This window comes from Massilia litorea (assembly GCF_015101885.1).
Taxonomy (GTDB): Bacteria; Pseudomonadota; Gammaproteobacteria; order Burkholderiales; family Burkholderiaceae_D; genus Telluria; species Telluria litorea.
Window position 1 is genome coordinate 2564390 of record NZ_CP062941.1, and the last position, 56246, is coordinate 2620635.

Consider the following 56246-nt stretch of genomic DNA (forward strand, 5'->3'; position numbering starts at 1 on the left):
CGGGCGTGATGACGCCGTCGGAAGTGATGGCGGCGCGCGAAGCCGGCTTCAGGCAGCTGAAACTGTTCCCGGCGGTGCCGGCGGGCGGCGTCGGCATGCTCAACGCGATCGCCGGTCCGCTGCCGGACGTGACCTTCTGCCCGACCGGCGGCATCTCGATCGATACTGCGCCCGCCTTCCTCGCGTGCAAAAACGTGGCCTGCGTCGGCGGTTCGTGGCTGACCCCGAAGGATGCGATCATGGCCGGTGACTGGAACCGCATCACCGAGCTGGCGAAAGCCGCAGCGGCCCTGCGCAAGTAAGCCCGCATGAAGCGCATCATGGCACCCGGGCCGGTCGCCATGCTGCGCCTCCTCCCATTGCTGCTGCTGGTCTCCTGCGGGCAGCAGCTGGCGCCGCCGGCGCCGGGCCCGGGAACCGAATCGAGCCCCTACCGCGCCGGGGCGGCTTCCGGTGGCGCCGCCGTCTACGCGGTCGATCCGCGTGCCTCGCTGGTGGCCGTCACGGTACGCCGCGCAGGCCTGATGGCGCGGCTCGGACACGACCACGTGGTGGCCAGCCGCACGCTGGCGGGCCAGGTCGCACCTGGCGCGGGCAGCGCCGACCTTTCTTTCCGTCTCGACGAGATGAGCGTCGACGAGCCGCAACTGCTGCGCGACGCGGGCATCGACAAGCAACCCTCGGCACCGGCGGTCGAGGGCACGCGCACCAACATGCTCGGCCCGGTGCTCGAGGCGCAGCGCTATCCGCTGGTGACGCTGCATGCGCAGCAGCAGGCCGACGGCCGGCTGCGCGTCGCCGTCACGCTGCACGGCGTCACGCGCTGGATGGCGCTGCCGGCCTCAGTCCAGGTCGACCCGGCCCGGGTGGTCGCGAGCGGAACGGCGCGCCTGAAGCAGACGGATTTCGGCATCACGCCGTTTTCGGTAGGGGGCGGACTGCTGTCGGTACAGGACGAGCTCGAGGTGCGCTACCAGGTCGTCGCACGGCGCTGAAGGCCGTTCGCCGACGCGGCGCGCTGCAATCGTGTGACGCAAGCCCATCCACATGTTACGCTCGGCGCATGCTACATCGCATTGCAAACATGCTCCTGCTCGGGTGCGCCCTGTGGGCCTGGAGCGCCGCCCCGGTGGCAGCGCAGCCTGGCGCGCCCAGGTTCGAACTGAACGTGGAGCGCGTCGACGCCGCCGAAGGGAACAAGGTCTACCAGATCGCTTCGAGCGGCACGGTGGCGGCCGCGCCGGCCGCTGTCTGGCGTGTCCTCACCGATTACAACCATTTTGCCGATTACCTGCCCAACCTGAAAAGCGCGCGCGTCGTGTCCCGCGATGGCGACAGCCTCATCGTCGAACAGCTGGGCACCGCCCGCTTTCTGTTTTTCAGCCGGACCATCCGCCTGGTGGTGCAGGTGCATGAACGGGCGCCGGATCGCATCGACATCAGCCTGGTCGACGGCGACATGAAAGTCTACCGCGCCAGCTGGGAGCTCAGTCCTTTGGCCGGCGCCACCGGCACCAGGGTGGCATACAACGCGACCATCGTGCCGAAGTTCGATGTGCCGGGGATAATCGGAACGAACGTGGTAAGGAAGGATATTGCCAGGATGATGGCGGCAGTGTTGTTGCGACTGGATCGGCCGGAGTAGCATATCGTTGTAACCGGTGCAGCCGTTCGAGGTGTGGGTTTCGGTAGTGGCCATTCTTTAGTTCGCTGGACACTGGAACCGGGCAACTACACGGGCTACACTGTCCCGCAGTCAGGGAGCGACCGGGTCGAGTGTTATCATTTGTCCCGAAGATTCAGACGTAACCCAACCAACTTGTGCGAATCGCGCCTGCGCCGCCAACATATCGAGCCTGCCAATGATCGACCCCCACGACCAGCCGCACTTCCGCGGCGGCGGCACTATGGGCGCACTGATCCGTAGCCACGACTGGTCGGCAACGCCGCTTGGCAAACTGGAATCATGGCCTCTTTCCTTGAAGACAGCCGTGAGCCTGATGCTGCGCGCGCAGCAGCCCATGTTCATCGCCTGGGGTCCAGGCCACATCTCGCTCTACAACGACGGCTACATCCCGATCCTCGGCGACAAACATCCCGCTGCGCTCGGCCATTCGATGGCCGAGGTCTGGAGCGAGATCTGGGACGAACTACGGTTGCTGAACGAGGCCGTCATGCGCGGCGAGTCGCTGTCATTCGAGAACAGGCCGTTCAGGCTGGCCAGCCGCGAGACGCCCGGACCGCACTATTTCAGCTTCACCTACACCCCCTTGCTGGATGACGACGGGCAGGTCGCGGGCATCTTCTGCGCGGCGATCGAAACCACCTCGACGGTCATGCTCGCGGACAATGCACGCACCGCGAGCGCAGCGCAGCAGGCCCTTGCCGAGAGCGAAGAACGGCTGCGCCTGGCCACGGACGCTTCCGAGATCGCGTTCTGGGATGTGAACGTGCGCGAGGGCAGCCTGATATGGCAACCGGGGCTGCGTAGCATGTTCGGCATCACGACCGATGAAGCGCTGTCGCTGGACGACTTCTACGCGGGCCTGCATCCGGACGACCGGGCGACGGTGACCCGCGCATTCGCGGCGGCCTGCGATCCGCAGATACGCGCCCTTTACAACGTCGAGTACCGCACGGTGGGACGCAGCGACGGCCGGGTGCGCTGGATTGCGGCCAAGGGACGCGGACTATTCGACGCCGCCGGCCGCTGTGTGCGCGCCAACGGCACGGCGATGGACATCACGAGCCGCAAGACCACCGAACTGGCGATGGAGATGGCCCTGGAAGCCAGCCGCACCGGCACCTTCCACTGGGACATCCAGGACAACCGGCTCACCTGGGATGGCGCGCTCGACCGCCTGTTCGGCCTGCGCCCCGGCGAGGCAGTGCGTAGCCTCGACCAATTCATCGCGCTGGTTCACCCGGACGACCGCGCCGAGGTGATCCGCCGGTGCGAGCGCTGCCGCGATCACGGTGACGATTTCGAGATGGAGCTCCGGGTGGTGTACCCGGATGGTTCGGTGCACTGGCTGTACGATCGTGGCCGGACCTTCCTTGACCCGACTGGCCGCGCGAGGACAATGACCGGCGCTTGTGTCGACATTACCCACTACGTACGCACGCGCGAGGCGCTCAAGCTTGCCGATCGCCAGAAGGACGAATTCCTGGCCACGCTCGCACATGAGTTGCGCAACCCGCTCGCACCTCTGCGCACCGGGCTGCACTTACTGCAGCATATCAAAGGCGGCCTGCCGAGCCAGGCGGACCAGGTGCTGGGCATCATGCAACGCCAGTTCGATCACATGGTGCACCTGGTCGACGACCTGCTCGACATCGCGCGCATCCGGCAGGGCAAGATCCTGTTGCGGCAGGATCCGCTTTCACTGCAATCCGTGCTCGAACAAGCGCTGGAGGGCGTGCAGGCGCTGCTCGACGCGCAGGGCCATCGGGTCATCTGGCAAGGTGTGGATCCTGCGCTATGGGTCACGGGGGACTCGACCCGGCTGGTCCAGGTGGTGGGCAACCTGCTGAACAACGCGGCAAAGTACACGCCGCGCGGAGGCTGCGTGGCGCTGCGCGGTGGCGAGGCTGCTCAGCCGGGCATGCTGGTCATCGAGGTGGCCGACACCGGCATCGGCATCCCGCCCGATATGATCGAGCACGTGTTCGACCGGTTCGCGCAGGTGCAGCAGCACCTGGGCCATGCACAGGGTGGGCTGGGCATCGGCCTGAGCGTCGTCAAGGGCCTGGTCGAGATGCACGGCGGCCGCGTCGTCGCCGAGAGCGCCGGCCCGGGCGCCGGCAGCCTGTTCCGCATCTGGCTGCCGCGTGCGGACGCGCCGGAGCCGGTCGAGGCCGCGCCGCCGGCGAGTTCCGGCGCCATCGAGCGCTACAGGGTGCTGGTCGTCGACGATAACCGCGACGCGGCCGAGACCATGGCCATGGTGCTGGAAACGAGCGGCCACGCGGTACTCCTCGCGTACGACGGGCAGACAGCGGTAGAGATGGTGAAGCGGCATGACCCTGCGGTGGTGTTCCTCGACATCGGCATGCCGGGCATGAATGGCTACGAGACTGCATCGCTGTTACGGGCCTTGCCGGGCGCCCAGGCACGCGTGCTGGTGGCGCTTACCGGCTGGGGCAGCGAGGCCGATCAGGCGCGCAGCCTCGAGGCGGGTTTCGACCTCCACCTTACCAAGCCGGTCGACATCGACAAAGTCCTGCGCGTGCTGTCGGCGCGCTTCAGCCACGACCTTCGCGCACCGGCCCTGTGAGCGCATTGCTTCAGGCAGACGCCAATGGCAGACGACTGTGAGGCATTGGTGTCCAGGAAGCTGTGTTAAAACGGCATTCGAGCGATCTGCTTTAAGATTGCCATGCTTCTCAATCTCACAAAAGCAAGCAATGGATGCCCTACCGTTTCGTCGCCCGCGTTCAGAGCGGTGGCGTCCCCTCACCGCAGGCGAAATCGCCATGGCCTCGCTGCTGTTCCGCGATGCCGTCGACTACGAGCGCGTGCGCATCCACGGCCGGCGCTACATGCCCTTCCAGCCGAAGAACTGCGCGATGACGCCGAACGGCAGCATGTACTTCCACCATTCCTGCTTCCTCGACGACTACGCGCAGGCCAGCCTCACCGGCCAGCATTGGTTCATGCACGAGATGGTCCACGTCTGGCAGCACCAGCTGGGCTACCCCGTACGCCTGCGCGGGGCGGTGCGCATTGCGCTGCCTTACCACTACGATCTGCATGAAGACGCCACGCTGGCCGACTACAACATGGAAGCGCAGGGCGACCTGCTGGCCGATTACTTCGTGCTGAAATTCCTGCAGCGTCCGGAGGCGATGCGCCAGCGGCGCTATGCCGGACAGCTGGCGCTGTACGAACAGGTCCTCTCGCATTTCCTGGCCGACCCCGCCAGCCGCACCAACCTGCATCGCGGTCTCGCCCGGCGCCTGGCTTACCTGCCGCTGCGTCGCCGCGTTTCGTAGGGTGGGCGGCTCTACCTGACCGCGCGCGATCACGCTGCCTGAACGCCGCCCACGCGTTCAAACAGCTGTCGATCCGTTGCACAGCCTGATCGAGCCGGCCGCATTCGCCCGCCCGGCCTCCCAGGTTTGATCCTTATCAATACTGCGCTACGGCAACAAATTAGGCTTATTCCTGCCCACCCCTCCTGCATTCCGAACCCGTGATGAAGCGAACTCTGACCCTGTGCCTTGCCGGCCTGCTCCTGCTCCCCGCGCAGGCAGGGCGCCGTGTCGGCGAAGCACAGGTGCGGATGGATGCCAATGGGCTACCGTGCTTCACGATCTCGGAACGCGAGGAAGAACGCGGCGGCACACCCGACTTCCATGCCATCCGGGTGAGCGCAGGGGAGCGCATCCTGTGGCAAATGGCAATGCCGCGCGAGCGGACTTTTCCCGTCAGTTTCAGCATGTGTATCCCGTATGGCGGACGGGTGCCGGCACTGCCGCAGACGCCCGCGGCCACGCTGGAAGGCGCGGTTGCTTATACCGTACACATCGAAACCCGTCCCGGCAAAAGCGCGGCGACACCGACCTGCTATCGCGCGCGCTTCTGCCTGGCAAAGAGTCGCCTGCTACCGGGGTGTGGCGCCAGGCCCAATTAGCTAAACATGCGTTGCATATGAAAGCAAAGCTTACTCACAGTGTTTAGGGCCGCCTGGGTAACTGCCTTCGTTGTATTGCGCCAGTGTGGCGGCCCAGTCCTTTTGCACGCCGCAGCTTCCTTTGGTACTGCAAGCGGCGGGACTGGTAACGGTCAGCCAGGCCGCCGCGGACGAGATGGTGGATGTGACGCCTTGTGGCGCAGATGCGTTATTCGCGACATTCAATACCGCGGCAATATATTGTTGCGCCAGCTGATAATATCCCGGCGCGCTTTTTACCGGGCTGTCCATGACTCCCTGCCAGGTTTTTCCGCTCAAATAGAACATCGCGCTGCGATCGTACGGAGAAGGCCAGACAACGTTCGGCTTGCTTCCCCAGTATCCCTGGGTATAGCTGCAGCCGCCCGTGTCCACGGAGTCGCAAGGCTTCACCTCGCCCAGGAAGGTGGCTTTCGGTTCCGGTCCCTTGGGTATGCCGAGCGCACCGGAATGGTTCATGATGGTGATCGATGCAACGTTGCATCTGTTATTGGAATCAATTAAGTGCCCTCTTGTTTCACAGGCACCCTTCCACATAGCGCACTTGTTCTCTGGCGCCGGCGTAAAAATGCGCAATCTTGCCGCCCTCGGTTTCGAAGCGGAGCGAATAGCGGCTGTCGGCCGAGTCGACCGTCAGGTACTGCTCAGCGCTATTGTAGAAATGATCTTCGCGCCTGGCACGCGGGTAGATGGCGTGGACGCGGGCGACAGGATCGCCGACCGCGATCTCGTTCGCCGTCCTCGTTCCTGCCGCAAATACGTCGACGCGCTTGAGCACCCCGTCGATGAACATCAGGCTGACGCCGGGATGCATGGGAAGGGGGATCTCGTCGCATCCTGGCGAAGCCTGCAGCGACGGGTCGCTTGCCGCGAGCCGGCTGCCCACGGCGGCATTCGCTTCATCGAAACGCATGCCGATTCGCAGCGGCCCGATGCCATCCAGCCTGAGCGTCCAGTCGGCCGCCGTCGCCGGTCCGCCGAGCCAGACCAGGGTTGCCAGCGCCGCCGTTTTCATCGCGCACCTCATGCATCCGTCCTTTCCCGGCCTCTTACTCGTGCCGCAGGCAATCCACCGGCAGCAAGCGCGACGCCCTTCGTGCCGGATAAAACCCGAAGAACACCCCCACGGCCGTCGCGAACGCACAGGCCACGATCACGGCGCTCAATCCCACCTTCACGTCGAACTCGGCCAGCTTCGTGATCACCGCCGCCCCGGTCGCCGCGATCGCAATCCCGACTGCGGCGCCGGCCAGGCAGATCACCACCGCCTCGACCAGGAACTGCAGCAGGATGTCGCGCGGCTTGGCGCCAATCGCCATGCGGATGCCGATCTCGCGCGTGCGTTCCGTCACCGAGACCAGCATGATGTTCATGATGCCGATGCCGCCGACCACCAGGGAGATGCCGCCGATCACGCCCAGCAGGGCGGCGATGCCGGTGGTGATCTTGGCGCCGGTGGCGGCAAAACTGGCCATGTTCTGCAGGCGGAAGTCGTCCGGGTCGTCGAGCTTGATGCGGTGGCGGTCGCGCAGGGTTTCCTTCATGTCCTCGACCGCATCGGCCAGCACGCCTTCGCTCTTGCCCTGGGCCGCGATGTAGTGCACGTTGTCGGGGAAGGGGCCGCGCACCATGTAGGCGCGTGCCGCCGTGATCGGCACCAGCACCATTTCCGACAGGTCGCCGCCGTCGATCTGGCGTCCTTCTCCCTGCAGCACGCCGATCACCTGGAACGCGACGTTCTCGATGCGCAGGTAGCGCCCGAGCGGGTCCTGGCGGTAGAAGAACTGGTCCGCGACCTTCTGGCCGATGACGACCATGCGCGCGGCGGCGCGCACATCGTCGTCGGTAAACATGCTGCCCTGTTCGACCTTCCAGTTGCGGATCTTGAACATGGCCGGCGTCACGCCGTGCACCAGGCTGCCCGAGGTTTCGTTCCCGGCCGCCAGCTTGAAGCTGCCCTGCAGCGCCGGCGCCGCGCCCGCCAGGCTGGGCAGGCGGTCCAGCGCCTGCGCGTCGAGCAGGGTGAGCGAGGGCGCCGCGCCGCTGCGCATGCGCTGCGCCTCGGTGCGGTCGCCGCCCGGGAATACATAGACCATGTTGGTGCCGAGCGCCTCCATTTCCTTCTTCACGAAGCGCTGCATGGTGTCGCCCAGCGCCAGCATCAGCACCACCGAGGCGATGCCGATCACGATGCCGAGCATCGTCAGCGCGGTGCGCAGGCGGTTCGCCGCCATCGAGCGGAAGGCCTCGACCATCACCTGGAGCAGCTTCATGCCGGGCTCCCGGAAAGCAGCTGCTCGTGGCTGGCTGCGAGCTGGCGCAGGCCCTCGGCGGCGGGGCCGTCGTACAGCACGCGCCCATCCTTCAGGCGCACCAGGCGCCGGCTCCAGGCCGCGATGTCCGGTTCGTGCGTGACCAGCACGATGGTGATGCCGCGCTGCGTGTTCAGCGTTTGCAGGCCGCGCATGATGTCGTCGCTGGTTTGGGTGTCGAGGTTGCCGGTCGGTTCGTCGGCCAGGATCAGGGGCGGGTCGCCGACCAGCGCGCGCGCGATCGCCACGCGCTGCTGCTGTCCTCCCGAGAGCTGGTTCGGCGTGCGCTTGCCGAGTTCTCCCAGTCCCACGCGCTCGAGTTCCTGCTTCGCCTTCGCCAGCGCCCGCCCGCGCGCCACGCCCGCATAGATCAGCGGCAGCGCCACGTTCTCGAGCACGCTCATGCGCTTGATGAGATTAAAGCTCTGGAACACGAAGCCGATGGTGCGGTTGCGGATCTCGGCCAGCTGCGGGCGCGAGAGGGCGCGCGTATCGAGGCCGTCGAGCAGGTAATCGCCGCCGCTGGCCTGGTCGAGGCAGCCGAGGATGTTCATCAGGGTCGATTTGCCGGAACCCGACTGGCCCATCACCGCGATGAAATCGCCGCGCTCCACGCGCAGGTCGACGCCGAACAGCACCGGCGTCTCGACGCTCCCGGAAACATAGGCTTTGGTAACCGAGCGGATGTCGATCAGGGTGTCGGAGGATGCGGCCGTCATCACATGTCCTGGGCCGGCGTGACCGAACGGGTGACCACGCGCTCGCCCGCCTTCAGGTCGCCGCTGACGACTTCCGTATAGCGGAAGTTGGACAGGCCGATGCGGATGTCCACGGGATGCGGCTGGTTCTTCGCATCGAGTTTATACACCTTGAACATGCGCGCCGTTTCGCCCGTGTTCTGCAGGGCCAGGTCGTCGTCGAGCGGCGCGGCGTTCGCGGGTTCCTTCGCGGCGCCGTTCGCCTTCTCCGCGGCCAGCGCCTTGCGCTCCTTTTCCTGGTCCTCTTCCGACAGCCGGAAGCGCAGGGCCGCGGTCGGGATGCGCAGGGCCTTTGGCCGGTTGTCGACAACCAGGCGCACCTGCGCCGTCATGCCGGGTTTCAGCAGCTCGTCCTTGTTGTCGACGTCGAGCACGACGTTATAGGTGACGACGTTCTGCACCACGTTCGGCGCCAGGCGGAACTGGCGCATGGTGGCGTTGAACTCGCGGCTCGGGTAGGCGTCGACCACGAAGCGCGCCGGCAGGCCGTCCTTCAGGGCGCCGACGTCGGCTTCCGACACGCTGGTATCGATCTGCATCTTGGTCAGGTCCTTCGCGATCTGGAACAGGTTCGGCGTGTTGAACGAGGCCGCCACGGTCTGCCCGAGGTCGATCGTGCGCTTGATGATGACGCCGTCGATCGGGCTGCGGATCACGCTGTTGTTCAGGTCCGCGAGCGCCCGCGCCAGCTGGGCCTCGGCCAGCTGCTGGTTCGCGCGCGCCACGTCCAGCTCGCGGCGCGACTGGTCGAGCGCCAGGCTGGACACGAAATTCTGCGCCACCAGCTGCTTGTTGCGCTCGAAGCTGGCCAGGGCCAGGCGCAGGTTGGCCTGCGCGGAGGCGACGCTGGCACGTGCCTGGCCGACCTGGGCATTGAAGATGGTCGGATCGAGTTTCAGCAGCACCTGCCCCTTCCTCACGCGGTCGTTGAAGTCGGCATTGAGCTCGACAACGGTGCCTGAAACCTGCGAGCCGACATTTACCAGCGCCACCGGATTGATGGTGCCGGTGGCCGTGACCGTATGCGTGATGCTGCCGGTATCGACCGCGCTGGCGCGGTATTTCAGCGGCGGCGTCTTCGGCTCGCTGCCGTGCCTGGCATACGCAAAGGCCGCCGCACCCGCCACGAGCAGGGCGCCAGCCACCAGCGCGCGCTTTTTGGTGAAGATCTTCATCGTTCCGCCTGTCTGAATAGATGTCAAATAGCAATCAATCCAGTCTCCGGGATTTTTGTCTTCTCGGCAATGCAAAACGGATATGCATGCGGTAAATCGGATATGCATATGGCGCCGGTCACGCAGGTCGTCGAGATGGCGGTGGCGATCCGTTAAAATGTCGCCATTCCATCTTTCCATTGCAGACATCATGACTCAAGACGAACTCAAGCAAGCCGTGGCACGCGCCGCCATCGATTACGTGGTCGACGGCGAAATCATCGGCGTGGGCACCGGCTCGACGGCGAATTTCTTCATCGACGAACTGGCGAAGATCAAGGACCGTATCAAGGGTACCGTCGCCTCCTCGGAAGCGACCGCGGCGCGCCTGCGCGGCCACGGCATTCCCGTGTTCGACCTGAACGAGGTCGAGTCGATTGCCGTCTACATCGACGGCGCGGACGAGATCACCGAGCAGGGCGCGATGATCAAGGGCGGCGGCGCGGCGCTCACGCGCGAGAAAATCGTGGCCTCGGTATCGAAGCGTTTTGTCTGCATCGCCGACGGTTCGAAGCTGGTCGGCACGCTGGGCAAGTTCCCGCTGCCGGTGGAGGTGATCCCGATGGCGCGCGCGGTCGTGATGCGCAAGCTGGCGGCACTCGGCGGCCAGCCGCGCCTGCGCACGAAAGCGGGCAGCGATGAAGCCTTCATCACCGACAACGGCGGCGAGATCATCGACGTGGCCGGCCTGCAGATCGCCGATCCGGTCGCGCTGGAGACCGAGATCAACGGCATCGTCGGCGTGATCGCGGTCGGCCTGTTCGCGAAGCAGGGCGCCAACGTCTGCCTGCTGGGCATGGCGGACGGCGTCAAGACCCTCAGCTTCTGATCCTTTCGGAGACACGATGAAAGCACTGCCGGCGCTGGCGATTGCAACCGCCTTGGGCGGCTGTTCGATGTTCGGGGCGAAGGCGCCGCCTGCGCCGGGTAGCGCGGTCGCGGTCAAGGCGGCGCCGCAGCTGGTCGACGCCAACGGCGTGCCGATCGAGCGCGTACCCTATCGCGTCGGCGTCTCGTCCGTCACGGTCGAGCAGCTGGCGCGCCAGCATGCCTGCGTCGGGCAGGGTGCGGGCCTGGTGACCGAGCCGGGGCCGGTCGAGGTGTACCGCCTGCAGTGCGGCGACGGCAAGGTGTTCATGGCGCGCTGCGAATTGAGACAGTGTCGGAAAATGTAGGCAACTCTTTTCCAACTAAACGGTGCCCTCGAAGCGTCGCGTCCGTATGCCGACTCGCATGAAACACTGGCTGCTTGCCGCCTCTCTGTTGCTCCCCATCGCTGGTCAGGTGCTCTCGGCAGACACCGCGAACATTCTCGACCGCGAGATCAGCTATCGCTCGAAGAACAGCCGCGACCAGGAATATACCCTCACGATCCCTTATCTCGTGGGCGGCAGCGAGCTTGCTACCCGGCGCATCAATACCTTCCTGCATGACCAGCTGCTGGAAACGCTGCCAGATGCGTCTCCCGGAACCACGCCGCGCCTGCTCCTGCTCGATGTGCCACTCGAGGAACTCAGGTCGGAAGGCATCAAGCAGCTCAACAAGGGGCGGGCGATTGCGGTCAGCGCGTATGCCTACGGCTGCGGCGCCTACTGTACCGAGAGCCCGATGACCTGGCATTTCGACAGCCGCAATGGCCGCCTGATCGTGGCGCAGGAGGTCCTGACGCCCGCCGGACGAGCCGAGCTGGGACGCCAGTTCGCGGCACTGGGCGCCGCTCGCCTGAAGCAGGAGATCGCCCGACTCGAAAAACAGATTGCTGCGCATAAGCTGGCGCGAACACGGCCGGTCGATGAGATGCATAGCCAGTAGCCATGTACCAGGCCTGCCTGGACGAGCGCTTCGCCAAAGGCGGCCTGATGTATCGACACTACCTGAACGACCCGGGCGCCATGGAAGTCGGCAATGGCCGCCTGTCGTTCAGCAACCCTGGATGTGCATCCCATGCGGACCTCGGGCTTGACGACTTGGGCGAGTTGCGCCGTAGCCTGCGTGGCGAGGAACTACGGCCCTATCTGAACGCGTACGGCAAATACCTGGTGTTCGGCGAGGGCGAAGGCGTCGTCCCGGCAATCAATCCGTACTCGCAGTATTTCAAAGGCACGATCAACGGGACCATTCCTGTCACGCTTTTCATGGGAAGCAGCGGAGTGCGCAACGATGACGATCAATTCGCGAGCGCGCACTACTATTACGACAAATACCGCAAGAAGATCGCGTTATCGGTGCGCCGCACGGGCAGCAGGTTCGAGTTGGTAGAGACCGATAGCAAGGATGCCGTCAAGCCGGTGCTGCGCTTTCAACTGAAAGGTGAGACACTCACGGGCCAATGGATCGGGAATGGTAAAACCTATCCTTTCGAGGCCCATCCCCTGTAGGCCTTGCTCGGCCTGATCTGCAGGCGGCTTCCATCAGTCGCCGACGCCTCTATTCAGTGACCCTGCCGCGCAGCGCCTTGACCTGGCCGCTGCGCGTTTTCTCGTCCAGCCGGCGCCGCTGCGAGCCGCGCGTCGGTTTCGTCGGGCGGCGCACGGTCTGCACCACGGCCGCCGCATCGACCAGCGCCTGCAGGCGTTGCAGTGCATCTTCCTTGTTCTGTTCCAGGCTGCGCGACTGCTGGGCTTTCAGCACCAGCACGCCTTCGCGCGTGATGCGGGTGTCGCGCATCTCCAGCAGGCGTTCCTTGACCCAGACCGGCAGCGAGGACGCTTTGACGTCGAAGCGCGCATGCACCGCGCACGAGACCTTGTTCACGTTCTGGCCGCCGGGACCCTGGGCGCGGATGGCGATGAATTCGACTTCGGAGGGGAGGATGGTGGCTGCCACGGCGTTTCCGTTCATGTGATGCGCGCATCATGCCACGCCCGCAGCGCATCCGTGTATGGCACAACACGGATGATGTATTTGTAACAACTGTAACGTGCGGCCTGTATGTATGGAAACGTGTAATCTAATGACAACAAATTTACAAGGAGCAAAACCATGAACAAGACCGCCATTACCGCCCTGATGTTTGCCGTTGCTGTCGCCGCCACCGGTTGCAAGAAAGCCGATCACGATCCATCGACCGGTCCTGCCCAGGAAGCCGGCAAGGCCATCGACAACACGGCTGCCGCCGCCGCCGCGAATACCCGCGAAGCCGCCAGCGCTGTCGGTAACGCAACCGAACGCGCTGCGGAAAACACCGCTGCCGCTGCCGACCGTGCCGGCGACAAGATGGAAAACGCCGCCGACCGCGCCAACCAGAACATGAAGGAAGCCGGTGCCGAAGTGCGCCAGGAATCGCGCGAAGCCGCGGCCGACGCCAAAGCCGGCGCAGCCCACGTCACCAACAAGGCCGGCCAGGGCCTGGAGCGTGCCGGCGAGAAGATGCAGGACGCCTCGAGGAAGTAAGCCGTATCGCCGCAAGGTCGGCAGAACATCGGCCCGCGCATCTGCTTCGCAGTGCGCGGGCTTTGTTTTTTGCCGCCTACTGCAGCACGAAACGGATGATGCGGGTTACGACGAACAGCACGATCACGACGATCGCCGCCCATTTCGCGATCCGGACTGCCTTGCTGCTGACGGTTTTCATGCTCACGCCTCCGCGATGTGAATCTTGCTCTTGATGTGCTTGAGGCTGGCCACGATGGTGAACGTCATGATCACCAGCAGCGACCACGAACTCCATTTGCTGATGTGGACGATCGACCACGCGCCAAGCTGGTTCGGGTAGCGCCACATGCCCCAGAAGGTGCCGATGTTTTCGGCCAGCCAGATGAAAAAGCCGATCAGGACGAAGCCGAGCATCAGCGGCATCTGGCGGTCGCGGTCGAGCGGACGGTAGATGACGACGGTGCGCGAATACAGGCCCAGCGCACAGGCGGCCAGGTACCAGCGGTAGTCGCCGATGTAATGATGGGTGAAGAAGTTCGCGTAGATGAGCAGGGCGATGGTCGCCGCCATCCAGTAGGGCGGGTGATGGCGAATGCGCAGGTCGAACATGCGCCAGGCCTGCACGATATAGCTCCCGACCGAGGCGTACATGAAGCCGGCGAACAGCGGCACGCCGAAGAGCTTGGTGTACGCGAAATCCGGATAGCTCCAGGACTGGATGCTGCCGGATACCTTGAACGCCTCCAGCGCAAAGCCGACCATGTGGAACAGGCAGACGGCCTTCAGTTCGTCCCAGGTTTCGAGTTTGGCGTACACCATCCAGAACTGGATGCCGAGGGCGACGAGCAGCAGCAGATCGTAGCGTGGAATGCCGAACAGCCCGGCGCGCGGCATCAGCAGGACGATGGCCATGAAGCTGAACACGAACAGGCAGGAACGCGCGTTCTTGAAGCCGAAGTAGAGGAATTCGATCAGGCCGCGCCGCAGCCCGGCCAGCATGCGCGGGCGGTCATCCATCAGCAGATTGTCGAAGGCGGCGAGCATGTTCATGTTCTTGTGGGACCGTTAGGGACGACGCCCCATTCTACGACGAGCTCCGCGGCGCCGGCCAAGTCTCATCCGCGCGAGAATACGATTTCGTCATCGGGAGTCGTATCGTGAACACGGAAATCGTCTGCACCATCGGCCACTCGAACCGGCCGATCGAGGAATTCATCGACCTGCTGCGGCAAAACGAGGTCGCCCTCCTGCTCGACATCCGCACGGTGCCGAAGTCGCGTCACAACCCGCAGTTCGGCCAGGACCAGCTGCCGCTGTCCTTGAAGGAAGCCGGTATCGAATATCGGCAGATGCCGGGCCTGGGCGGGCTGCGTCGGCCCCAGAAGGATTCGCCCAACAGCGGCTGGCGCAATACCTCGTTCCGGGGCTATGCCGACTACATGCAGACCACGGAATTCGCGAAGAACGTGGATGCGGTGATCGACCTGGCCAGCAGCAAGCGCTGCGTGCTGATGTGCGCCGAATCGGTACCCTGGCGCTGCCACCGTTCGCTGGTGGCCGACGCGCTGCTGGTGCGCGGGATCCCGGTCGAGCACATCATCAATCCGGGCAAGCGCAAGCCGGCCGCACTGACGCCATTTGCAAAGGTGGATGGAACGCGCATCACCTATCCGCCCGAAGGGGGCGAGCAGATCGCGCTGGATCTCGGGTGATGGGTAAAAGGGGAGGAGCGGGCGGATAGGGCGGGAAAACCCCCGCCCTATCCGGAAGGGATGCCGCTTACGGTGCCGGCGGCACGTAACCCATCGCCTGGTCGGCGCCTTCGCCGAAGAAATGCTTTTCCATTTGCGTCGCCAGGTACTTGCGCGCGCGGTCGTCCGCCAGGTTCAGGCGGTTTTCGTTGATCAGCATGGTCTGGTGCTTGAGCCAGCCCTGCCAGGCTTCCTTCGAGACCGACAGGTACAGCTTCTTGCCCATTTCGCCCGGGACAGGCGGGAAATCGAGGCCTTCGGCTTCCTTGTTCAATTTAACGCAGTGGACGGTGCGGGCCATGTGAGTGCTCCTGATTCGGTATGAGATAAAACCGCGATTATAAAGACTTGATGAAAACCTGTGACTTGCGCTGCCAGTTATACATGTGCTGGCGGTCCTTCGGCAGGTCGTCCACGGTCGCCGGCTGGAAGCCGCGCTTCTTGAACCAGTGCGCGGTGCGCGTGGTCAGCACGAACAGTTTCGTCAGCCCGGCGGCGCGCGCGCGGTTTTCCATGTGCTTCAGGATGCGCTCGCCGTCGCCCTGGGCCTGCACGTCCGGATTGACGGTGAGACAAGCCATCTCGCCCATCTTCGCATCCGGGAACGGATACAGGGCGGCGCAGCCGAAGATCACGCCGTCGTGCTCGATGACCGAGAACTGCTCGATCTCGCGCTCGATCAGCTCGCGTCCACGGTAGACGAGGGTGCCGTCGGCTTCCAGAGGCTCAATGAGCTTGATAATTCCGCCGACGTCCTCAATTGTGGCCTGGCGCAGGCTTTCCAGGTTCTCGTGGCTGATCATGGTGCCCACGCCGTCGTGGGTGAACAGTTCGAGCAGGGCCGAACCGTCCATCTCGAACGGCACGATGTGCGCGCGGTCGACGCCGCTGTTGCAGGCTTTGATCGCATGCCGCAGGTAGAAGGCGGCGTCGGGCGGCAGGAAGTTCGCCTGCAGCACGGCTTCGGCCTGGTGCGAGGACAGCTCGCGGATTTCCTCGCCGGCGGCGTCGGACATCATCGGCGTCTCGGTAATGTAGATCAGCTTGTCGGCGTGCAGGGCGATCGCGGCGGTGGCGGCCACGTCTTCCATTGTCAGGTTGAATACTTCGCCAGTGGGCGAGAAGCCCAATGGAGACAATAACACCAGGTTGTCTTCGGTCTGCAGGATCGGGGCGATCTTGTCGGCCGCGATCTTGCGCGTCATGCCGGTCAGCTCGAAGTCGATGCCGTCGATGACGCCGAGCGGACGGGCGACGACGAAGTTACCGGAGACGATGCTGATCTGGGCATTCGACATCGGCGTGTTCGGCAAGCCCTGGCTGAAGGCCGCTTCGATATCGAGGCGCAGTTCGCCGGCGGCTTCCTTGGCGCATTCCATCGCCGCCGTGTCGGTGATGCGCACGCCGTTGTGGAAGCGCCCCTCGACGTTACGCAGCCCGAGCTGCTCGGCCACCTGCGGCCGCGAGCCGTGCACCAGCACGATGCGGATGCCGAGGGCGACGAGTAAAGACAGGTCTTGCGCCAGTACCGGCAAGGCGCCGGCGGCGACCAGTTCGCCGGGGAAGGCGACGACGAAGGTCTTGCCGCCAAAGGCATGAATATACGGCGCGACAGAGCGCAGCCACTGGACGAATTGGGTAGGGTTTTCCATTTGCCGCATTATAATTCGCTGCGCGACTTGCGCACCAAATACCTCGTAAAAATCAATGTCTGAACAGAGTAACAAGCCTAAGCCGGATACGGCGCGCGCAGCAGTCCCAAGCAATGAAGCCAGGCAGCCGCGCGAGCGTGCTGCCGGCGTGTTGCGCGCACCGATGACGCAGACGCCGGACGGCGCTTTGCAGACCAAGGGCGAGCGCCGGCATGCGGGCGAGGGCGGGCAGGGTGCGCAACGCGGCCAGCGGCCGCCAAAAGACAAGGCGCCGCAAGGCGAGCGCGCCGCGGGCGAGCGTGCCGCGGGCGAGCGTGCCCCGGGCGAACGCCCGCCGCGCGAGCCGAAAGCGCAGCGCGCAGCGCGCGTACAGACGCCGCTGCCGCCGATTACCTATCCCGAAGATTTGCCTGTCTCCGGCCGCCGCGAGGAAATCGCCAAGGCGCTGGTCGAGAACCAGGTCGTCATCGTCTCCGGCGAAACCGGTTCCGGCAAGACCACGCAGTTGCCCAAGATCTGCCTGCAATTGGGCCGCGGCGAAAAGGGCCTGATCGGCCACACGCAGCCGCGCCGTATCGCCGCGTCCTCCACCGCGAAACGCATCGCGCAGGAGATCGGCACGCCGCTGGGCGAACACGTCGGCTACAAGGTGCGCTTCAACGATACGCTGCAGCCGGGCGCGTCGATCAAGCTGATGACCGACGGTATCCTGCTGGCCGAAACCCAGACCGACCCGCTGTTGAAAGCCTACGACACGATCATCATCGACGAGGCCCATGAACGCAGCCTGAACATCGACTTCCTGCTCGGCTACCTGAAGCAGCTGCTGCCGCGCCGTCCCGACCTGAAGGTGATCATCACCTCGGCGACCATCGACGCCGAACGCTTCGCGCGCCACTTCGCTTCAAGCGACGGCAAGCCGGCGCCGGTGATCGAGGTCTCGGGCCGCCTGTACAAGGTCGAAATCCGCTATCGCCCGGTCGACCGCGACCCTGTCATGGCGGGCGGCGGCGTCGACAACAAGCCTGCACCGAAGGCGCAGCAGGCACGTGAAAAGCGCGACCTGATGGACGCCGTGGTCGATGGCGTCGATGAACTGTGCCGCCTGGGACAGGGCGACGTGCTGGTCTTCCTGCCGGGCGAGCGCGAGATCCGCGACTGCGCCGAAGCGCTGCGCAAGCACCATCCGCCGCACGTCGAGATCCTGCCGCTGTTCGCGCGCCTGTCGGTCGAGGAGCAGGACCGCGTCTTCCGCACGACGAACGCGCGCCGCATCGTGCTGGCGACGAACGTGGCCGAGACGTCGCTGACGGTGCCCGGCATCCGCTACGTGGTCGACGCGGGTCTCGCGCGCGTCAAGCGCTACAGCTTCCGCAACAAGGTCGAACAGCTGCAGGTCGAGCCGATCGCGCAGTCGGCGGCGAACCAGCGCGCCGGCCGTTGCGGCCGTGTGGCCGACGGCGTCTGCATCCGCCTGTACGAGGAAGACGATTTCCTCCAGCGTCCGAAGTTCACGGACCCGGAGATCCTGCGCTCCTCGCTGGCCGCCGTCATCCTGCGCATGAAGTCCCTGCACCTGACGGACGTCGAGACCTTCCCCTTCATCGAGCCGCCGCAGGGCCGCGCGATCGCCGACGGCTACCAGCTGCTGCAGGAAGTCGGTGCGGTCGACGAGACCAACGAACTGACGCCGCTCGGCCGCAAGCTGGCGCGATTGCCGCTCGACCCGCGCGTGGGCCGCATGATCCTGGCCGCGCTGGACAACAACTGCCTGACCGAGATGCTGATCATCGCCTCGGCCCTGTCGGTGCAGGACCCGCGCGACCGGCCGATGGAATACCAGCAGCAGGCCGACGAGAAGCATAAAAAATTCGCCGACGAGAAGTCCGAGTTCCTCAGCTTTATCAAGATCTGGAACTGGTTCGAGGACGCGATCGAGCACAAGAAAACCAACCGCCTGCTGCAGGAGAACTGCCGCGCCAACTTCCTGTCGCAGGTGCGCCTGCGCGAGTGGCGCGACGTGCATTCGCAACTGCTCACCATCGTGCGCGAGCAGGGCTGGCGTCTGAACGAGTCGGCCGCCACCTACGAACAGCTGCACCTGGCGCTGCTCACCGGCCTGCTGGGGAACATCGGCTTCAAGGCCGAGGACGAGCCGGGCGGCGCCTATCTCGGCGCGCGCGGCATCAAGTTCCATATCTGGCCGGGTTCCTCGCTGACCAAGAAGCCGGGGCGCTGGATCATGGCGGCCGAACTGGTCGAGACCACGCGCCTGTACGCGCGCTGCATCGCCCAGATCCAGCCCGAATGGATCGAGAAGATCGGCGGGCACCTGCTGAAGAAATCCTGGGGCGAACCGCGCTGGGAAAAGAAGCCGGCGCAGGTCTCGTCGCTGGAACGCGCGACCCTGTACGGCATCGTCGTCTACAGCGGCCGGCGCATCAACCACGCGCTGCATAATCCGTACGAGGCGCGCGAAATCTTCATTCGCGATGCGCTGGTCGCGGGCGACTACGAAACGCGCCAGCCCTTCTATGCGCACAACCACAAGCTGGTGAAGGAGATCGAGAACCTCGAGCACAAGTCGCGGCGCCAGGACGTGCTGGTCGACGAGCAGCTGATCGCGGCGTTTTATGACGCCGAGATCCCGAAGGATGTGGTGAACGGCGCCGGCTTCGAGAAGTGGTACAAGGACGCCGCGCGCGACGACCCGAAGCTGTTGTACCTGAACCGCGAAGAGCTGATGCGCCACGAGGCGGCCGGCGTGACGACGGAGCTGTTCCCGAAGACGATGAACGTCACCGGCATCGAGATGGGGCTCTCGTACCACTTCGAGCCGGGCAGCCCGCGCGACGGCGTGACCCTGTCGGTACCGCTGTTCGCGCTGAACCAGATCCCGCAAGAGCGCGCGGCCTGGCTGGTGCCGGGCATGCTGAAGGAAAAAGTGCACTTGATGTTGAAATCGCTGCCGCAAAAGCTGCGCCGCCATTGCGTGCCGCTGCCGGACTACGCGGCGCGCTTCGTCGAGCGCATCCACGCGGCCAAGGCCTTCGGGCGCGGCGACCTGGTCGACGTGCTGATCGCGGACGTGCGCGCCGAGACCGGCGTGAACGTGCTGACCGGCGACTTCAAGCTGGAGACGCTGCCGACCCACCTGTTCATGAATTTCAAGATCATCGACGAGCATGGGCGCCAGCTCGAGATGGGGCGCAACCTGGCCAGCCTGCAGGCGGAACTGGGCAGCCAGGCGCGCGAGAGCTTCCAGAAGATGGCGGAGGCCACGCCGGCGGCACTGGGCGCGGCACGAACGAACGTGGCGACGCCTGCGGCCTGGGGCGCGGGCAGGAATGCCGCACCCATCGCGGTGGCGGCACCGGCGGCCAAAGGCAAGGGCGCTGCGCCGGCAGCGGCCCCGCAAGCGGCCGCGCCGGCCGTCAGCCAGCACACGAACCTGACCAGCTGGACCTTCGGCGAACTGCCCGAGCTGCTCGAGATCACGCAGGGCAAGCTGACGCTGATCGGCTTCCCGGCTCTGGTCGACAAGGGCACGCACTGCGACCTGGAAGTGTTCGACGACCCGAATGTCGCCGCGCGCACCCACCGCATCGGCCTGCGCCGCCTGTTCGCGCTGCAGCTGAAGGATCAGCTCAAATTCGCCGAGAAGAACATCCCGGGCCTGCAGGGGATGGGCATGCAGTTCATGACAGTCGGCTCGCAGGAAGAGCTGCGCGACCAGATCGTGCAGAAGGCGATCGACATCGCCTGCCTGCAGGACCCGCTGCCGACGGATGCGGCCTCGTTCAACAAGCGCAAGGACGAGGGCAAGGGCCGCATCGGCCTGTTGATCAACGAGATCGCGCGCCTGGTGGGTGCGATCTTGAGCGAGTTCCACGGCATGCCGAAGCGCCTGAAAGGCCTGCCGCCGGCGGTTGCGACCGACATGCAGGAGCAACTGGCAGGCCTCGTGCACAAACGCTTCATCGCCGACAACGAGTACAGCCAGCTGGCCCACTTCCCGCGTTATTTGAAAGCGATGAACGTGCGCCTGGAAAAACTGCGCGGCAATCCGTCGCGCGACAGCCAACTGATGCTTGAATGGCAGAACGCCGCCAGCCAGTGGCAGCGCATCTCCAAGCAGCCGGGCAAGCAGAACGACCCGCGCATGACGGAGTTCCGCTGGATGCTGGAAGAGCTGCGGGTTTCGCTGTTCGCCCAGGAGCTGCGCACGCCGATGCCGGTGTCGGCCAAGCGGCTGCAGAAGGTGTGGGAGTCGATGATCCGCTGATTCGTCGAGCGCAGGCGGGTGCCGGCAGAATGTCGCCCCTTCCTGTACGCTATCTCATCGTTCAATAAAACCAACAGGGGAGTCAAGGATGGAGCTCGACGAAGTCATCGCTACGTGGGAGAGGGAAGAGCAGTCCGTGCGTGCGCGCCTGCTCGCGCCCGGTGTCGCGGCGCAGGAACAGGTGCGGAAGCTGTCGGGCATGGAGATGTTCCAGGCCATCTTTGCCGGCGAGCTGCCGCCGCCGCCCATCGGCGAGACGCTCGACTTCGTGCCGATCCACATGGGGCCAGGCGTCGCCGTCTTCCAGGGCCGTCCGCAGCTCAGGCATTACAACCCGCTCGGCACGGTGCATGGCGGCTGGTTCGCCACGCTGCTCGATTCTGCCGTGGGCTGCGCCGTGCACACGACGCTCCCGGCCGGCAAGGGCTACACGACGCTGGAACTGAAGGTGAACATGGTGCGTGCCTTGAACAAGGACGTGCCCTTCGTGCGCGCCGAAGGCAAGGTGATCCATGCAGGGCGCCAGGTGGCCACTGCCGAGGGACGGATTGTCGGGCCGGACGGCAAGCTGTATGCGCATGCGACGACGACCTGCCTGATCTTTGGCCAGGAAGCCTGGTAAGGCTCTGCTTGTTTTCCATCCCCTCTCACGACCACGCACCTTGGAATGTATGTTGCAAGGCAACGCACATTGCAAGGTTCATCCATGCTCTCCTTTCCTCCACCGTCCAGGTCTCTCCCCACATCTGAGCTTGTACTGCGCCGATTTGACCAACTCACCGCTGTCGTGCAACGACGAATAGTGATTTCATGTAAATTAAGATGAGGTAGAGTTACAAGGAACAACAGACTCAAAACCACAACGCCCTGCGATGTTCGACGATCGGCTGAGTCACTTCGCCAGTGAGCGACGGCGTCTTCTCATCGCAATGCCGGCCCTGCCGCTTCGTAACAGGGAAGCCTGCGGGCAGGGCCGCACCGTAGGCCAGGCAATATTGAGGCAGAAACATGACTGAAGGACGCTTTCCCTCTTCACAGGCGTGGCTCGGGCGCGCCCAGTGCGTCATTCCCGGTGCCCACCACCTGTCGGGGCGGGTGCTCACGACGCCCGAGCGCTCGCCGATGTATATCGAACGCGGCTTTGGTTGCCGGATCACGGATGTCGACGGGCACGAGTACATCGACTATCTGATGGCCTTCGGTGCGTTTCTGCTCGGCTACGCGGACCCTGAAGTGGACGCGGCGGCGCGCGAGGAGCTCGAGCGCGGCTCGCTGTTGTCGATGAATCGTCCGCAGCACGTGCTGTTCGCTGAAGCGCTGGTCGCGCAGTTTGACGCGGCTGACATGGCCGTGGTACTCAAGACAGGGAGCGAAGCGACGACTGCCGCCCTGCGCATCGCCCGCCGCGCAACGGGGCGCCGCCGTGTCGCACGGGCGGGTTATCACGGCTGGCACGACTGGTGTCTGCCACTCGAGAATTCAGTTCCCGCCGGGCTCGACGCACAGGTGCTGGAGTTCAACGCCAACGATCCGCATTCGCTCGAGGCCCTGTTCAGTGTCTTTCCTGGCGAAATCTCCGGCGTCATCCTGGCGCCGGAGATGGTATTGCCGCCGACGCGGGAACGGTTTCAGGCCCTGCAAGACCTGACGCATCGCCACGGCGCGCTGTTCATTCTCGATGAAGTCAAGACAGCATTTCGTACCGCCCCCGGGTCGGTGCAGGCCCGTTTCGAACTCAAGCCCGATCTGACCACGGTGAGCAAGGGCCTGAGCAACGGCTGGCCGATCGCGGCGGTGGTGGGGCGGCGCGATGTCATGAACAGCGCCGCCGGAATGCATCTGTCGGGCACCTTCCACGGCGATACTGCGGCCATGGCCGCCGCCCTGACAACCTTGCGTATCGTTCGGGAACGCGACGTTGCCGGCCATGTATGGGCGCTGGGCCAGCGGCTGATCGACGGCCTGAACGCCATTGTGCGCGAGTTCGATGTGCCCGCGCTGAGCTACGGCGAGCCTTTTCCGCCGATGCCCTTCCTACGCTTTGATCATCCGGACTCCCAAGTTAACGATGCAATGCGGACAGTGTTCTACGAGGCGATGCTCGAGCGTGGGGTCCTGCTGCATCCCCGTCACATGTGGTTCATCAGCCATGCGCATCAGCGGGATGACATCGATACGACGCTGGAGCATGCGCGAAGCGCGATGCGGATCGCCAGCCAGCATTGCCGGGCGACCTGAACGGGCTGCGATGGACCATCGAGCCGCCAGCATCCAGCAAATTGTCGACCGCTATCTGCGCGCCGAGGCTTCGGTGTCCATGATCGTGATGGAACTCGTGCAGCACACGGAGGATACGTCGGCACTGGCCCGCATCCTGCCCACGCTCACCGGCGACCCGGCGAAGCTTCGCGCGCTGGCGCAGCACCTCGCCGACAATGCGGCGGGCTGCAGGACCATCGTCAGCATGATCCGCCAGCGCCTCGATTCTCCGGAACCTGCCAGCGACACGGAAGAGGGCATCGAGCGATGCCGACGGCTGTTCGATGCGTCTGTGGCGCAGAGCGAGGAGTCGAGTGTGGCGCTTTACTCACTGGGAAACCCCGAGTTGCTGGCTGCGGCGACGGACGAGGTCATTGGCGTGATGGACGACTGGGGTGTCTTGAAGCCAGATCGGGATGCCATCGAGATCGGCTGCGGCATCGGGCGCTTGATGGCGCCCCTGTCCTCGCGCCTGCGGTCCGTGAGCGGCACCGATGTCTCCCCTGGCATGATCGCGGCGGCCACGCGCCGGCTCGCCGCTTGTTCGAATACGTCTGTCCTGCTGACTGACGGCAAAGACCTGTCGGCGTGGGAGGCGGCTTCTGTCGATCTCGTCTACAGTGTCGATACCTTCCCTTACGTCGTGCTTTCCGGGCGGGCGTTGGTCGAGCGCCATTTTGAAGAGGTGCGGCGCGTGTTGCGCCCCGGGGGCGATTTTGTCCTGTTCAATTATGCTTACGGTCGCTCACGCGAGGAGGTCAATGGCGAGGTGCTCGGCTTGGCGCAGCAGGCGCAATTGCAGGTCATCCGTGCCGATGTATCGCCATTTCACATCTGGAATGGCGTCGGCTGGCAGCTGAGGAAAGCCTAGCGTGAGAATTCTTTACCTGTCGCCAGGTTTTCCGCCGAATTCGCATCTGTTCTGCGTCGCTGCGCGCGCGCGCGGCGCTAACGTCCTTGCCGTAGGCGATATCCCAGAGCAAGATCTGCCGCCGGAAGCGCGCCAGGCATTCGAAGCGTACGTGTTTGAACCGCGTATGGGAGAGTACGAACGCTTGCTCGGCGTCGTGCAGTCCCTGGTCGCGCTGTACGGTCCCATCGACTTTGTTGAATCGAACGGCGAGCACTGGCTCGAAGTGGAGGGCCACCTGCGCGACGACCTCTGCATCGAAGGCCTCTCGGCGCAAGACGTCAGGCGCCTGCGCAGCAAGCTGGCCATGGCGCAGGTTTTTGAGAAAGCGGGCGTGCCCCACCCGCCTGGCATCCGCTGCGTGTCTCCCGAGGTCGTCAGAGACTTTGCCGCAACGCATGGCCTGCCGCTCGTATTCAAGCCCGATAGCGGCTCCGGCGCAACGTCCACCTTTCGCGTATCGACACCGGCCGAACTCGACGCCGCGCTGCTTCTGCCGCTCGATAATCACATCGTCCAGCCCTTTGTCGAAGGCGTCATCGTCACCTTTGATGGCCTGGTCAACCGCGAAGGCGGCGTGGTCTTCTGCACCTCGCATGTCTACGATAGCGGCATCATGGAAGTGAGAACCGGCACACTCGATGGCTATTATTATTCGATGCGCAGTATTCCCCCGGCGCTCGAGGACGTCGGTCGGCGTGCGTTGGCGGGGTTCGGCCTGCGCCGGCGCTTCTTCCACCTTGAATTCTTCTGGCGTCCCGACGGGTCCTACCTCGCGCTGGAGATGAACGTGCGCCCGCCAGGCGGCTACACCACCGACATGATGAACCACTCCTGCGACTTCGACGTATATGCATTATGGGCCGCGGTCATGATGGGAGATTTGCTGGAAGACTATCGGTACGAACGCAAATTTCACACGGCCCACGCAGGACGGCGCCACGAACGCGTCTATGCGTTGTCACCTGAGACGCTGAGGGAACAGCTTGGGGACACCCTGGTTCTCGTTCAATCCGTTCCTGACGCGTTCGCATCGACAATGGGCAACACGATGTACATGCTGCGGCACCGGCAACTGGCGCAGCTGCTTGACGCTATCAAATTAGTGCAACTGCCGGCGGCTCGAAGGTAAAGATGATGGCGCTGTTCGCGTTAAGTGTGGAATATGCCGATTGCCGCTCGCAGCAAGGCCTCCGGCGACTTGACGCGAGCGCCGTCGAGCGCCCAGCGCCAGCCGAGATAGTCGCCGAGGTAAGGGCTGGCAATCCCGCGAAACGGCTGCAGCCAGGCGCGCAGGCGGCTGTGATTCTTCAGGAAGTGCTCGAACTGGCGTGCTTGCATGCAAACCTCCTCACTGGTGAAGTCCGGGTCGGACCTCAGCCGTTCAGGAAGATTCCACACTTAACGCGAACAGCGCCTTTCCGAATGCCGCCGTGCGGTCGTTGGATATGCCGCCATCCCCGACCCACGCAACCGCGCCGAATGGGCCAGTGCTGGCTGAGCGGAACCGGTCACGCGCCAAACGCCCCATCGATCGTGTGCATCGCCCCGGTCACGAAGCCCGCCTCCGGCCCCGCCAGCCAGGCCACCATTCCTGCTACCTCTTCAGGGCGGCCGTGGCGCTTGATCGCCATGAAGCTGTGCATCAGATCCCGCATCGGGCCGTCTTCCGGGTTGGCGTCGGTGTCGATCGGTCCCGGCTGCACGACGTTGATCGTGATACCGCGCGGACCGAAATCACGTGCCAGCCCGCGCGCCAGACCTTGCAATGCGGATTTGCTCAGGGCATAGGAGGCCATGCCGGGCAAGGGCATGCGGTCGCCGTTCACCGAGCCGATCACGATGATGCGGCCGCCTGTCGGCATTTGCCGCGCGGCTTCCACCGAAGCGTGGTAGGGCGCCTGCACATTGATACGGAACAGGCGATCGACTGCATCCGGGTCCTGCTCCAGCGCATCGCCGAAGATGGCAATGCCGGAATTGACCACCAGGATGTCCAACGGACCGCTGTCACGGACCCGGGCGATGACCGCATCCCGGTCGGCGCTGTCCGTCAGGAATGCCGTGCTCCCTGTTTCCGCGGCGACGAGCTGGGCCGCTTCCGGCGAGCCCGAATAGGTGAACGTCACCTTCGCGCCGTCCGCGGCAAAGCGCCGGACGATCGCCGCACCGATGCCCCGGCTGCCGCCAAGTACCAGGACCGACTTGTTCGTGAAATCCGTCATGACCAACTCCTTTTTGATTAATGTAACGCATGATACAATAATCGTCATCGCAGCTGTCAAGGAATTTTTTAATCATGACTACAAAAATATCTGCCGGCCGTGGCCGCCCGCGCCGGTTCGATCCGGACGAGGCGGTCGTCACCGCGCAGCGCCTGTTCCACGAAAAAGGCTATGACGCCGTGAGCGTTGCGGACCTGACCAAAGCGCTGGGCATCAACCCGCCCAGCTTCTACGCCGCCTTTGGCAGCAAGGCGGGGCTGTACACACGGATCCTCGATCGCTACGCGGTAACCGGTGCAATTCCTTTAAAGAAGATTCTGGGACCGGACCGGCCCCTGGCCGAATCGCTGGCGGAGGTACTTGAGGAGGCGGCACGTTGTTACGCCGCCGATGCAGCCGCTACCGGTTGCATGGTGCTGGAGGGAATACGTTGTAACGACGCGGAAGCGCGCGACGCTGCCCGCGGCTTCCATATCGCTGCGCAAGAGCTTATTCGCAACGCCATCGCCGAGCGTTATCCGGAGGAGGCGGGTCGGCTGGCTGATTACGTGTGCACCACGATGGCTGGACTGTCGGCAAGCGCCCGCGATGGGCAAGGCCTGGAGCGCCTGCTGGCGACTGCGCGCCTGGCCGGCAAGGCGCTCGTCCACGTCATCCCCGCCTGATCGGTCGCTTGGAAATGTCGGCCCGACAAACGCGGCGCAGAAAAACTTAACGCTTGTCTGTCGGCGGTGTGCCCGTGGTTGGGGGAGTCGTCGAGGTTGCCCCCGCCCCCTGGCCCGAAGCACCGGTCGTGCCCGGGCTGCCGGCGCCGCTCTGGACATCGCCGGTCGTACCCATCGAGCCGCTGTTCGTCGTGCCGCTGACGGCCGAGCCGCTTGATGTCGATCCCGTCGCCGAGCCGCCGCTCGTGTCAGTGTTGCTCTTTTCCATGGAACTACATGCCGCCAGGGACAGTACTGTCATGCTACCGATGAGAATGCCTTGAAACCGTTTCATGATCATCTCCTTGGGGGTAGGTGTGATCATCATGGATGGGTCGCCAGCTCACGAATATAAGATGGCTTCCAAGGTCGCTGTAGGACATGTCGTACAGTCCTTATAACGTATGTGCGTCCGGAAACCGTGTACGCCGATGCCGGTGTCCCGCCGCACCTGCGGAAAGTTGGTGACAATTGTTGAGAATTGAGCAAGTCCACGTCGTTATACTGGTCGGCTCTCTCATCGGACCCGTTCAATGACACGCCTGTTGATTTCCCTCCTGTTTTGCTTCGCGACTGCGGCGCAAGCCGCCGACACCTTCACGTTCTCGAATCCGCCCGGCCCGCATGCGGTGGGCCTGCAGGTCGTCCAGCAGTACGACCAGTCGCGCATGTACAAGACGCGCGTCGACATGACCACCGGCGAACCGGCGACCGGGAAGCGCACGCGACCCATGCAGATGCTGCTCTGGTATCCCGCCGCGCGCGGCGGCCGGCCGGTCGTCTATCGCGATTACATGGATACGATCCCGACCGAGGACGAGTTCGGGCGCAGCCCGGCCGAGGTCGGGCGCGCGACGCAACGCGCGATCGACGGGTACGCCGGCGCGCGACGCGACGCGCTGCTGCGCGAGGTCGCGCGACCGATGCTGGCTGTGCGCAATGCCCGTGCGGAAAGCGGCAGCTTCCCGGTTGTGATTTACGCGCCGAGTTTGTCTGAATCCGCCATGGAGAACGCGGACCTGTGCGAATACCTTGCCAGCCAGGGGTATGTAGTGCTGTCGAGTGCATCGCTGGGTCCGCGCACACGCGCGATGACGACGGACCTCGAAGGACTGGAAGCGCAGGCCGCCGACATCGCCTACCTGATCGGCTACGCGAGTTCGCTCCCGCAGGCCGACACGGCCAGGGTGGCCGTTGTCGGCTTCAGCTGGGGCGGCCTGGCGAATGTGCTGGCGGCGGCCAAGGACGACCGTATCCAGGCGATCGTCAGCCTGGATGGCTCGGTGCGCGGCACGCGCGAATTCGTCGACGGCGGCAAGGACGCGGCGAAATACGTCACGCCGGCACGCGTCGCCATTCCGATGCTGTTCGTGGGCCGCCGGCCAATGACCGTGGAAGAGCTGAACCGCGCCGAAGTCGATAGCCGCTATTCCTTCATGAACGAAATGAAGTACGCGGACGTCCACATCGTCACGCTGCTGCCGATGAAGCACATGGACTTTTCGTCCTATTCCCTGCGAATGTCGCAGGACGGCCGGTTCGGAGACTATACGCGCGACGACATCGCGCTGGCGCATAGCTGGGCCATGCGTTACGCACGCCACTTCCTCGATGCCTACCTGAAGAAAGACCCGGCGGGCCTTGCGTTCCTCGACAATTCGCCGGCCGCGAACAAGGCGCCCCCGCACATGATGCTCGCCAGTGCTCGTCACGGGTCGGGGCAAATACCGCCGACACTGGAGAATTTCGTCGCCGCGCTGGCTGCGGAGGGCTTCGATCAAGCCATCCCCCTGTACGCGAAGTTCGCAGCCCAGGACCCCGCTTTCAAGCTGGGGCCGAAGGAGATCTACGGATGGGGCGTGCAACTGGCGAGGCAGAACCGCCCGGCGCAAGCGCGCGAGATCTTCCGGCTTGGAACGCACCTCAATCCGGACGCCGTCTTCATGATCGATGGACTAGCCGAAATGCAGGCGGCCTCAGGGCAGACGAAGGAGGCGCTCGGCACCTATCGCCGCGTACTTGCGCTCGATCCGAAACATACCGATGCGGCCAGGTACGTGAAGGAGCATGGAGGACCGTCCGGGGCGGCGCTTTAAGTACCTGCGCCCCAGCACGCTCCGGAAGGGCCGCGCGCCCATTTCCGGCGCTTAGCGCGGATAAGTGAATCCGGTGCGGATATCCATCGGCACCAGGCGCTTTCCCTCGCGCACCATCAGCTTCTGGGGCGGCTCGTCGCCCGCCAGCGCGCGCGGCGCAACGGGCAAGCCTTCGCCCTTGCGCAGCAGCAGGTCGCAACGTTTGTAGACATTCGGACAGCCCGTCTCCTTGAGCAGCGCCTGCACGACCGGCACCTTCCACATGTCGACGCCGCCGGCATTGAACTGGCAGATCAGGTAGCCATCGGTGCCGCCGTAGCTGTGCACCAGCAGGCCCGGCAAGCCGTCCTTTTCGCCATCGATTACCTGCACCAGTTCCTGCGGATCGGCGATGGCGAGCGCCGTGGCGCGGCGCGCGACGGCGGCCCCAACGCGCCGCTTGATCAGCGCATGGTCGACCGGCTCGTCCTCACGCAAGCTCCAGACCCGGGCGGCGATCTGCGACTTGGCGTTATAGGCCGCCCGGGCCAGGAACTGGCGCGACGAGGATTGCACGATCGCCGTCGCGCCCGGCTTGTTGCGCTCCTGCGGCTTGCCCTCGACCTTGTCGATGGCGGAGACGTAAATCCACGGGTCGCCGGCGAGGATGCTTTTTTCCTTGCCTTGTTTGATGGTGATGATGAGCATGTGCGGCTTTCGTTTTCAGGAACGGGATGATACAGCAAGCCCCCCTGGTCCCGTGCGCCGCGTTCTCCTCCTTTCAAGCTGTGTGGCCGAGGCCGTCCTAGCCGATATTACTGCCGCGGATATGGCTCAGGCTCTTGTCGTCGCCGCCGGTTCCCGGACTTGGGTCGAGGCTGCCGCTCTTGCCCAGTCCCGTGGACCCGGCGCCGGCGCCGGTCCCGGCCGTGCCACTGCCCGCGCCGGTGCCGAGCTCGCTGCTACCGGCTGAGCCTGCGCCCATGCCGCCGCCCATCGCGCCCATGCCGCTGCCGGCGCCGCGTCCCGCGCCGCCCGCCATGCCGCTCATGCTGCCCCCCGAGGAGCCCGGCCCCATGGTCGGGGCGCCGCTGCGGTTAGGATCGGTGCCGTAGAAGGCGTGGATCTGGTTGGCCCAGGAGACGTCGCTCATGTCGGGCCAGGCGTCCTTGTTGAAGCCAGGCGCGGTTTTCAGGCGCTCTTTCTCGACATTGAGCACGAAGCGATGGTTGACGGTGTCGAGGTGCAGCGCCTGCCAGGGCACGGCGAACAGTTTCTCGCCCATGCCGAGGAAGCCGCCAAAGGCGAGCACGGCATAGGCCACCTGGCCGGTGTTCATGTCGAGCATGATTTCCTTGATGTCGCCGAGGTCTTCCTCGACGCCGTTGACGACGCTGTCGCCGATCAGCGTGTCGGCACCCATCAGTGCGGGGCCCGGACCGGCGCTGCCGCTGCGCTTGTACATCCCGTATTTGTCACGATCTGCATAGCTCATCTCGTTCTCCCTCTGGTCTGTGTTTCACCTGCCTGCAAAGCCAGTCCCAAGGCTAGGCCGAGGCCTTGCAGCGCCCATGATATGACTCAAACGTGCAGGGGTGCGCGCGCTTGTCACGCGCGTGTCACGCGACAAGCCCACACTATGCGAACTGCCGCACAGAGCGAGCTCGACAATGTGACTATCCTGACAAGCAGTGTTTCGGAGACTACAACATGACCATCACATCGCGCTGCAACCATCCAGGCCCGCTGGCCAAACTGATTCCGACCGTGTCGGTTACCTCGCTGCTGGCACGCCTGCTGCGCAAACGCTGAACCGCCGCTGACGCTTACAGCTGAGTTGCCCGGCAGCGCCATCCGTGCAAAGCGAACTGTTCGGTTAAACTCGCTGCTTGTGCAACAGGCGGGCAGCAGCAGTGAATCGAAAAACGAAGATCGCATCCCTGGCGGGCGCCGGTGTGCTGGCGGCCGCCCTGGCCGGATATTTCATCGCAGGCCAGCGCGACGCCGTCGTGCCGGGCCAGGCCGCCATGCTGCTGCCGGCCCCGACGCCGACGAAACCGTTCTGGGCCGCGCGCGTCACGCCGCTGGCGGGTGACGGGCAGGACGGCGTGCTCGATGGCGCGGCGGCGCAGAGCCGCTTCAGCGATCCCTTCGGCGTCGCCGTCGATCCGCGCGGCACCGTATTCGTCGCCGACGGCGGCGACAGCAACCGCATCCGCCGCATCGACCGCGACGGCACCGTCTCGACCTTTGCCGGCGGCCGTGAAGGCTTCGCCGACGGCGCCGCTACTGCCGCCGCCTTCCATACTCCCTCCGCGCTGGCGCTGGACCGCTTCGGCAACCTGTACGTGGCCGATACCGGCAACCACGCGATCCGGAGAATCGCGCCCGACGGCAGCGTCACCACCCTGGCCGGCGACGGCCAGCCGGGCGACGCCGACGGCAAAGGAGCAGCGGCGCGCTTCCATGCACCGGTCGGGCTGGCCGTGGACAAGCACGGCAACGTCTATGTCGCCGACACCTATAACGACCGCATTCGCCGCATCACGCCCGAGGGTCTCGTGACCACGATCGCCGGCGGCGCGCGGCCCGGCAATGCCGACGGCCCCGCGATCGACGCCGCGTTCGACACCCCGAGCGCGATCGCGGTCGGCAAGGACGGCAGCCTGTTCGTGGCCGATACCGGTAACAACGCGATCCGCCGCATCGGCCCGGACGGCGTGGTCTCGACCCTGGCCGCGCCGCCGGAGGGCGAGCGCCAGCCGCTCCTGCGCCGCCCGACGGGCCTCGCGCTCACCCATGACGGCTATCTCTACGTCGCCGGCGGCGGCGGACGCATCCTGCAGCTGGCCCCGGGCGGAGAACTGCGCGCGCTCGACGATGCCGACCATCCGCCCGAATCGACCTTCGGTGCCGACGGCAAGGTGCACCTGTACGCGCCGCACGGCATCGGCCTCGCACGCGACGGCAGCCTGGTCGTCGCCGACGCGCTGGCCCTGCGCGTGCTGCGCCTGGCGCCCCCGAAGCAGGGGGAGAGCGCTGCCGTCATCGCGCCCCCGGCACGCACGGCACGCACCGCGCCGATGCCCTGGCCGGTGGGGCCGCAGGACATGCCGCATGAAGTCGTCGGCCTGATGGGAGAAGTGCGCGGCAGCTACGACGGCGAAAGCCGCGACCACTTCCACGCCGGTCTCGACGTGCGCGCCGACATCGGCACCCGCGTGCTGGCGATCGCAGCGGCGAAAATCAGCGATCCCTTCGCCAACTGGGGTTTTGGTTCGCTCAGCGAAGGCTTGGCCGTCGGGCCGCTGTCGTACATCCACATGCGCGTCGGACGCGACAGCCGCGACAAGCCGCTCGATGCGCGTTTCGAACTGGTGAAGGATGCACGCGGCAAGCCTGATCGCGTGCGCGTGCCGCGCGGAACCCGGTTCGCGGTAGGCGATGCGCTCGGGACCATCAACAGCATGTCCCACGTCCACCTCGACTATTATCCCGGCGGCTCGCTCGTCAATCCATTGACGCTGCCGTTCCCGGGCGTGACGGACACCGTCGCGCCGCGCCTGCAGAGCGTGGCGCTGTACGACAGCATCGGCCGCCGCCTCACGGCGAAGAAGGGCCAGCCGGTACGCATCGAACGCACGCTGGGAGAGGTGGCGATCGTGGCCGAGGGCTACGACCAGATGGACGGCAATCTCGCGCGCCGCCGGCTTGGCTTGTACAAACTGGGCTACCAGCTGCTGCGGCCCGACGGCAGCGCGCTGCCGGGCTTCGAGCAGCCCCTGATCACCCAGGTCTATGACCGCCTGCCGCGCGAGCGGGAAGCGGTGAAATTGCTGTATGCGGCCAATAGCGGCATCACGGTCTACGGCAGCAAGGAGACACGTTTCGCGTATGCGGTCAACAACACGCTGCAGGACGGGCGCGTGGCGCCAGGTACCTGGCGTGTGGGGGCGCTCGCGCCAGGGGATTACATCCTGCGCATTTATGCGGCCGATTTTGCGGGGCAGGTGGCGGTCGAGGGGCGGGATCTGGCGATCAGGGTGGAGTAGGCAGGCGCGAGGTTTCTGGAGCAGGTTGAACGCGTGGGCGGGGGACCCGCCCACCCTACATCCTGCTGCATGCGTCACTCGTCGTCACTGATGGTCAGACCCGTAGGGTGGGCGGGTCTCCCGCCCACGCGTTCGACCCGAGCACGCATCCACGCGCAACGGAACGAAGCCAATTAGCGCAGCAGCTTCAACCCCGGCGGCAACGCCTCGCCCAGCATCCGCGTCTCGCTCGCCTGGTCCAGCTCCACCACCTCGCGTACCATCGCCGTCCAGGCGGCGGGAGCGCCGGTCGCCGACAAGCGGCGCAGCACCTCGCCGCGCACCGCGTCGCCGATGTCGCGCGAACGGTCGCCCGTCATGCGCGCGATGTGGGTGGCGGCGAAGCCGGCCGGTTCGATCTTCTTCCAATCCAGCATCAGGAGCTTGCCCAGCCATTCCTCGGCCACTTCGCGCGGCGCCACTTCGTGCGCGCTCGCGTGGAAGGACTGGCGCGCCCCGACCCGGCCCAGCGCCCACAGGTAGCGCGCATAGGTGGCCGCCGTCTTTGCATCGAGCCTGGTACCCGCGGGAAGCGCCAGGATCTGTTCCATCATCCAGTTGCCGATCTCCGCCTTGTAGGCCGAGGGGATCCGCTCGAGCGAGGCACCGAGGCGCAGCATGTCGTCCTCGCTGCCGTCGACCAGGGTGATGGGGCGCTTGCCGCGCTCGGAGGCATCGGCCTGCAAATTGAAGGCGAAATCGTCGAGCAGGCGCAGCTGGGCTTCGGTATCGAGGCCGCCGGCCACGCGGCGCCACAGCGTCCACCATTCGGCGCGCACCTGCGTGTCCTTGTGGTACTGCACCCCGGGCTCGAACATCGCCCACAGCTGTTCGATGCGCCAGCCGTCGAGCGGATGGCCGAAGCCGGGACGCAGGCAGAAGCCGGCAAGATTGAGCCAGGCGCGTTCGTGCTCGCTCGACCTGCGCCGGCCTTTCGAGCGCTCCATCAACGCGTCGAACAGGCGCCGCAGCAGCGGCGTGGCCCATCCTTCGCGGCGGCCCAGCAGGTGCTCCAGGCTGGCGCGCAGCTGGCGTACTTCCTTCGTATCGACCGCCTTCGAACGGGTGCCGAAGACGCGCTCGATCTTCTCGATCGCGGCGTCCAGCTGCGGCGGCAGGACCTCGGTCTCGACGATTTCCTCACTACCCTCGGCTTCGCGCAATTGAAACGCGAGCTGCCAGCGTCCGCTGCCGTCTTCGGCCACGCAATGCACTTCCAGGGAACCGACTTCGCTCAGCGAGGCCACCAGCTGCACCGCGATCTCGCTGCGCGGCGCGGCCCCTGGCGTGGCGCGCAGCACGGTGGCGATCGGCGGCAGGCGCACGACATCCTCCGGCGCCAGGTCCACCAGTTGACCGGGAAGCGGTGCCGCGCCCGCGTCGGCCACCGTCGAGGCCAGGTGGAAGCGCACCGGACGCCCCAGGCGCAATGCGAAGCTGCGCTCGGCAAGCCGCACCTCGGTGGCCGCGGGCGTGCCGCGCGGGAGCAGGCAGACCGCGCGCAGGCCGCTGCCCGCGCGTTCGCCCTCCAGCAGCAGGTAATAGCTGCGCGCCGCACCGCTCTCGATGGCGGGCGCGGCGCCCTGGCGCGCCAGAGAATAGGCCACGCCGCCGCGCGCCACGGCCACGTCCGGGTCGACGTTGTGCAGGATGCGCAAGGGCCTGCCGCGCCAGCGCGCCAGCGTGTCGGCCAGGCGCTCGGCCAGGGCCGCGCCGCGGAACACGCCACCGTTCAGCAGCAGGGTATCCGGCACCGGCAGCGACGCGTCCTCGAGCGGCAATCCGAGCGCCTCGCGCGCCGCAACGGCATGCTGATGCAGGAAGCTTGCCAAGTGGCGCGTGACCGCCGGATCGCTCGCATACGGCAGGCTGAATTCGACGATGCCGGCGCGCGCGCGGCGTGCCGGCTCTTGTTGTTCGTTGAGAGGGAAGAAGCCATCGAGCACGACGCGCTCGATGTCCTCGCGGCGCAAGTCCGCCTTGCGGCTGGCGCCGATCAGGCGCGAACCCGCACCGAGCAGGGTAACGGTGACCGCCTCGGGCGCGTCGGGCGCGAGCAGCTGTTCCTTGGCCGCGCGGCAGCGTTCCGTCAGCTGGGCCAGGCGTGCCGCGGACAGGCGTGCGCGCGGCGCCTCAAGCCCATCCTGCCCGGCCATGCGCGCCTCGATCAGGTGGGCCAGCGCCAGGTCCATGTTGTCGCCGCCGAGGATCAAATGGTTGCCGACACCGATGCGGGTCAACTTCGGCTCGCCCGCCTCGAGTTCGACCTTGACCAGACTGAAGTCAGTGGTGCCGCCGCCGACGTCGGCCACCAGCACCAGGCGCGCACCGTTTAAATCGTCGACCAGCGTGGCGCGATGGCGGTACAGCCAGTCGTAGAGCGCGGCCTGCGGTTCTTCGAGCAGGCGCAGGCCGGGCAGGCCGGCGAGTCTGGCCGCCTCCAGCGTCAGCGCACGCGCGCCTTCGTCGAAGGAGGCCGGCACGGTGAGCACGACCTGCTGCCGTTCCAGCGGGTGTTGGGGAAAGCGGATATTCCAGTTGGCGCGCAGGTGGGCGAGATAGCTGGCGCTGGCCGCCACCGGCGATACCTTCGGCACCTCGGGCTCGGCGCCCCAGGGCAGGATGGCCGCCATGCGGTCGACGCCCGGATGCGACAGCCAGCTCTTGGCGCTCGCCACCAGCCGGCCCGGCGTCGCCGCGCCGAGGCTGCGCGCGAGACGGCCGATGGCGACGCGTTCGACGCCGGCGACATCGGGCAAGTCCCAGGGCAACTGCAGCTGGCCCGCTCCCAGTTCTTCAGGAGCAGGGTGATACCGGTTCGAGGGCAGCAGCGGCGCGCCGGCCACTTCGCCCGGCGCGACCAGCTGGTCGATCGCAAACAGCTCGACCTCGGCGGCCCCGGGTGACGCGTAGGCCAGCACCGTATTCGTGGTGCCGAGATCGATACTGACCAGCCAGGGTGTCACGGTGCTGTGCGAACGTCGAATTCGACCTTCCAGCGCTGGCCGTCACGCGCCACGGCAACCAGTTCCAGCGTTCCGGCTTCGGTCGCGAGGGCGTGCAGCGTTACCTGCACCACGTCGCCCGGGGTGCGGCCATCGGCCGGCAAGGTCGCCTGGATTTCGTTCTGCTCCTGCAGCTCGTCCGGTCCCCAGAAGTCGAGCACGTCGCCAATCTGATCCTGGCGGCGCGTGGTCGAACCGAAGAAGCGGAAGTGGACGGGTTCGCCCACCACCAGGCCGAATTCCTGGCCCGGCAGTTCGAGCTCGGTGCCTTCTTCCATGCCGAAAGGCGCCACGCACAGGGCCTGGATTGGCGGCTCCATGCCGGGGATGGCCGGCATCGACGATTCGACGCCGACGTAGTAGGAACGCGCCGTGCCGCCGCGGATGCGCACGCCGCCGCCGCGCCGCGCATAGCTGTAATAGGCCGCGCCGCGCGCAACGGCGAGGTCGAGGTCCGTGCCTTCCAGCATGCGCGCCGGTTCCGCGCCTTCCATGTAGAGCCAGTCGTTGATGGTGTCCATCACGCGCTGGGCCAGGATGTTCGACTTGAACACGCCGCCGTTGAACAGCACCGCGCTCGGATGGAGGAAGCTGTGTTCTTCCTTCACGCGGCCCTCGAAACCTTCGAGTTCGGCGGTGGCGCCGGCCTGGCGCGCCAGGAAGGCGGCCAGGTGGCGGGTGACGGCCGCGTCCTGCGCGTAGGGCAGACCGAGCTGCGTCAGGCCGGCGCGGGCGCGCGTGGCCGGACGTGCCGAGGCATCCACGCGCGGGAAGAAGCCGTCGGTAATAAACGTCGTGACTTCGTCGCGCGTCAGTTCGGTGCGGATCGAACCGCCGATCAGTTTCGAACCGCGGCTCGGCACCACGATCGGCCAGGTAGTGGCGTTCGCGTCGGCCAGCAGGTGTTCCTTGGCGCCGCGGCAGGCGTAGGTCAGGGCGCGCATCTGCCAGGCGTCGAGCTGGGTGCCATTGCTTGCCAGCTTGCGCGCAACCAGATGGGCCAGGGCCAGATCCATGTTGTCGCCGCCGAGCAGGATATGGTCGCCGACGGCGACGCGGTGCGGTTCCAGCTTGCCGTCGCGTTCGAGGATGGCGATCAGCGAGAAGTCGCTGGTGCCGCCGCCCACGTCCACCACCAGCACGATGTCGCCGGCTTTCACTTGCTTGCGCCAGGTGCCGTTGCTGCCCTGGATCCAGCTGTACAGGGCCGCCTGCGGTTCCTCGAGCAGGGTGGCCGAGGCATAGCCTGCATTCCTCGCCGCTTCCGCGGTCAGTTCGCGCGCGCCCGGATCGAAGGAGGCGGGAATCGTGACGGTGACCTGCTGCTGGTCGAAGGGCGCTTCCGGATGCGCGTTGTCCCAGGCATGGCGCAGGTGCTGCAGGTAACGCGTCGATGCTTCCAGCGGCGAGACGCGCGTGACTTCTTCCGGCGCATCGCTCGGCAGGATGGCGGCGCGGCGGTCCACGCTCGGGTGCGAGAGCCAGCTCTTGGCCGAGGAGACGAGGCGGATCGGCGTGGTGGCGCCGCGGCTGCGCGCCATTTCGCCGGCGACAGCAGTCTCGCCATCGGTATTCCAGGGCAAGGCCAGTTCGCCCGGCGCCAGCTCGTCCGGGTGCGGCAGGTAGAGGAAGGAGGGCAGCAGCGGCAGCGCCTCGACGGTGCCGGGGGCGCTCAGCTGCGGCACCGGCAGCACGCCCTGCGCGGTGTTTTCTCCGTCGCTCGCTTCCAGGTCGACATACGACAGCGCGCTGTGCGTGGTGCCGAGGTCGATGCCGATGGCGTAGCGCGCGCTCACAGTTCCACCTCGGCCGGGGCCAGGATTCTGGCGTCATGCTCTTTCGCGAGCTGGGGCAGGCGGACGTCCGTCGCCTTCCAGCCGCGGTGCGACAGCGTGCCCTTGAACGGCGCCTTGCCGACCACGTTGCCGGTCAGGCGGACGCTGGCTGCGTCGAAACCTTCGTCGAGCGTGACGCGGGCGCCCTCGGCTTCACTGCGCACGGGTTGAATCGTGAAGTGGTCCTTCAGCACGCGCGCGCAGCCTTCGTGGACGACGCGGGCGGCGGCGCCGATGTCGGCGTCGGCGTAGGCCGCCAGGTTCTCGTGGGCGAAGTCGATCAGGCGCGCCTCGCGCTGCAGCAGGGTCAGCAGTTGCAGGGCGGCGTCCGGCGTGGCTTCGCGCAGCTGGACGGGGACGGGCGCAGGCGCGGCGGCAGGGACGGGCGCAGGCGCAGGGGCGGGAGCAGGCGCCGCTACCGGTCCGACCTCGTCATCGCGCACACGCGCGGCAAATTCGGCATCGCCTATGGTCTTGAAAAAGGTGCCGAAGGCAAGGGAGAGCCGGCTCCAGAAAGAGGGCAGTTGGGTCGGTGTGCTCATTCTTGATGTTCTGTAGGGTGAAGGACCGGCGCGCTGTCGGACAGCGTCGGGGTCTCGGTCCGGACAAACGCGAATGATACCAGTTCGACCATGAGTCGCGCACGCGCCACTGGAGAGAGGGAGGCGGCGTTTTGGAAGGAATCGCTGCGCCGGCGCAAGAATGCGCCGGCTAGCCGCCACGAATCAGTACACGGCGCCGCCCGGCTGCTTCGACACGAGCGCACCCTTGACGGCCGAGAGCGTGTAGTTGACCGTCGAACCGTAACCGGCCCAGTTGTTCAGGTCGAAGCTACCCGTTCCCGACAGGCGCTGGACACCGATGTTTTCGTAGGTCAGCGGTGTCTTCGGTTTGCACACCTGGGGCAGGCCGACCGTCTGCAGGAAATACACCGCACCCAGGCCGACGCGCTGGGCTTGCCCATTTTCGACCAGCAGCGCCGTCTCGACGTCGACACCGATGCCGCGCGCGCTGCTGGTCCAGCCGTCGTTGACGATGCGTCCCAGGAAGGTGACGAGGCGGCCTATCCGGTCGCGGGCGTCGAGGTGCGAATCGGTAATGGCCCTGCTCAGCAGTGGCAATGCGAGGAAGTCACGGTCGAGCGTGACGTTCTTGCCGTAGGGATCGGCCAGCGCCTCGGGGGAGGTCACCGACTGGTTCATGCCGGAATAGATGAACTGCCCCAGCACGGCGAGGCCGGCGCTGGTACCGCCGAGCGGAACGTTGCGGTTGGCCAGCTCCTGCAGCGCGGCCGCGAGCGGGGTGTCCTTCCAGTAGCGCAGGTAATCGCTCTGGTCGCCGCCGGCGATGAAGACGGCTTCGGCACCGCGGATGCGCTGCAGCACGAACGGGTCGCTGGCGGCGGCGCGGCTGGGCAGCACGAAGGTTTCGACCGAACGCACGCCGCCCATCGCGAAGATATAGGGATTGTAGGCTTCGGTACCGGTGGCCCGGATGACGACGAAGTTGCCGCCGCCGCCCTTGCGGATCATCCATTTGAATGCATCGTCGACATCCGGGCCGCCGCCCATCAGTACCAGGGAGGAATGGGCAGGCCGCGGCAGGACGACGTCGGCGGTGTCGCCGACTGCGTAATACTTGTAGGGCTTTTCCGCCTGGGCCGCCTGGGTGGCGAACAGGGCAAGAGCAAGCGCAATAATGCGGCAGGTACTGGAAAAGAGGCGGGTCGGCGAGGTCATGGGCGTCCTTGTGAGTACAACGGCGAACGGATTGTCGAACTGCTACTTAAAAAGGATACAACAAGCCGGATGCTGCTGTGAGGCCGTAAACACAACACATGCGCGATTTTTTAACCGTGCACGGCCGCTTCGATGGCGGCGATGTCGATCTTCTTCATCGTCATCATCGCCTCGAAAGCGCGTTTGGCCACTGCCGGGTCGGGATTGGCGACGGCGTCGGTAAGTACGCGCGGCGAGATCTGCCACGACAGGCCCCATTTGTCCTTGCACCAGCCGCAGGCGCTTTCCTGGCCGCCATTGCCGACGATTGCATTCCACAGGCGGTCGGTTTCTTCCTGGTCGTCGGTCGCGATCTGGAACGAGAACGCTTCGCTGTGCCTGAAGGCCGGCCCGCCGTTCAGGCCGATGCAGGGGATGCCGGCCACCGTGAACTCGACCGTCAGGACGTCGCCCTGCTTGCCGGACGGGAAGTCGCCCGGGGCGCGATGGACGGCCTTGACTGCGCTGTCCGGAAAGGTGTTGGCATAGAACTGTGCGGCTTCCTCCGCAGTGCCGTTGAACCAGAGGCAAATCGTATTCTTGCTGGCCATGTTGTTCTCCTTTCAGTCCTTGATTTCTGCTTCAACCAGTTTTGCGAGCAATTCCAGTGATTCCTGCCAGCCGAGATAGCAGGCCTCGGCAGGAATCATCGACGGGATGCCTTCCTGTTTGATTTTCACCTCGACGCCGCAGAACACTTCGCGCAGCTGCACCGTGGTCTGCATCCGTCCCGGCAGGTTCGGATCGTCGAACTCGGCCGTGTAGGCGAGGCGCTTGCCCGGTTCCAGTTCCAGGTATTCGCCGCCGAAGGTATGGCTGTGGCCGGTGGTGAAATTCGTGAACGACATCCGGTAGCGGCCGCCGACGCGGGCGTCCATCTCGTGCACGGTGCCGGTGAAGCCGTGCGGCGGCAACCATTTCGGAAAGGCGCTTGGGGTGGTGAAGGCGCGGTAGACGCGGTCGGGCGTGGATTTCAGGACGCGGTGCAGTTCGACTGTGTTCGTGGACATGATCGTTTTCCTTGTTTGAAAGGCAGAGGACGGCCCTCTGATGGTACGACGAACGGGGTGGTCAGGAATCGACAGCGTTCGATGATTTTTTTTGCGGCCTATGCAGAAGCCCGCCGCGTCCGCAGACGCCGCCACAGCATCACCGCGCTCGCCGCCAGCATCGCCAGGGCAAATGCGTTGACGATCAGCACGCCCGACCGACCATGCACGACGAAGGCCAGGCTGAATGCCCCGCGCAGGTGCCAGGCCTGGGTTGCATCGTAGGAATACCAGGCGGCGAGCTGCACGCCATAGAAGGCAAGTCCGGCGCCATGTCCGCCCGGGCGTCCGCGCCAGGCGAGGACGCCAGAGAGCAGGCCGAGGAGTGCGAGCAGAAGGGTGTCGATGGCGCCGCCCGTCAACGTCCACACGGCAAGTCCCAACGCAGCGTTCACGATCGTCAAGGCGGCGACGACCCGTTCGATGCGCGTCCATGGCAGGCGCGATAGTTGCAGCACCGCTCAAGCGCCCGCTTGCGCCCGCGCCTTCTTCTGCTCTTCCTTGTACTGCTGGAAGCGCTCGATCCGCAGCTCGCGGCGCAGGATCTTCGAACGCGGGTCCAGGGTATAGTCCGCGCCTTCGGCCGCACCTGCCGGCAGGTCGACGCTGCCGCGCCCGTCCGTCATCGGCACGCTCACGATGCGGCTGCCGACCCGCACCTCGACCGGCATCGGGAAAGGCGTGTTCTTTTCCGTTTTCCAGGCCAGTTGCAGGGTGTTGCCGCTCCTTGTCGCTTGCAGCTCCGGCAGTGCCGCCTGGTACAGGTAGGCCTGGAAGAACCAGTCCAGGTCGCGGCCGCTGGCGCGCTTGACGATGGCGATGAATTCCGGCGTGCTGCCGTAGCGCGGCGTAAAAGCGCCGGGGCGCGGCGTGTCGGTGCCGTAGACGATCTCGCGCACCGAACGGAAGAAGGCGTCGTCGCCGACCAGGCCGCGCAGGGTATGCAGGATCAGCGCGCCCTTGCTGTAGATGTCCTGGCCGGGGCCGCCGCGCCTGGTGTCGTACACGTCCTCTTCCAGCTTCGGCTTGCCCGACACGACCGGCGCCTTGTTTTCGATGCCGGAGCGCAGCTGCATCAGCGAGGCAAAATATTCCTGGTCGCCACGCAGGTATTGCATGTACAGCGGCTGCATGTAGGTGCCGAAGCCCTCGTGCAGCCACATGTCGTCCCAGTTGTGATTGGTGAGCTGGTTGCCGAACCATTCATGGGCGAATTCATGCTGCAGCAGTTCGTCGTAGCCGTAGGCCGTCTTGGCGTACTTGTTGCCGTAGGCGTTGACGGTCTGGTGCTCCATGCCCTTGTGCGGGGTCTCGACCACGCCCATCTTTTCGTCGCCGAAGGGGTAGGGGCCGATCACGGTCTCGAAAAAGTCCAGCAGCTGCGGGAATTCGGCAAACAGTTCCTTTGCGCCCTGTTCGCTCTGCGGCAGATACCACAGGCGCAGCGGGATCGCGTTGCCGTAGCGGCTGCGGTAGGCGCTTGCGAGTTCCTTGTAGGGGCCGACGTTGACCGAAATGCCGTAGGTGCTCGGATTCCTGGCGCGCCAGTGATAGGTGCGCCAGCCATCGGCCTCATCCATACCCAGCGCAAGGCCATTGCCCGCGACGACCAGCGGGGCCGGCACGCTGATGTGCTGGTCGACCAACCTGGCCTTGCCGGCCGGGTGGTCGATGCAGGGCCAGAACAGGTCGCAGCCTTCGCCCTGCACGGCGCTGGCGACCCAGGGCTGGCCGTCGGGTGTCTGCGACCAGACGAAGCCGCCATCCCAGGGCGCGCGTTTGGCCACGTGCGGCCGGCCGTGGTAGCGCACCCGCACGCTCACTTGCTGGCCCGGCTCGAGCGGGCGCGGCAGGGCGATGGTCAGCTTGCCTTCCGGATTGTTCCAGTTGGCGGCAGGAAGAACCTGGTTGTCGACCTCGATGGCGTCGATGGGCAGGTTGCGGTCCAGGTCCAGCTCGATTTTCCCTAGCTGTGCGCGGGTGCCGAAGGTCAGCAGCACGTCGCCGCGGATGCTGTGGCTGGCCGGTTCGATGCGCAGCTTGATGTCGGCTTTCTCGAAGTCGAGCGCCTGCTGTTCGGTGCTGCGCTCGGCGCCGCTGTTGACGGTGTAGGACGTCAGCGGAGCCTGGGCGCAGGCCGCCAGCAGGAAGGGGAGGCTGGCGAGGGCGGTTCTTTTCATTGCATGCGATGGTTGTTGGTGTGATCTCAAGAAATTTATCACACGGGCAACCATTGCGCGGGTTTACCGAGGCCAGCGCTCCATCGACGCGGCTAGCGTGCCCAGTAGTCGACGACCAGCGAGCGTTCGAGACAGTTTTTCAGGGTGGCGACGAAAGCCGTGTGCGCGGGATGACCGAGGTAGATATCGCGGTCTTCGTTGCTGGCAAAGGTCAGCGTGAAGCAGTGCGTAAAACCGTCGTTCAGGCCTTCGGGGCTGACGTTGGTGCCCCATTCATAGGACACGATGCCGGGGATGGCGCCGGGCAGGGCGGCAAAACCGGTGACGATGGCATCGATCTGTTCGAAGCTGGCATCGTCCTTGAATGCGAACAGGACGACGTGGCGCAGGGACGTTGGCGAATTGGCGGTCATGGCAGGCTGGATAAAAAGAGGTAAGCGATTCTTGCACAGTCTTCCGCCGGGTTCGCGCACGACGGCTTTCGTGCCGGTGATTCCGGCGCATTCCGCTATGATGACGCCTGCGCCGCTGGCTCAGCCGCGCCCCCCGACACCTGCGAAGCACAAGAATATCCATGGACAGCCACGTCGACAGAAAGCAGATTCGCTGGAATCCGCGCCCGCGTACCCGCGCCGGTCTCCATTTGAAAACCGAGAAGCTGCCGTATCAACGGCCGGTCATTGCCCAGCCTCAGTTCACCGCGAGCGCCATCATGGTGGCCGAGCGCGTGGACGTGCGCGCGCTGTCGGGTTTCGAGATCATCGCCAAATCGCCTTTCATGGTGAAGCTGGGCGAGGGCGGTATTGCCGCGCTGTTCCGCTACGGGGCGGTGGTCCTGTTCAATGCCTCGGCCGAGGAAAAGGCGCGCCTGCTGGGGAAGATCGCCATGCATTCGTCGGGATCGGGCGATATCGCCGCCGAAGAAGTGGCGATGATCCACGTCGGGCCGGACGACGAGGAGGGTCCTTCGGGCCAATTTATCAAGATCAAGAACGCGGACCGCCTGCGGCTGCAGCTCATTGCCGAGGTCATGGCGAAGGCGACCATGCTCTCGTTCCAGGAGCGGCGTGCGGCGCGCGATTTCGATCGCAGCGAACCGCTGGCGCGCGACCTGGCCGAGGATGGGCGCTTTTCCGCCAAGCCGGCCGAACTGCTGAAAGCGGTCGGCAACATGCTGCTGGCCGAGAACCGCCTGAACGGCCGCGCCGGCGTGCTCGACCGGCCCGACCTTCTCTGGGACAACCCGGGCCTGTCGGGCCTGTATGCGCGGCTGGAGGGCGACTACGAACTGCACGACCGCGCGGCCGCGCTCGACCGCAAATTGACCACCTTGTCGCATACCTCGGAAACCCTGGTCGAGACCATGCGCTACCACAGCTCCCACCGGCTGGAGACGGCGATCTTCCTGCTTATTTTTGTGGAGCTGTGCCTGGGCCTATACGGCCACTTCGGCTGAGAACGTCTGAAAAGCTCCCAGGGCTGCGTTGCATCGTCTCGCCGTACTAACGTACTGTCTTCGACGATGCGCCTTGCCCTGAGAGCTTTTCAAACGTTCTCTAAGTTAGTTCAGCCCGCCAATCCAAGCTCCGTCGTCACCTGCTGCCGCAGCAGATACTTCTGGATTTTTCCCGTCACCGTCATCGGGAAACCGCTGACAAAACGGATATGGCGCGGCACCTTGTAATGCGCGATCTGCCCTTTGCAGAAATCGCGGATCTCGTCTTCGTTCGCTTCCATTCCCGGGCGCAGGACGATGCAGGCGCATAGTTCCTCTCCATATTTCGCATCCGGCACGCCCACGCACTGGACGTCGAGGATTTTCGGGTGCTTGTACAGGAATTCCTCGATCTCGCGCGGATAGATGTTTTCGCCGCCGCGAATCACCATGTCTTTTGCGCGGCCGACGATGGTGGCGAAACCCTGTTCGTCGATCACGGCCAAATCTCCGGTATGCATCCAGCGCGCGGCGTCGATCGTCTCGCGCGTTTTTTCTTCGTCGCCCCAATACCCGAGCATGACCGAATAGCCGCGCGTGAGCAATTCGCCTTTCACGCCGCGCGGCACGATCTTGCCGTCGGTATCGACGATTTTCACTTCCAGGTGCGGGTGCACGCGGCCGATGGTGGCCACGCGCAGGGGAACCGGATCGTCGACCGAACTCTGGAAGCTCACCGGCGAGGTTTCCGTCATGCCGTAGGCGATCGTGATCTCTGCCAGGTGCATCTTGCTGATCACACGGCTCATCACTTCGGCCGGGCAGGGCGAGCCGGCCATGATGCCGGTGCGCAGCGTCGACAGGTCGTATTCGGCGAAATCGGGATGGTCGAGCAGGGTGATGAACATGGTCGGCACGCCGTGCAGGCCGGTGCAGCGTTCGGCCTGCACCGTTTCCAGCACCGATTTCGGTTCAAAACTTTCGCCCGGAAAAACCATCGTCGCGCCATGCGTCACGCAGGCGAGGTTGCCCAGCACCATGCCGAAGCAGTGGTACAGCGGCACCGGGATACAGAGTTTGTCGATGCTGGTGAGCTTCATCGCTTCGCCGACGAAAAAGCCGTTATTCAGGATATTGTGGTGGGTGAGCGTTGCGCCTTTCGGCGCGCCCGTGGTGCCCGAGGTGAACTGGATATTCACCGGTTCGTCGAATTGCAGGCCGGCCTCGATCTGCGCCAGTTCTTCCAGGCGCGGGTCGCCCGCAGGCACGAGTATCTCGTCGAAATTGAACATGCCGGGCGTGGTATCCGTGCCCAGGCGGATGATATGGCGCAGCTGCGGCAAACGCGCCGCTTGCAGCTTGCCCGGTTCGCTCTGGCGGATCTCCGGCACGACATCGGCCAGGATCTCCAGGTAATCGCTCGATTTGAAAGCGGGCGATAAAATCAGGGCGGCGCATTGCACCTTGTCGAGCACGTATTCGAGCTCGGAGCGGCGATAGGCCGGATTGATGTTCACCATCACCAGGCCGGCGCGCGCGGTGGCAAATTGCACCAGTACCCATTCCGCGCAATTCTGCGACCAGATGCCGATCCGGTCGCCCGGATGCAGGCCCAGCGCCAGCAGGCCCGCCGCCAGCCGGCTCACGCGTTCATTGAATTCCTTGTAGGTCCAGCGCACGCCCTGGTGCGGCACGACGAGCGCTTCGTTGTCGCCGTATTGCCGGACGATGTTCGATAAAAACGGGCCGATCGTTTCGCCGATGAGGGGAACATCGTGGGCGCCGTGTACATAGCTCAGCTGTTGGTGCATGTGGTCTCCATGTCGTTTTTGTGATCGGATTTTTTATATTAAATTCTCCACGCGCATGCGCTGGATGTCGCGCAAGGGTGGCGCGCCGAACAGCCGGGCATATTCACGGCTGAACTGGGAGGCGCTGTCATAGCCGACCCGCACGCCGGCACTGCCCGCATCGATGTCCTGGCTCAGCATCAGCTGGCGCGCTTCCTGCAAGCGTAACTGTTTCTGGTACTGCAGGGGACTCATCCCCGTGACGTTGCGGAAGTGCTGGCGGAAAGTCGACGGACTCATGTGGACGCTGGCGGCGAGCGCGTCGACGCGCAGCGTGTCCGAAAAATGTTGTTTCAGCCAATTGACTGCCTTGGCGATCTGCTGGCGTGGCGAGCCGACGACGACCACATGCCGCAGCAAGGGTCCGAAGGGGCCGCTCAAGAGCCGGATGACGATCTCGCGCTGGACCAGGGGCGCAAGGAAAGGCGCCAGCGCCGGTTCGCCGCTCAGGCGCACCAGCCTGACCAGGCAGGCGAGCACGGCAGGGTCGAGCGCCTTGAAGGCAATCGACTGCGCGGCGCATCCCTGCGGTGCCTGGTCCAGGCCCATGTCGGCCGCCAGCTGTAATACGAGGCTGGGATCGATGGACAACATCAGGCCCAGGAAGGGCGTTTGTGGACTGGCCAGCGTGACGTTCGACACGACCGGCAGGTCGACCGTGGTCAGCATCGCGTCGCCGGGCGTGTAATCGTAGACTTTCTCGCCCAGCATCACCTGCTTGCTGCCCTGGGCAATGACGCCCAGGCCGAATCCATAGATGCAGGGCATGGGGGCCGCCGGCGCACTGCGGCGGTGCAGCATCAGGCCGGCGACCGGGGTGGCGTAATCGCCATTGGCCGGCAGCACCCGGCCGATTTCGCGCGCCAGCACGGCGATGCCGTCCTCTTCAAGCGCCCCCTGCGTGTTGCGGTCCATGCTGTTTCCCACCCGATGACTGATGCGTCGAAGTCTAGCATCGCACCTTGTTTCCCGTTGCCCGCCTGAGGGCGCATTCGTTGGAATGTGCAATAACTGGCGCGGATCCGGCAAACGCCTGGGCCGGTCGATGCCGCACACTGGCCGCTGTTCATTTCGTGCCGAGCCAGACCATGCCATCGTTATTTTCCTCCTATACCCTCAAAAGCGTCACCCTGCGTAACCGCATCGTCGCTTCGCCGATGTGCCAATACATGGCGCAGGACGGCTTCATGAATGACTGGCACGGGGGCCATTACGCCGGCCTGGCGCGCGGCGGCGTCGGACTGGTGATCGTCGAGGCGACCGCCGTCTCGCCGGAAGGGCGCATCACGCCGGGCGACGCCGGCATCTGGAGCGACGACCACGTGGCCGGTCTCGCCGCGATCGCGAGGTCGATCAAGTCGGCGGGCGCGGTGCCCGGCATCCAGATCGGGCATGCCGGGCGCAAGGCCGGCTGCACGCCGCCATGGGAGGGCGGGGCGCCGCTCGACCCATCCGACCCTGCCGCATGGGAACCGCTGGCGCCAAGTGCCGTGCCCTTCGTCGCCGGCAGCGCCTACGTCCCGAAGGCGATGACGCTGGCCGACATCGGGCGCGTGCAGCAGGACTTCGCCGATGCGGCGCGCCGTGCGGCCGATGCCGGCTTCGAATGGATCGAACTGCACTTCGCACACGGCTTCCTGGGCCAGGAATTCCTGTCGACGCACACGAACAAACGCGGCGACGGCTATGGCGGTTCGCTGGCGAACCGCGCCCGCTTCCTGCTCGAGACGGTAAGGGCGGTGCGCGAGGTGTGGCCGGAAACGCTGCCGCTGACGGCGCGCCTCGGCGTGATCGAGTTCAGCGGTGCGGAGGAGACCTCGCTGGCCGAGTCGGTGCAGGTGCTGCGCTGGCTGAAGGAGGCCGGGCTGGACCTGGTCGATGTCGGCCTGGCCTTGTCGACGCCCGACGAAGCGGTGCCGTGGGGACCGAACATGCTGCTGCCCTATGCGGCGCCGATCCGGTCGACGACGGGGCTGGCGGTCGGCACCAGCTGGATGATCACGAGCGCCCGCGAGGCCGACGGCTACCTCCGGGACGGCAAGCTCGATCTCGTGTATATCGCGCGCACCTTGCTGGCCAATCCGCACTGGCCATTCCAGGCCGCGCGCGAACTGGGCATCGACGATCCGGCGTCGGTCCTGCCGACGCCCTACGGCTTCTGGCTGAACAACTGGTCCTGATAAGGAAACACCATGACGACGAAACACGACACGCATACCGCAGGCGCCGCAAGCCGCCGCGCCTTCCTGCAAACGGGTGCCGCCGCCGGCGCCGCACTGGCGCTGGCGCCGCTGGCCATGGCCGGCGCCGCGCCGCGTCGCGAGGGAAGCCACATGCCGCAACGTAAACTGGGAACGCTCGAGGTCTCGGCCCTGGGCGCGGGCTGCATGAGCATCAGCGCCAACTATGGCCCGCCGGCCGACCGGGCGCAGGGTATCCGCGTCATGCGCGAAGCCCACGAGCGCGGCGTCACCCTGTTCGATACGGCCGAAGTGTACGGGCCCTATACGAACGAGGAACTGGTCGGCGAAGCCCTGGCGCCGATTCGCGGCAAGGTCGCCATCGCGACCAAGTTCGGCTTCGACATCGGCAAGGGTGGCTTGAACAGCCGGCCGGAGCATATCCGCAAGGTGGTCGAGGCGTCCTTGACACGCCTGCGCACGGACCGCATCGATTTGCTCTATCAGCACCGGGTCGACCCGGCGGTGCCGATCGAGGACGTCGCCGGCGCCGTGGCCGGCCTGATCCGGGAAGGGAAGGTGCTGCACTTCGGCCTGTCCGAAGCGGGCCCGGACACGATCCGGCGCGCGCACAAGGTGCAGCCGCTGAGCGCCATCCAGACCGAATACTCGCTGATGAACCGCGACCCGGAACACAAGGGCGTGCTCGCCGTGTGCGAAGAACTCGGGATCGGCTTCGTTCCCTGGGGCCCGCTCGGGATGGGTTACCTGGCCGGCCGGATCGACGCACGCACCCGGTTCGACCCGAAAACAGATTTGCGCGCCGGCTTCGAGCGCTTCTCGTCTGAAAACATCGCGGCCAACGCGCCCATCCTGGCACTGCTGGCGCGCTTCGCGCAACGTGAAAACGCAACGCGGGCCCAGGTGGCGCTGGCATGGCTGCTGGCGCAAAAGCCCTGGATCGTGCCCATTCCCGGCACCCGCAACCGGTCGCACCTCGCGGAGAACCATGGCGCCCTGGAGGTCCGGCTGTCGGCGGCGGACCTGCGCGAGATCGACAGTGCCTTTGCCAGGGTCACGGTGCATGGCGGGCGCATGAACAGGGAACAGATGCGGATCGTGGAAGCGTAGACGAGCGCCACCCCTGGACGGGCAGGCGCTTGCGCCATGGCTCACTCCTGCGGCGTATCCGGCAGCGTGGCCGCGCCCGCCAGCAGCGCCTGGTTATAGGCCCCGAAATCGTCCAGCCCGCGCTTGATGATCGTCACCAGAGCCGGCAGCGGCGCGGCCTGGTAGTCCCATTCGGCGCGGCAGAATTCGCCGGTGCGTTTCAGGTCCTCGGCCAGGGTGGCGCCGATCCAGCCGTTGTCGGCCAATATACTGATGACCTCGCGCTCGTTGAAAGGTTCGCCCAGGTCGGCCATGGCGATCACGTAATCGCCCATCTCGACCGCCGCTTCCCAGGCGCGGATCACGTTCAGGGTGGCCGCGTCCTGGCGCGTCAGGTCGCCCACAAAAGTGGTCGGGTCCTTCTCGTACTCTTCGCGGGCGCGGCGGCAGCAGCGTTCGATGATGGCGGTCTTGCCGATCAATACGGTGTCGTCCATGGGGTCTCCTCTAGATCAGGAACAGGATTGCGGCAACGATCGTCGGTCCCAGGGCGCCTGCCAGCAGGCCGAGGGCGCCGATCGATTCGTCGTTGAAGCCGCGCCGCAGCAGCGCGGCGCCGGCGGGATTCGGGGCGTTGGCGATCACGGTCAGGCCGCCGCCGGCCACCGCGCCTGCCACCAGCATGTACTTGGCCTGCTCGGACAGCCCGGCGATCAGCGAACCGAGATAGGTCAGTGCCGCATTGTCGGTGATTGCCGTCAAGCCGAGCGCACCGAAGAACAGGGCGGTCGGCGCCAGGCTCGAGACGATCGGCTGCAGCCACCATTGCTGCATGCCGCCCAGCACCACGAGACCGGCCAGGAAAAATCCGACCAGCAAGCCCTCCTTCAGGATCAGGGGATCCTGGTGGCGCTGATAAGCCTGGGTAAAGCCGAGGAACAATAAAAACAGGCCGAGGAACAGCACCGGATGGTGCGCCAGCAGCACCACCGCGGCGAGGAACAGCAGGTGGATCGCCGAGACCTTGACCGGCACCGGCGGCGCCTCGTCGAGGGCTGCGGGCGCCAGGTGCGCCCGCAGCAGCAGGGTGGCGACCGTGGCATTGATGAGCACGGCGAGGGCCGCGCGCCAGCCGAATTGCGCCAGCATGGTGGCGCTGTCCCAGCCCCAGGTCGAGGCCACCATCAGCACCGGCGGCGCGGCATAGGAGGTCAGGGTGCCGCCGATCGACACGTTGACGAACAGCACGCCCAGCGCCCCGTATTTCAGCGGTTCCGGAATGCCGGGGCGGAACACCTGGGGCGCGAGCATCAGGGCGGCCAGCGTCATCGCGGCCGGTTCCGTGATCAGGGAACCGGCCAGCGGGACCAGGGCCAGGCCCAGCCATGCAAGCGCGACTTCGGTGCGGACCGGCGCCAGCCGCGCGAGCGTGCGCAGCAGCGAGCGCATGGCGTCCAGGACCGGGCGCGACGCGGCGATCACCATGACCACGAACACGAACAGCGGCTCGGTGTACTGGCGCGATTCGGCGTAGTCGATGGCCGCGCCGGGACCGGAAATGAGGGCCATCGCCAGCACCAGGATGAAGGCCCAGAAACCGAACACGACCTCGACTTCGCCGAGCAGGTGGAACAGGCCTTCATGGCGCGGATGGCGGTCGGCCAGCATCTCGAAGCCCTTGGCGGCGAAGGTGTGGACAAGGGCGCAGGCGAAGAGGGTGGCGCCGACCAGCTGCATCGTGGTCATGCGCGCTGTCCCGGGTGGAATGCAATGGCGGTCATTGTCAGGCAAATAATGAATGAAGGCCCATTATTTCACCTTTTGATGCGGATTGGATGGCCTGCCGGGCGAGCTTGTCCGTTTGCGCCTACACAAGCACAAGGTTAAATCGGGTGTTTGCGAACTATACACATCTTGCCAAAACATGAATGACCGAGTACTGTATATCCATCCAGTGCTTTTGCATTACCCCCAATCATGCCTTCTTCACAAACTCTTGCCGCGCCAGAAGAATTGCACCCTTCACTGTGGCGTGCCTCGCAGCTGGCGCATGCCCATACCCGCTGTGTCGACACCGGCCATCCGGCCTTGTCGAAGCAGTTGCCGGGCGGCGGCTGGCCGACCGGCACCCTGATCGATTTGCTGCTGCAACAGCCCGGCATCGGCGAAATGCGCCTGCTGCGCCCGGCGCTGGCGGCGGCCGCATCGCGCCGCATCGTGCTCCTGCAGCCACCCCATCCGCCGCAGGCGCTGGCGCTGGCCGCGCTCGGCGTGCCGCCGTCCCAGCTGATCTGGCTGCGCGCGACGCGCGGGGCCGATGCGCTGTGGGCGGCCGAGCAGGTGCTGCGCAGCGGCAGTTGCGGGGCGCTGCTGTTCTGGACCAACCACGCGCGCGGCGAAAGCCTGCGCCGCCTGCATCTGGCGGCCCAGTGCGGAGAAACCCTGTTCTTCATGATGCGCCCGCTGGCGAGCGCCCAGGATTCCTCGCCGGCGCCGCTGCGCCTGTCCTTGCGGCCCGCCGCGGGCGGGCTCGACATCGGTTTCATCAAACGCCGGGGACCGCAGCGCGATGCGCCGCTGTTCCTGCCCCTCACTCCTTCCTTGCTCCAACGCCATGCGACTGTGGATCGGCCTGTACCTGCCCCGGTTACCGCTCGAGGTTTTCAGCCCGAACTGGTCAACTGACGCCGGCTGCGTCGTGCTCGAGCAGGAGCGGGTGCTGGCAGCCTCGCCCCTGGCGCGCGCCGCCGGCGTCCAGATCGGCATGCGCCGCGGCGGCGTGCTGATGCTCATGCCCGAGGCGCGCATCGTCGAGCGTTCCCCCGAGCGCGAGGCCGAGGCCCTGCACGCGGTGGCGATGGCGCTCTTGCAGTACACGCCGCAGGTGACGCAGGCCGAGGAATCGACGCTGTTGATCGACATCGGCGCCAGCCTGCGCCTGTTCGGCGGCATCCGCGCCTTGTGCCGGCGTGTGCGCGCCAGCCTGCGCGCGCTCGGCTTTTCAAGCTACCTCAGCTGCGCGCCCAGCGCGCGCGGCAGCTGGATGCTGGCCCGCCAGCGCGCCGGCCGGGTCCTCACCATCGCTTCCCTCACGCGCCGCCTCGACCGCCTGCCGAGCACGCTGCCGCCGCCGGCCCGGCCCTTTGCCAGCTGGTTCGAAGGCATCGGCTGCTTCGACATCGGCGCCATGCGGCGCCTGCCGCGGCCCGGCCTGCAGCGCCGTTGCGGCCGCGCGCTGCTCGACGTCCTCGACGCCGCCTACGGCATGGCGCCCGAGCTGTTCGAATGGATCGAAGCGCCGACCGTCTTCCACGCGAAGATCGAACTGTTCGATCGCATCGAGAACGCCGAGGAGTGCCTGCAAGGCGCCGAGCGCCTGGTGCAGCAACTGACCGGCTGGCTGTGCGCGCACCAGCTGGCCGTGGAGCGCATCGTGCTGCTGCTCGACCACGAGCGGGGCCGGGTGGCGCGTCCGCCCACCGCGGTCGAGATCGCGCTGGGCGAACCGACCTGGCGCGACGAGCACCTGGTGCGCCTGCTGCGCGAGCGCCTGGCGAAAACCGTATTGGAGGCCCCCGTCATCGGCCTCGCGCTCGATGCCGCCCAACTGCAGCCGATGGCGCCGCCGAGCGAGTCGCTGTTTCCCGAGCCCGGCGGCAGCGAGGAAGACCGGGTGCGCATGCTCGAATTGCTGGTGGCGCGCCTCGGGCCCGACAACGTTTTACAGGCGCTGCCCCAGGCCGACTACCGGCCGGAAATCGCCAACACCTGGGTGCCGGTGCAGCAGAAGGTGCGCGAATCGGTCCGTTCCGCGCAGATGCCGGCGGACGTGCAAAGCCTGCCGCGCCCGACCTGGATTTTAGCCAAGCCGATTGCGCTGCTGATGCGCAATCACCGGCCCTTCTATGGTTCGCCCTTGAAAATGGCGTCGGCGCCGGAACGGATCGAAGCGGGCTGGTGGAGCGAATCGCAGACGCGCGATTATTTCATTGCGGAGGGGCAGGACCATACGCTGTACTGGGTGTACCGGGAGCGCATCGTGGGGGCGGGCGAGGATGCGGATCCGAGGTGGTATCTGCATGGCTTGTTCGGGTGAGGGGAGCCTGGTCTGACAGGCTGGGCAGCAGTGAATCGGCGCAGAACCAGCGATGCACCAGTTCCACCTGCGCCGCAGCTTCCCGGCGCGGCTCAGCATGCGCCACCTCAGGATTGCGCCAGCTGGCTGAGCACGGCGGCCGATACCGGTAGCGCAAGCTACGCCTCGCTCATATAATGTGACGACTCCGATATCGTCCAATGAGCCATCCACGCCGTAACCGTCTCCTCAGCGCGATCGTCGCGCTTGTGAGCCTGCTGTTCATGCAGCTGGCTGTGGCCGCCTACGCCTGTCCGGACCTGATGCCGGCTCCGGGCGCGCCGATGCTGGACAGCGCCGGCCAGCCGATGGTGGACTGCCCGGAGATGGACCGGCAGAGTCCCACCCTGTGTCACGCGCACACGAACAAGCTGACGCCATCGCTCGATAAACCGGACGCACCTTCGGTGATGCCTTTCGTCGCCGCCGGGTTCGCGCTGCTGCTCATGTGGCCCGAGGAAAAGGTGGCGATGTCCAGTCCTCCCCGCGTTTTCCTGCATGCCTCCGGCACATCGCCGCCGATAGCGATACGCCACTGCTGTTTCCGCCTATAGTTTCCAGTTGCCTGGTCATCGTTTCCGCCGTGTTTGCGCACGGCGGTGCCGTTCTTCGCACTCTGGAGCTTTCACATGGATCTTCATGACCTCGCTGGGCAGCGCTTCTCGCGCCGCCTCGGCGTGATTCGCACGGCGCTTGCCTTCGCATTGCTGTCCGGCTTTTTCTCAGCCCAGGCACAAGCCGCCGTCGCGGGCTTGACCCTTGCACAGGCGCAGCAGCGTGCCCTTGACCGTTCGCGCTCGCTGCCCGCACGCGACGCGTCCATCGCGGCGACCCGCGAGCTGGCGGTCGCCGCCGGCCGCCTTTCCGACCCAGTGCTGCGCGCCGGGATCGATAATCTACCGATCAGCGGCGCCGAGCGCTACAACATCGGTACGGATTTCATGACCATGCGCCGGATCGGCGTGATGCAGGAACTGACCTCGTCCGACAAGCGACGGCTGCGCGCCTCCCAGCTCCACGGGACGGCGGACAAGGCATCGGCGGAAAAGGAAGCGGAGATTGCCCGCATCGAAAAGGACACGGCGCTGGCATGGCTTGACCTGTATTTCGCACGACAGGCGGCCGACCTCGTGGGGCAACAGGTCGCCCAGGCACAACTGGACCTCCAGGCGGCCCAGGCGGCATATCGCTCGGGCAAGGGTGGCCAGGGCGAATTGTTCGCCGCGCGCGGGCGCGTCGTTGCTGCGCAGGACAAGGTGAGCGAGTTCGATACGCGCGTCCGGGCAGCCCGGAGCATGTTGTCGCGGTGGGCCGGTCCCGATGCCGACGCCGCAACGGCGGACATGCCGAATCTCGACCAGCTCCGGCTCGATCCGGATGCCGTCGACAGCCAGCTTGCGCACCACCCGGAAATCGCGGCGCTCGACCGCGAAGCCGGCATCGCCCGTACCGAGGCACAGCTCGCGGAGGCAAACCGGCATCCCGATTGGTCGGTCGAAGTCGCGCTGCAACAGCGCGGACAGGGATATTCGAACATGGTATCCGTTGGCGTATCGGTACCGCTGCAGTGGGACAGGAAGAACCGCCAGGACCGCGAACTCGCAGCCAGGCTGTTGCGCGTCGACCAGGTAGGGGCCGAGCGTGAGGAGCGCCTGCGCGGCCATGCCGCGGAAATACGGGTCATGCTGGACGAGTGGCGCAGCGGCCGCGAACGCATCGCTCGCTACAGGCGCGAGCTCCTGCCCCTTGTCGCCGACCAGAGCGCGGCAGTGCTCGCCGCCTACCGCGGCGGCAAGGCCAGCCTGTCCGACGTGCTGGCGGCACGCCGCAACGAACTCGACGTCCGGCTCCAGGCCTTGCAGCTCGAAGCCGAGACGGCAAGGCGCTGGGCGCAGTTGAATTTCCTTTATCCGTCAAGCCGCAGCATGCCGGCAATGCCTAACCAGCCGGAGGCAAGGCCATGAACCGCCGCACCATTATGTCGATTGTTGGCGGCCTGGTTGCGCTTGCTGTGACCGGTGTAGGGGCATATCGTCTCGGTACCCAGGCAGGCGCCCATGGGCCGGCTGCGACAAGCGCGGGCCAAAGTGCGTCGTCCGCCGGGATGGACCAGCCGGGACGCAAGGTCCTGTACTGGCACGATCCGATGGTGCCCGGCCAGAAGTTCGACAAGCCCGGCAAATCGCCCTTCATGGACATGGACCTGGTCCCTGTCTATGCCGATCAAAACGGGCCTGCGGGCGGCGTCGAGATTGCCCCTGGTGTCCAGCAGAACCTCGGCATCCGCGTCGTCGAAGTCCGCAAGGGTTCCCTGACGAATTCGCTCAGCGTCGTGGGAAATGTCGCGTTCAACGAGCGCGATCTCGTCGTCCTGCAAGCCCGCAGCAGCGGCTACGTGGAAAA

At 65.6% G+C, this 56246-nt stretch carries 54 protein-coding genes and 1 pseudogene (2 of these 55 running past the window's edge); 28 read left to right on the forward strand and 27 right to left on the reverse strand.

Annotation, left to right across the window (positions count from 1 at the left end):
- From eda to LPB04_RS11455, 6 genes are all read left to right on the forward strand, one after another.
- Positions 1–302, forward strand: partial view of a bifunctional 4-hydroxy-2-oxoglutarate aldolase/2-dehydro-3-deoxy-phosphogluconate aldolase gene (gene eda, locus LPB04_RS11430; RefSeq protein ID WP_193688962.1) — the end only. Its footprint begins 325 nt before the window's first position; only the last 302 of its 627 coding nucleotides appear in the window; its start codon lies beyond the left edge, outside the window; it ends in the stop codon at positions 300–302.
- Between the two features lie 6 nt (positions 303–308).
- Positions 309–995: a YceI family protein gene (locus tag LPB04_RS11435; RefSeq protein WP_193688773.1), complete on the forward strand. Its 687-nt coding sequence runs from the start codon at positions 309–311 to the stop codon at positions 993–995.
- Between the two features lie 89 nt (positions 996–1084).
- A complete protein-coding gene (locus tag LPB04_RS11440) occupies positions 1085–1645 on the forward strand; it encodes an SRPBCC family protein (RefSeq protein WP_227496718.1) in 561 nt (186 codons plus the stop codon).
- A 217-nt stretch (positions 1646–1862) separates the two neighbouring features.
- Positions 1863–4277, forward strand: coding sequence for a hybrid sensor histidine kinase/response regulator (locus LPB04_RS11445; RefSeq protein WP_193688775.1), 2415 nt, complete (start codon positions 1863–1865; stop codon positions 4275–4277).
- 199 nt (positions 4278–4476) lie between these two features.
- On the forward strand, positions 4477–4995 hold the full coding sequence (locus tag LPB04_RS11450) for a Rhs element Vgr protein (protein WP_193688776.1): 519 nt from the start codon (positions 4477–4479) through the stop codon (positions 4993–4995).
- A 203-nt stretch (positions 4996–5198) separates the two neighbouring features.
- The gene (locus LPB04_RS11455; protein ID WP_193688777.1) at positions 5199–5636 is read left to right on the forward strand and encodes a hypothetical protein; all 438 of its coding nucleotides are present in this window, start codon (positions 5199–5201) and stop codon (positions 5634–5636) included.
- Positions 5637–5666: 30 nt separating this feature from the next.
- On the opposite strand, the gene LPB04_RS11460 is transcribed toward LPB04_RS11455, so the two are convergent.
- The 5 genes from LPB04_RS11460 to LPB04_RS11480 are packed head-to-tail and all read right to left on the reverse strand — an operon-like array spanning position 5667 to position 9920.
- Positions 5667–6134, reverse strand: coding sequence for a hypothetical protein (locus LPB04_RS11460; RefSeq protein ID WP_193688778.1), 468 nt, complete (start codon positions 6132–6134; stop codon positions 5667–5669).
- Positions 6135–6192: 58 nt separating this feature from the next.
- A complete protein-coding gene (locus LPB04_RS11465; protein ID WP_193688779.1) occupies positions 6193–6690 on the reverse strand; it encodes a hypothetical protein in 498 nt (165 codons plus the stop codon).
- A 34-nt stretch (positions 6691–6724) separates the two neighbouring features.
- The gene (locus LPB04_RS11470) at positions 6725–7948 is read right to left on the reverse strand and encodes an ABC transporter permease (RefSeq protein WP_227496719.1); all 1224 of its coding nucleotides are present in this window, start codon (positions 7946–7948) and stop codon (positions 6725–6727) included.
- On the reverse strand, positions 7945–8706 hold the full coding sequence (locus LPB04_RS11475; RefSeq protein WP_193688780.1) for an ABC transporter ATP-binding protein: 762 nt from the start codon (positions 8704–8706) through the stop codon (positions 7945–7947). Before LPB04_RS11475 ends, LPB04_RS11470 begins: the two co-directional genes overlap by 4 nt.
- Entirely contained in the window at positions 8706–9920 is a 1215-nt protein-coding gene (locus LPB04_RS11480; protein WP_193688781.1) for an efflux RND transporter periplasmic adaptor subunit, read from the reverse strand. The genes LPB04_RS11475 and LPB04_RS11480 overlap by 1 nt, the downstream gene beginning before the upstream one ends.
- Positions 9921–10110: 190 nt before the next feature.
- On the opposite strand from LPB04_RS11480, the gene rpiA reads away from it, so the two are divergent.
- From rpiA to LPB04_RS11500, 4 genes are read left to right on the forward strand one after another with little or no spacing between them, the layout of a single operon-like run.
- Positions 10111–10788, forward strand: a complete 678-nt coding sequence (gene rpiA, locus LPB04_RS11485; protein WP_193688782.1) for a ribose-5-phosphate isomerase RpiA — start codon at positions 10111–10113, stop codon at positions 10786–10788.
- Between the two features lie 16 nt (positions 10789–10804).
- Positions 10805–11134, forward strand: coding sequence for a hypothetical protein (locus LPB04_RS11490; protein ID WP_193688783.1), 330 nt, complete (start codon positions 10805–10807; stop codon positions 11132–11134).
- Between the two features lie 58 nt (positions 11135–11192).
- Entirely contained in the window at positions 11193–11771 is a 579-nt protein-coding gene (locus LPB04_RS11495; protein WP_193688784.1) for a hypothetical protein, read from the forward strand.
- Between the two features lie 2 nt (positions 11772–11773).
- Positions 11774–12337, forward strand: a complete 564-nt coding sequence (locus LPB04_RS11500; RefSeq protein WP_193688785.1) for a hypothetical protein — start codon at positions 11774–11776, stop codon at positions 12335–12337.
- A 49-nt stretch (positions 12338–12386) separates the two neighbouring features.
- Here the strand turns inward: LPB04_RS11500 and arfB are convergent, their stop codons facing one another.
- Positions 12387–12785 carry an alternative ribosome rescue aminoacyl-tRNA hydrolase ArfB gene (gene arfB / locus LPB04_RS11505; RefSeq protein ID WP_227496720.1) on the reverse strand — a complete coding sequence of 133 codons (399 nt, stop codon included), beginning with the start codon at positions 12783–12785 and terminating at the stop codon, positions 12387–12389.
- 156 nt (positions 12786–12941) lie between these two features.
- Here arfB and LPB04_RS11510 point away from each other — a divergent pair, with 156 nt between their 5' ends.
- Positions 12942–13352 (forward strand): hypothetical protein, encoded by a 411-nt coding sequence (locus tag LPB04_RS11510; protein ID WP_227496721.1) that lies wholly within the window; start codon positions 12942–12944, stop codon positions 13350–13352.
- Positions 13353–13535: 183 nt separating this feature from the next.
- On the opposite strand, the gene LPB04_RS11515 is transcribed toward LPB04_RS11510, so the two are convergent.
- Positions 13536–14351 (reverse strand): DUF817 domain-containing protein, encoded by an 816-nt coding sequence (locus tag LPB04_RS11515; RefSeq protein ID WP_407943901.1) that lies wholly within the window; start codon positions 14349–14351, stop codon positions 13536–13538.
- 140 nt (positions 14352–14491) lie between these two features.
- Between LPB04_RS11515 and LPB04_RS11520 the strand changes: the two genes are divergently transcribed.
- Complete coding sequence (locus tag LPB04_RS11520; protein WP_193688787.1) at positions 14492–15046, forward strand: DUF488 domain-containing protein; 555 nt, start codon at positions 14492–14494, stop codon at positions 15044–15046.
- Positions 15047–15113: 67 nt separating this feature from the next.
- On the opposite strand, the gene LPB04_RS11525 is transcribed toward LPB04_RS11520, so the two are convergent.
- Positions 15114–15386, reverse strand: a complete 273-nt coding sequence (locus LPB04_RS11525; protein WP_193688788.1) for an oxidative damage protection protein — start codon at positions 15384–15386, stop codon at positions 15114–15116.
- A 37-nt stretch (positions 15387–15423) separates the two neighbouring features.
- Positions 15424–16737 (reverse strand): amino-acid N-acetyltransferase, encoded by a 1314-nt coding sequence (gene argA, locus LPB04_RS11530; RefSeq protein ID WP_193688789.1) that lies wholly within the window; start codon positions 16735–16737, stop codon positions 15424–15426.
- Positions 16738–16792: 55 nt separating this feature from the next.
- Here argA and hrpA point away from each other — a divergent pair, with 55 nt between their 5' ends.
- The 5 genes from hrpA (at position 16793) to LPB04_RS11555 (ending at position 25323) form a co-directional block, all read left to right on the forward strand.
- The gene (gene hrpA / locus LPB04_RS11535; RefSeq protein WP_407943892.1) at positions 16793–21022 is read left to right on the forward strand and encodes an ATP-dependent RNA helicase HrpA; all 4230 of its coding nucleotides are present in this window, start codon (positions 16793–16795) and stop codon (positions 21020–21022) included.
- Between the two features lie 88 nt (positions 21023–21110).
- Positions 21111–21644: a PaaI family thioesterase gene (locus LPB04_RS11540; RefSeq protein WP_193688790.1), complete on the forward strand. Its 534-nt coding sequence runs from the start codon at positions 21111–21113 to the stop codon at positions 21642–21644.
- Positions 21645–22030: 386 nt separating this feature from the next.
- Positions 22031–23260 carry an aminotransferase class III-fold pyridoxal phosphate-dependent enzyme gene (locus tag LPB04_RS11545; protein ID WP_193688791.1) on the forward strand — a complete coding sequence of 410 codons (1230 nt, stop codon included), beginning with the start codon at positions 22031–22033 and terminating at the stop codon, positions 23258–23260.
- Between the two features lie 10 nt (positions 23261–23270).
- The gene (locus tag LPB04_RS11550) at positions 23271–24152 is read left to right on the forward strand and encodes a class I SAM-dependent methyltransferase (RefSeq protein WP_193688792.1); all 882 of its coding nucleotides are present in this window, start codon (positions 23271–23273) and stop codon (positions 24150–24152) included.
- A gap of 1 nt (position 24153) precedes the next feature.
- Entirely contained in the window at positions 24154–25323 is a 1170-nt protein-coding gene (locus LPB04_RS11555) for an ATP-grasp domain-containing protein (protein ID WP_193688793.1), read from the forward strand.
- 20 nt (positions 25324–25343) lie between these two features.
- Here LPB04_RS11555 and LPB04_RS11560 read toward each other — a convergent pair.
- Positions 25344–25496, reverse strand: a pseudogene (locus LPB04_RS11560) (IS1595 family transposase); the annotation flags it as partial.
- A 206-nt stretch (positions 25497–25702) separates the two neighbouring features.
- Positions 25703–26416: an SDR family oxidoreductase gene (bdcA, locus tag LPB04_RS11565; protein ID WP_193688795.1), complete on the reverse strand. Its 714-nt coding sequence runs from the start codon at positions 26414–26416 to the stop codon at positions 25703–25705.
- A 74-nt stretch (positions 26417–26490) separates the two neighbouring features.
- On the opposite strand from bdcA, the gene LPB04_RS11570 reads away from it, so the two are divergent.
- Positions 26491–27081, forward strand: a complete 591-nt coding sequence (locus tag LPB04_RS11570; protein WP_193688796.1) for a TetR/AcrR family transcriptional regulator — start codon at positions 26491–26493, stop codon at positions 27079–27081.
- 46 nt (positions 27082–27127) lie between these two features.
- Here the strand turns inward: LPB04_RS11570 and LPB04_RS11575 are convergent, their stop codons facing one another.
- Positions 27128–27448, reverse strand: coding sequence for a hypothetical protein (locus LPB04_RS11575; RefSeq protein ID WP_193688797.1), 321 nt, complete (start codon positions 27446–27448; stop codon positions 27128–27130).
- Between the two features lie 205 nt (positions 27449–27653).
- Here LPB04_RS11575 and LPB04_RS11580 point away from each other — a divergent pair, with 205 nt between their 5' ends.
- Complete coding sequence (locus LPB04_RS11580) at positions 27654–29216, forward strand: dienelactone hydrolase family protein (protein WP_227496722.1); 1563 nt, start codon at positions 27654–27656, stop codon at positions 29214–29216.
- A 51-nt stretch (positions 29217–29267) separates the two neighbouring features.
- On the opposite strand, the gene LPB04_RS11585 is transcribed toward LPB04_RS11580, so the two are convergent.
- Together LPB04_RS11585 and LPB04_RS11590 are read right to left on the reverse strand one after the other, a co-directional pair.
- The gene (locus tag LPB04_RS11585; protein ID WP_193688798.1) at positions 29268–29903 is read right to left on the reverse strand and encodes an SAM-dependent methyltransferase; all 636 of its coding nucleotides are present in this window, start codon (positions 29901–29903) and stop codon (positions 29268–29270) included.
- A gap of 97 nt (positions 29904–30000) precedes the next feature.
- Entirely contained in the window at positions 30001–30690 is a 690-nt protein-coding gene (locus LPB04_RS11590) for a PRC-barrel domain-containing protein (protein ID WP_193684742.1), read from the reverse strand.
- A gap of 418 nt (positions 30691–31108) precedes the next feature.
- Here LPB04_RS11590 and LPB04_RS11595 point away from each other — a divergent pair, with 418 nt between their 5' ends.
- Positions 31109–33247 carry an NHL repeat-containing protein gene (locus tag LPB04_RS11595; protein WP_193684743.1) on the forward strand — a complete coding sequence of 713 codons (2139 nt, stop codon included), beginning with the start codon at positions 31109–31111 and terminating at the stop codon, positions 33245–33247.
- Between the two features lie 173 nt (positions 33248–33420).
- Here LPB04_RS11595 and LPB04_RS11600 read toward each other — a convergent pair whose 3' ends face one another.
- From LPB04_RS11600 to LPB04_RS11640, 9 genes are all read right to left on the reverse strand, one after another.
- Positions 33421–36252, reverse strand: a complete 2832-nt coding sequence (locus LPB04_RS11600; RefSeq protein ID WP_193684744.1) for an Hsp70 family protein — start codon at positions 36250–36252, stop codon at positions 33421–33423.
- Positions 36249–38087, reverse strand: coding sequence for an Hsp70 family protein (locus LPB04_RS11605; RefSeq protein ID WP_193684745.1), 1839 nt, complete (start codon positions 38085–38087; stop codon positions 36249–36251). Before LPB04_RS11605 ends, LPB04_RS11600 begins: the two co-directional genes overlap by 4 nt.
- Entirely contained in the window at positions 38084–38668 is a 585-nt protein-coding gene (locus LPB04_RS11610; protein WP_193684746.1) for a DUF2760 domain-containing protein, read from the reverse strand. Before LPB04_RS11610 ends, LPB04_RS11605 begins: the two co-directional genes overlap by 4 nt.
- Before the next feature lie 183 nt (positions 38669–38851).
- Positions 38852–39865, reverse strand: coding sequence for a cyanophycinase (locus LPB04_RS11615; RefSeq protein ID WP_193684747.1), 1014 nt, complete (start codon positions 39863–39865; stop codon positions 38852–38854).
- Between the two features lie 110 nt (positions 39866–39975).
- Positions 39976–40455: a VOC family protein gene (locus tag LPB04_RS11620; protein ID WP_193684748.1), complete on the reverse strand. Its 480-nt coding sequence runs from the start codon at positions 40453–40455 to the stop codon at positions 39976–39978.
- Between the two features lie 12 nt (positions 40456–40467).
- Positions 40468–40914 carry an SRPBCC family protein gene (locus LPB04_RS11625; protein ID WP_193684749.1) on the reverse strand — a complete coding sequence of 149 codons (447 nt, stop codon included), beginning with the start codon at positions 40912–40914 and terminating at the stop codon, positions 40468–40470.
- A 98-nt stretch (positions 40915–41012) separates the two neighbouring features.
- Complete coding sequence (locus tag LPB04_RS11630; protein ID WP_193684750.1) at positions 41013–41411, reverse strand: hypothetical protein; 399 nt, start codon at positions 41409–41411, stop codon at positions 41013–41015.
- Positions 41412–41414: 3 nt separating this feature from the next.
- Positions 41415–43133 carry a M1 family metallopeptidase gene (locus LPB04_RS11635; protein ID WP_193684751.1) on the reverse strand — a complete coding sequence of 573 codons (1719 nt, stop codon included), beginning with the start codon at positions 43131–43133 and terminating at the stop codon, positions 41415–41417.
- Between the two features lie 92 nt (positions 43134–43225).
- Positions 43226–43546, reverse strand: a complete 321-nt coding sequence (locus LPB04_RS11640) for a Dabb family protein (RefSeq protein WP_193684752.1) — start codon at positions 43544–43546, stop codon at positions 43226–43228.
- Between the two features lie 161 nt (positions 43547–43707).
- Here LPB04_RS11640 and LPB04_RS11645 point away from each other — a divergent pair, with 161 nt between their 5' ends.
- Positions 43708–44589 carry an RMD1 family protein gene (locus tag LPB04_RS11645; protein WP_193684753.1) on the forward strand — a complete coding sequence of 294 codons (882 nt, stop codon included), beginning with the start codon at positions 43708–43710 and terminating at the stop codon, positions 44587–44589.
- A 110-nt stretch (positions 44590–44699) separates the two neighbouring features.
- Here the strand turns inward: LPB04_RS11645 and LPB04_RS11650 are convergent, their stop codons facing one another.
- Both LPB04_RS11650 and LPB04_RS11655 read right to left on the reverse strand, forming a co-directional pair.
- Positions 44700–46379 (reverse strand): AMP-binding protein, encoded by a 1680-nt coding sequence (locus LPB04_RS11650; protein WP_193684754.1) that lies wholly within the window; start codon positions 46377–46379, stop codon positions 44700–44702.
- 33 nt (positions 46380–46412) lie between these two features.
- Positions 46413–47333: an AraC family transcriptional regulator gene (locus LPB04_RS11655; RefSeq protein ID WP_193684755.1), complete on the reverse strand. Its 921-nt coding sequence runs from the start codon at positions 47331–47333 to the stop codon at positions 46413–46415.
- 173 nt (positions 47334–47506) lie between these two features.
- Between LPB04_RS11655 and LPB04_RS11660 the strand changes: the two genes are divergently transcribed.
- Positions 47507–48598, forward strand: coding sequence for an NADH:flavin oxidoreductase/NADH oxidase (locus LPB04_RS11660; RefSeq protein WP_193684756.1), 1092 nt, complete (start codon positions 47507–47509; stop codon positions 48596–48598).
- Between the two features lie 153 nt (positions 48599–48751).
- Positions 48752–49729, forward strand: a complete 978-nt coding sequence (locus tag LPB04_RS11665; RefSeq protein WP_193688968.1) for an aldo/keto reductase — start codon at positions 48752–48754, stop codon at positions 49727–49729.
- Between the two features lie 41 nt (positions 49730–49770).
- Here LPB04_RS11665 and hepT read toward each other — a convergent pair whose 3' ends face one another.
- Positions 49771–50205 carry a type VII toxin-antitoxin system HepT family RNase toxin gene (gene hepT / locus LPB04_RS11670; protein WP_193684757.1) on the reverse strand — a complete coding sequence of 145 codons (435 nt, stop codon included), beginning with the start codon at positions 50203–50205 and terminating at the stop codon, positions 49771–49773.
- 10 nt (positions 50206–50215) lie between these two features.
- Positions 50216–51454, reverse strand: coding sequence for a putative Na+/H+ antiporter (locus LPB04_RS11675; RefSeq protein ID WP_193684758.1), 1239 nt, complete (start codon positions 51452–51454; stop codon positions 50216–50218).
- 231 nt (positions 51455–51685) lie between these two features.
- Between LPB04_RS11675 and imuA the strand changes: the two genes are divergently transcribed.
- From imuA to LPB04_RS11700, 5 genes are all read left to right on the forward strand, one after another.
- Positions 51686–52393 carry a translesion DNA synthesis-associated protein ImuA gene (gene imuA / locus LPB04_RS11680; protein ID WP_193684759.1) on the forward strand — a complete coding sequence of 236 codons (708 nt, stop codon included), beginning with the start codon at positions 51686–51688 and terminating at the stop codon, positions 52391–52393.
- Positions 52323–53804 carry a Y-family DNA polymerase gene (locus tag LPB04_RS11685; RefSeq protein WP_193684760.1) on the forward strand — a complete coding sequence of 494 codons (1482 nt, stop codon included), beginning with the start codon at positions 52323–52325 and terminating at the stop codon, positions 53802–53804. The genes imuA and LPB04_RS11685 overlap by 71 nt, the downstream gene beginning before the upstream one ends.
- Before the next feature lie 200 nt (positions 53805–54004).
- A complete protein-coding gene (locus LPB04_RS11690) occupies positions 54005–54397 on the forward strand; it encodes a hypothetical protein (protein WP_193684761.1) in 393 nt (130 codons plus the stop codon).
- Between the two features lie 75 nt (positions 54398–54472).
- Complete coding sequence (locus LPB04_RS11695) at positions 54473–55807, forward strand: TolC family protein (RefSeq protein ID WP_193684762.1); 1335 nt, start codon at positions 54473–54475, stop codon at positions 55805–55807.
- Positions 55804–56246, forward strand: the 5' portion of a protein-coding gene (locus LPB04_RS11700) for an efflux RND transporter periplasmic adaptor subunit (protein ID WP_193684763.1). It continues 1096 nt past the right edge of the window; 443 of the gene's 1539 nt are visible here — the first part of the coding sequence; the start codon lies at positions 55804–55806; the stop codon falls past the right edge of the window. Before LPB04_RS11695 ends, LPB04_RS11700 begins: the two co-directional genes overlap by 4 nt.

Coding starts and splice junctions, on each gene's coding strand:
- LPB04_RS11470 (WP_227496719.1), bottom strand. CDS start 7,948: ATGAAGCTGCTCCAGGTGATGGTCGAGGCCTTCCGCTCGATGGCGGCG.
- LPB04_RS11610 (WP_193684746.1), bottom strand. CDS start 38,668: ATGAGCACACCGACCCAACTGCCCTCTTTCTGGAGCCGGCTCTCCCTT.
- LPB04_RS11460 (WP_193688778.1), bottom strand. CDS start 6,134: ATGAACCATTCCGGTGCGCTCGGCATACCCAAGGGACCGGAACCGAAA.
- LPB04_RS11690 (WP_193684761.1), top strand. CDS start 54,005: ATGAGCCATCCACGCCGTAACCGTCTCCTCAGCGCGATCGTCGCGCTT.
- LPB04_RS11455 (WP_193688777.1), top strand. CDS start 5,199: ATGAAGCGAACTCTGACCCTGTGCCTTGCCGGCCTGCTCCTGCTCCCC.
- LPB04_RS11695 (WP_193684762.1), top strand. CDS start 54,473: ATGGATCTTCATGACCTCGCTGGGCAGCGCTTCTCGCGCCGCCTCGGC.
- LPB04_RS11450 (WP_193688776.1), top strand. CDS start 4,477: ATGGCCTCGCTGCTGTTCCGCGATGCCGTCGACTACGAGCGCGTGCGC.
- LPB04_RS11580 (WP_227496722.1), top strand. CDS start 27,654: ATGACACGCCTGTTGATTTCCCTCCTGTTTTGCTTCGCGACTGCGGCG.
- LPB04_RS11635 (WP_193684751.1), bottom strand. CDS start 43,133: ATGAAAAGAACCGCCCTCGCCAGCCTCCCCTTCCTGCTGGCGGCCTGC.
- LPB04_RS11615 (WP_193684747.1), bottom strand. CDS start 39,865: ATGACCTCGCCGACCCGCCTCTTTTCCAGTACCTGCCGCATTATTGCG.
- LPB04_RS11525 (WP_193688788.1), bottom strand. CDS start 15,386: ATGGCCCGCACCGTCCACTGCGTTAAATTGAACAAGGAAGCCGAAGGC.
- LPB04_RS11660 (WP_193684756.1), top strand. CDS start 47,507: ATGCCATCGTTATTTTCCTCCTATACCCTCAAAAGCGTCACCCTGCGT.
- bdcA (WP_193688795.1), bottom strand. CDS start 26,416: ATGACGGATTTCACGAACAAGTCGGTCCTGGTACTTGGCGGCAGCCGG.
- LPB04_RS11640 (WP_193684752.1), bottom strand. CDS start 43,546: ATGACCGCCAATTCGCCAACGTCCCTGCGCCACGTCGTCCTGTTCGCA.
- argA (WP_193688789.1), bottom strand. CDS start 16,737: ATGGAAAACCCTACCCAATTCGTCCAGTGGCTGCGCTCTGTCGCGCCG.
- LPB04_RS11480 (WP_193688781.1), bottom strand. CDS start 9,920: ATGAAGATCTTCACCAAAAAGCGCGCGCTGGTGGCTGGCGCCCTGCTC.
- rpiA (WP_193688782.1), top strand. CDS start 10,111: ATGACTCAAGACGAACTCAAGCAAGCCGTGGCACGCGCCGCCATCGAT.
- hrpA (WP_407943892.1), top strand. CDS start 16,793: ATGTCTGAACAGAGTAACAAGCCTAAGCCGGATACGGCGCGCGCAGCA.
- LPB04_RS11545 (WP_193688791.1), top strand. CDS start 22,031: ATGACTGAAGGACGCTTTCCCTCTTCACAGGCGTGGCTCGGGCGCGCC.
- LPB04_RS11435 (WP_193688773.1), top strand. CDS start 309: ATGAAGCGCATCATGGCACCCGGGCCGGTCGCCATGCTGCGCCTCCTC.
- LPB04_RS11490 (WP_193688783.1), top strand. CDS start 10,805: ATGAAAGCACTGCCGGCGCTGGCGATTGCAACCGCCTTGGGCGGCTGT.
- LPB04_RS11575 (WP_193688797.1), bottom strand. CDS start 27,448: ATGATGATCACACCTACCCCCAAGGAGATGATCATGAAACGGTTTCAA.
- LPB04_RS11550 (WP_193688792.1), top strand. CDS start 23,271: ATGGACCATCGAGCCGCCAGCATCCAGCAAATTGTCGACCGCTATCTG.
- LPB04_RS11495 (WP_193688784.1), top strand. CDS start 11,193: ATGAAACACTGGCTGCTTGCCGCCTCTCTGTTGCTCCCCATCGCTGGT.
- LPB04_RS11585 (WP_193688798.1), bottom strand. CDS start 29,903: ATGCTCATCATCACCATCAAACAAGGCAAGGAAAAAAGCATCCTCGCC.
- LPB04_RS11650 (WP_193684754.1), bottom strand. CDS start 46,379: ATGCACCAACAGCTGAGCTATGTACACGGCGCCCACGATGTTCCCCTC.
- LPB04_RS11570 (WP_193688796.1), top strand. CDS start 26,491: ATGACTACAAAAATATCTGCCGGCCGTGGCCGCCCGCGCCGGTTCGAT.
- LPB04_RS11445 (WP_193688775.1), top strand. CDS start 1,863: ATGATCGACCCCCACGACCAGCCGCACTTCCGCGGCGGCGGCACTATG.
- LPB04_RS11540 (WP_193688790.1), top strand. CDS start 21,111: ATGGAGCTCGACGAAGTCATCGCTACGTGGGAGAGGGAAGAGCAGTCC.
- hepT (WP_193684757.1), bottom strand. CDS start 50,205: ATGGACGACACCGTATTGATCGGCAAGACCGCCATCATCGAACGCTGC.
- imuA (WP_193684759.1), top strand. CDS start 51,686: ATGCCTTCTTCACAAACTCTTGCCGCGCCAGAAGAATTGCACCCTTCA.
- LPB04_RS11500 (WP_193688785.1), top strand. CDS start 11,774: ATGTACCAGGCCTGCCTGGACGAGCGCTTCGCCAAAGGCGGCCTGATG.
- LPB04_RS11510 (WP_227496721.1), top strand. CDS start 12,942: ATGAACAAGACCGCCATTACCGCCCTGATGTTTGCCGTTGCTGTCGCC.
- LPB04_RS11665 (WP_193688968.1), top strand. CDS start 48,752: ATGCCGCAACGTAAACTGGGAACGCTCGAGGTCTCGGCCCTGGGCGCG.
- LPB04_RS11620 (WP_193684748.1), bottom strand. CDS start 40,455: ATGGCCAGCAAGAATACGATTTGCCTCTGGTTCAACGGCACTGCGGAG.
- LPB04_RS11675 (WP_193684758.1), bottom strand. CDS start 51,454: ATGACCACGATGCAGCTGGTCGGCGCCACCCTCTTCGCCTGCGCCCTT.
- LPB04_RS11685 (WP_193684760.1), top strand. CDS start 52,323: ATGCGACTGTGGATCGGCCTGTACCTGCCCCGGTTACCGCTCGAGGTT.
- LPB04_RS11515 (WP_407943901.1), bottom strand. CDS start 14,351: ATGGATGACCGCCCGCGCATGCTGGCCGGGCTGCGGCGCGGCCTGATC.
- LPB04_RS11590 (WP_193684742.1), bottom strand. CDS start 30,690: ATGAGCTATGCAGATCGTGACAAATACGGGATGTACAAGCGCAGCGGC.
- LPB04_RS11475 (WP_193688780.1), bottom strand. CDS start 8,706: ATGACGGCCGCATCCTCCGACACCCTGATCGACATCCGCTCGGTTACC.
- LPB04_RS11655 (WP_193684755.1), bottom strand. CDS start 47,333: ATGGACCGCAACACGCAGGGGGCGCTTGAAGAGGACGGCATCGCCGTG.
- LPB04_RS11625 (WP_193684749.1), bottom strand. CDS start 40,914: ATGTCCACGAACACAGTCGAACTGCACCGCGTCCTGAAATCCACGCCC.
- LPB04_RS11645 (WP_193684753.1), top strand. CDS start 43,708: ATGGACAGCCACGTCGACAGAAAGCAGATTCGCTGGAATCCGCGCCCG.
- LPB04_RS11440 (WP_227496718.1), top strand. CDS start 1,085: ATGCTCCTGCTCGGGTGCGCCCTGTGGGCCTGGAGCGCCGCCCCGGTG.
- LPB04_RS11465 (WP_193688779.1), bottom strand. CDS start 6,690: ATGAAAACGGCGGCGCTGGCAACCCTGGTCTGGCTCGGCGGACCGGCG.